The organism is Micromonospora sp. NPDC000121 (assembly GCF_042899165.1).
Taxonomy (GTDB): domain Bacteria; phylum Actinomycetota; class Actinomycetes; order Mycobacteriales; family Micromonosporaceae; genus Micromonospora.
Map to the genome: position 1 here is coordinate 187,459 of NZ_JBIAZP010000003.1, position 55,952 is coordinate 243,410.

The window sequence follows — 55,952 nt, forward strand, 5'->3', positions numbered from 1 at the left end:
GGGGGTCGGGGGGGGGGGCCCCCGGGGGCCCCCCCCCGCCCCGGGGGGGGGGGCCCCCCCCCCCCCCCCCCCCGGGGGGGGGGGCCCCGCCGCGCCGCCTCGGCCGGGCTCTGCCGGCGCCGACGACGTTCACCCGTTTCGGGTGACGACTGCTCACCTGCCGGTGTTCCAGGCTGTACGAACGGTGCGGCTCGCCCGGATGCCGGAAGGAGGTTCCGATGACGGACCCGACCGCCGACTTCCTCGGTCGGCTAGGCCGGCGCCCGGCCACGCCGATCACGATGAAGGCCCGGGGCATCATCCGGCTGGACGTCGAACGCGACGCGGGGACGGAAGTCTGGTTTGTCACGTTGCGCGACGGCACGACGCAGGTGTCGCGCCAGGATCGGCAGCCGGACCTGGTGATCCGCGGCCACCAGACGCTCTTCGACCGGCTGGTCCGGGGGCAGGCACAGCTCTACGCGGCGCTGATGCGCAACGAGATCACCGTCGAGGGCGACCTGGCGCTCCTGTCGTCGTTCGAGCGGCTGCTGCCCGGCCCCGAGGACGCCCACCACCCGCGCGACTTCGCCCGTGCAGGAGGACAGCGATCATGAGCGAGCGAGGCGTCAGCATCCTGGACGGCAACACGTTCGTCGTCAGCGACGAACGTGGCAACCTCCACCCGTCGCCGGTCTTTCCCACCGGGCTCTTCTCGTTCGACACCCGGTTCCTGTCGACCTGGGTGCTGACCGTCGACGGCGAACCGCTCAACGCCCTGTCCCGGGACGACCTGCAGTATTTCGAGACACGCTACTTCCTCGTGCCCGGCGAGCCGACCCACTACGTCGACGCGAAGGTCTCGGTCATCCGGCAGCAGCAGATCTGCCGCGAGTTCAGCGAACAGTTGACGGTACTCAACCACGACACCGAGGAACGCCACCTCACGCTGCGGGTGGAGATGGCCACCGACTTCGCCGACCTGTTCGAGATCAAGGACGTACGAGGCAAGACCGGCAAGGCTGTGACGAGCGTCGAGGACGGCCATCTGCGGTTCCGCTACGAACGGGGCACCTTCCTGCGTGAGACGATCATTTCGAGCACGGCGCCGGCGCGGGTCGACGAGAAGGGGATGACGTTCGACATCCGGATCGCGCCGCGCGGCAGGTGGAGCACCGAACTGCACGTCTACCCGATCGTGCGCGGCGCGCGGGGCCTCGACATCCGGGCCAGCCTGGACGCCCACCGAGGGCGGGCGAAGCCGCAGCTGCGGCAGGACCTCGACGACTTCCTCGTCCAGACACCACAGTTGGTGTGCGACCACCGGTCCCTGCAGACGGCGTACGAGCGCAGCCTCACCGACCTGGCCGCGATGCGGTACTCACCGCTGGCCTTCCCCCGGCGGTTGCCGGCCGCGGGGCTGCCCTGGTTCATGACCATCTTCGGCCGGGACAGCATCTTCATCAGTCTGCAGACGCTGCCGTTCGTGCCGGAACTCGCCTCGACGGTGCTCCGCGACCTCGCCTTCCAGCAGGGCAGCAAGCTGGACGACTTTCGCGACGAGGAACCCGGGAAGATCGCGCACGAGTTCCGCTACGGCGAGTCGGCGGCGTTCGAGGAGCAACCGCACAGCCCCTACTACGGGTCAGCGGACTCCACCCCGCTGTACGTGATCCTGCTCGACGAGTACGAGCGGTGGAGCGGGGACGCCGACCTGGTGCGACAGTTGGAGCTCGAAGCCCGCGCGGCGCTGCACTGGATCGACGAGTACGGCGACATCCTGGGCAACGGTTACATCTCGTACCAGCGGCGGAACACCGTGAACGGCCTGGAAAACCAGTGCTGGAAGGACTCCTGGGATGCGGTCTCCTACCGGGACGGCCGGCTGCCCGGACTGCCACGCGCGACCTGTGAGCTGCAGGGATACGCCTACGACGCGAAGCTGCGCGGCGCCCGCCTGGCCCGCCACTTCTGGAACGACCCCGCCTACGCCGACCGTCTCGAAGACGAGGCGGCCGACCTCAAGCGGCGCTTCAACCGCGACTTCTGGATCGAAGAGGGGGAGTACTACGCGCTTGCCCTCGACACCGACGGCAAGCCGGTCGACGCCATGTCGTCCAACATGGGTCACCTGCTCTGGAGTGGCATCGTCGACCAGGACCGGGCCCAGCCGGTCGCCCGGCACCTGCTCGGGCCGAGCATGTTCTCCGGGTGGGGCGTCCGCACCCTGGCCGACGGCGCGGCGCGGTACAACCCGGTCGGCTACCACGTCGGCACGGTCTGGCCGTTCGACAATTCGATCATCGCCTGGGGCCTGTGGCGCTACGGCTTCCGGCAGGAGGCCGGCCGGATCGCCGAGGCCGTCATCGACGCGTCGCAGTACTTCGGCGGGCGGTTGCCCGAGGCGTTCGCCGGCTACGAGCGGTCCCTGACCAAGTACCCCGTCGAGTACCCCACCGCCTGCAGCCCGCAGGGCTGGTCGGCCGGAGCGACCCTCCTGTTCCTCCGTACGATGCTCGGCCTCGACCCGCACGAGGACCACCTCGCGGTCGATCCCGCCCTGCCGGCCGCGATCGGCCGGATCGAACTGCTCGACATCCCGGGCCGTTGGGGGTACGCCGACGCGTTCGGCCGCAGCAGGGCCGACAGTCGGCGTCGCGCCAGGGCTCGGCGGTAGGGACTGAACGGGGCCTCCTCGGGCTGCCGTCGTCGCGCTCGGCCGGAATTTAGGAACGATCGTTCTTGACTGGTCGTTCCTAAACCCGCTACTGTCACTGCCATGGGGAGACCACGCGGGTTCGACGAGGATCAGGCCGTCCAGGCGGCGATAGGTGTGTTCGCCGAGCGGGGGTACGACGGCACGTCCGTCGACGACCTGGTGGCCAGCCTCGGCGTCCATCGCAACAGCCTGTACAAGACCTTTGGCAGCAAGGGTGGGCTCTACACGAGGGCGCTGCGCTGGCACGTGGAGCACCAGGTACGACCCCTCGTCGCGGCCGTCGCGGCGGCCGGCGACATCGCCGAGGCGATGCGACGCGTACTTGCCGCCGACGCGGCGGAACCCGGCTTCGACCTGCTCCTGAGGGCCGCAGTCGAGCGTGCGCCGGTCGATCCCGAGATCGCCGAAATGGTCAACGGGTGCCTGGGGGAGCTCGATGAGGCCCTCGGTCACGTCCTGATCGCCGAACAGCCCGGCGCCGAAAAAGCCGCTCGCGTCGCGGCACTGACCACCGCGCTGACCGCCACAGTGCTGGGCCTGCGCCTGCGGGCCAGGGCCGGCGCGTCCGACACGCAAACCACCGAAGCCGGCGGGGCAGTGGCCCACCAATTCAGCCGGCACGAGATCTGAGGAGTTAGAGACATGGCACGTGTTTACGTCGACGGCGAGGCTCTCGTCGTGGAGATCGAGGGCCTGGACAAGCTCTGGGCACTGAAGAGCCGGCTCACGATTCCGCTGGTCAACGTCAGGGGCGCGACGGCCGACCCGGGGATCGTCAAGGAGGCGAAGGGGGTGCGGGCGCCGGGAGCCCACCTCCCCGGGGTCATCGTCGCGGGCACCTTCCACCTCGACGGTGAGCGGGTGTTCTGGGACGTCCGCGACCCGGCCAAGGCCGTCGTCATCGAACTGACCGACGAACGCTACAACCGCCTCGTCGTCCAGGTCAGCGACCCCCGCGCCACGGTTCGGCTCGTCGAAGAGGCCACCCGGACGCCCTGACCGGTCCGTCCGTCGCTTCCCGGCCGGTGGCCACTCCGGCGGCCGCCGGTCCCTTTTTCACCCCACCTCGAATGGCGATGCCTCATGTCCATGATCCGAAGGCTGGCACCCGGTGCCCACGACAAACCGCCCACCAGCACCACGAAGACGTTCGACGGCGTGAGGGTGCAGGTGCGCAACCTCACCAAGCGGTTCGGTGCCGTCCCGGCGGTCACCGACCTGAGCTTCACCGTGGAGCCCGGGCGGGTGACCGGCTTCCTCGGCCCGAACGGCGCCGGCAAGTCGACCACCCTGCGAATGATCCTGGGGTTGATCCGGCCCACCTCCGGCGACGCGCTCATCGGTGGCCGACGGTACGTCGACCTGCCGCAGCCGGCTCGCACCGTCGGCGCGGCTCTGGATGCGTCAAGCTGTCATCCCGGAATCAGCGCCCGGGACCACCTGCGGATCTACTGCGACATGGCCGGGCTGCCGGTACGGCGCGCGGACGAGGTCATCGAGGCCCTGGACATGTCCGGGTTCGCGAGCCGGAAGACCGGCGCATTCTCCACGGGTATGCGCCAGCGACTCGCCCTCGCCACAGCCCTGCTCGGCAATGCTCCCGTGCTGCTTCTGGACGAGCCGACCAACGGTCTCGACCCCGGAGGTATCGCCTGGCTACGCCAGTTCCTGCGCGAGCTCGCCGACGAGGGGCGCACCGTCCTGGTCTCCAGCCACGTGCTCAGCGAGGTGGAACAGATGGTGGACAGCGTGGTCGTGATCAGCGGCGGGCGCCTGATGGCCGAAGGCACCCTCGACGAACTCGCTGCGGTGACCGTGCCCGCCGTCGTGGTCCAGTCTCCTGACGCCGACCTCCTCGCCGCGCGACTGGCCGATGCCGGGACGACCGACGGTCGCCCGCCCCGGATCGAGAACACCGGTCCCGGCATCCTCCGGGTCCATGGCCTCAGCGCCGAACGGGTGGCAGACACCGCGGCGGACGCGGGCCTGCGGGTGTATGGACTGACTCCCTGCCGCACCGACCTGGAGCAGGCATTTCTGCAGTTGACCGGGGAAAAGAGGACCACCAGATGAGCCACCTCGTCCGAGCCGAGTTCCGCCGGCTGTTCGCCACCCGCCTCTGGATCTGGGCGGTGGTCGCCGCGGTCGTCCTCGGGGGCGGTCTGGTCGGCCTGCTCACCGTCATCGGTCCGGAGAACGTCAATCCGCCACTACCCGGAATCGACACCGAGGCCGGCATCCGGGCGGTACTCGGCCTCGCCGGGCTCGGAGTGATCGTCCCTGCGCTGTTCGGCGCGACGGCGGTCACCTCCGAGTACCGGCACCGGACCATCTCGGCCACGTTTCTGTTCGCACCTCGACGCTGGAGCGTGCTGGCCGCGAAACTCTTCGCCTACCTCGTTGCCGGTGTGGCCTATGGGTTGATCACGGCGATCACGGCCGGCGTGGCGCTCTACGCCGGTCTGGCTGTCCGGGGCGTCCCCACCGACGCCACACTCGACGTCGTTGCCGGGTTGCTGCTGCGCCTGGTCGTGGCGATGGCCGCCTACACGGTACTGGGCGTGGGCATCGGCGCACTGGTCGGCAACCAGGTGATCGCGTTGGCCGGCTTGGGCGCGTACCTCTACATGGGCGAAAACCTGCTGCTCTTCGTGCCCGGGGTGAATACGGCTTACCCGTTCCTGCCCGGCGGCGCCACCGCCGCGCTGACCAACTTCACCGCGCTCACCCAGGTGGCGCATGACACGACCGGAGCCGCACCGCAGCTTCTGTCCCCGCCAGCCGGCGCCGGGCTGTTGATCGCCTACGCGATCGCCGCCGCGCTACTGGCTGTCGTCCTGCCCCTACGCAGGGACGTCACCTGACGGGGGTGGACTATCGGACGAGCACGAGGCGTGTGCCGGCTCGGCACCCCGGGGCTTCCCCGGTCAGGAGGGCCGGCGCACGCCGAGCTGGTCAAGCCAGCCGTCGACGTCGAACCCCTGCTCCTCGGCCCGGTCGAGCCAGCCGGCGGCGCGGGCCGGGTCGGCGGGCACGCCGGAGCCGAGCAGGCACATCACCCCGAGGGTGGCCGCAGCCCGTGGGTTCCCGGCGTTCGCCGCCCGCTCGTACCAGCCGGCGGCGACGGCCTCGTCCCGGGGGAACCCCTGACCGGTGGCGTACGCCGCCGCGATGTTGTACAGGGCCCGGGGGTGGTCCCGCTCGGCGGCGCGCATCAGCCACTGCCGCGCCACCACGTCGTCCTGCGGCACCGCGTCCCCGGTGCCGTACAGGACGTGCAGCTCGAACATCGCGTCGGCGTTGCCGGCCGCAGCGGCCCGCTGATGGTCCGCGACCGCGGCCTCGCCGTCGCCCATCAGGTAGCGCACGATGCCGGACCAGTAGGTCGCCTCCCCGGTCGGGTCGTCGGCCCGCAGCGGCTCCAGCAGCGTCAACGCATACCGCCCGACCCGGCCCACGGCCTGCCGGCCGACGGCGGCGAACAGGTACGCGCCCTGGCGGCTGCCGTGCCCGGCGGCCTCGACGAAGCAGCGCAGGGCCGAGTCCAGGGCCTCGTCGTCGCCCGCAGGGAACGGGTGTGGCGACGGCCACGCCAGCGGCCGTCCGGCCCGCGGGTCGAGCAGCCGCTGCCCCAGGGGCAACCACACGTCGGTCCGGCCGGCCAGCGCCGCGGCGGCGTAGCCCCGGACCAGCACCTCGTACGCCTGGACCGGCAGGATCCCGATCATCGCGTCGCCGCGCACGATCCGGCCGTCGATCTCCCGGCACAGCCCTTCGAGGTACGCGGCGTCGAGCGGATCGGCCGCCGTCACCCTTCGGGTCTCGGCGAGCAACGCCTCAGCATTGGCAGACGAGGCGGCGGCAGGGGTCAAGGTCACGCCATCACACTCTACTGTGTCGGTCATGCGCCCCGGATGTCGGCCGGCCATCGGCAGGTGCCGACCTTGTACCGTCTAGGTCTGACACCGTCAGCGCGGGCTGCGGTGTGGAGGACGTAGACGGCTGGCCGATCGTGTCTGTGGGTCCGGCGGCCTGGCCCCGTTCTCCTGACGGTCACTCGCTCACCCCGTAGGCCGCCAGGGGACGGCAGCCGAACCGATCAGAAGGGCATCATGAGCCGCTCCACACCACCGTCCACGACCGGTCTGATCGACGCCGTGAATGGCCTGCCGGTACGCCGCCACACGGACACCGGGGCCTACTACGTCCGCAAGGCCGGGTGGCCGCACTTCTGGGGCCGGACCCTGGACGCGCTCGTGGTGATGGTGGTGGCCGGGGTCCTGATGGGCGCCGTCAACGCGGCCAACCAGGACCTTGTGCTCGGCCAACTGTCCACGGCCATGTTCGCCAGCACCGGTGTGTATGTCGCCGTCATGGCCGCCATCTGGTTCGTGGTGGTCTTCGCGTACGGCATGGTCTGGGGCTCGGTCGGCAGCCTCGGGGACGCCGCCTCCGGCATGCAATCCGTCAGGACCTCCAACGGAGAAGGCTTCGGCGCCTGGCTGGGAGGCTGGCGGGCCTTCTGCTGGTCCTTCGCGCCCCTGTACCTGGTGGTGAGCGTCGCCGCTATCTTCAGCGGCAGCGGCGGGGACAGCTTCGAGACCGAGTTCACCGCCATCGACCTCCGGTCGGGCCTCGCGCAGGGCCAGGCGCCTGTTCCTGACGCGACTGCGCCGGCTGCGGAACAGTTCGCCGAGGCTGCGCGCCAGAAGCTCCCAACCCGTTGATGGTCCTGACGGAAGGACCGAGGTCAGTCGAGGAGGGGCAGTGCAGAGTTTCGCCCGTACGTTCGTCGGCAACCTCGTGCTCTTCACCGTCCTGGGGGTGGCGGGGCCGATCCTGCTCATCTGCGGCGCCCTGGGCGTCACCGGTGCCGGCGAGAGCGAACGGGGCGTCCCGCTGGTCTTCCTCCTTGCCGGTCTGGGGTTCACCCTCGCGATCCCCGTCAGCGCCTTTCGCTTCACTCGCAGGCACCATCCGGTCATCACCGACCGCGACCGGGTGTCCACGGCGTACCAGTGGGACGACGACACCTTCGCCATGTGGACCCCCCGCGCCCGGATCCCGATCCAGGGCGGCCGGTTGGCCACGGCCGAGGTGCGCGAGGCGACGCTCGAGTCGTACGGCGGCGACTGGGAGGCGACGTACCAGTCCTACGGCGGCGACCTCGACCCCGACGAGCCAAAGCCGCGCATCCGGCTCCGGCTGTGGGTCCACCCCGACGGCGGTGAGCCGTTCGAGTCGACGCACACGTGGCGTGTGCCGTCCCTGTGCCTGGCGGCCGTCACCGCGGGGCGCCTCGCCGCCGTCGTCCACCCCGACGTCCCCGAGGAACTCGGCATCGACTGGCCGCGCAGCGCCCTGCTGTCGGGTGTCAGGACGTGCAGGCTGTTCGGTCTCGACGGCCGGCGCGTCGAGCTGACCGGGCGCCCGGAACTCCTGCTGGAGCTGTGGCGGATCACCGGCAGCGGGGACACGGGCCGGATCACCATGGACGGCGACACGATCGACCTGCGACGCGTCGACCCCGCCGTGGCGACGCGGCTCCAGAGCCTGGTCGAACGGGCCGCCGGCGGGGGGCCGACGCCCGAGCCGGTGCCGGACGGGCAGACGAGGTGGGTGGTCGACCGACTGCCCGGGGAGGAAGGGGCGTTCGGCGGCGTGGACCGCCGGTGGGCCCGTCACGGCGGGCACCTCGTCCGTGGCCGGTTCCTGGAACTGCGGGGCACGACGACCTTCCAGTACGCCGGCCCGGTGCTGGAGACCGTCCTGCGCGTCTTCCCCGCCGACGGCGCCGTCCCGATCGACCTCGGCAAGAAACTGACGGTGCCGATGACCTACCTCGCGGTGCTGCACCGCACGAAGGAACTCGTGGTGCGGGTCGGCCCCGACCGCCGGTCGTACGAGATCGACTGGGAGCGCACCACCCTCGCGGCCGGGGTGAGTCCCGCCGTCGTCATCGGGCCCGACGGTCGCCGGTTCGATCTGACCGGCCGGTTCGACGCCCTGCTGGCGATCATGCGGCTGCTCGTGGCCAACCGGGTGAGCGTCTCCGGCAACGTCCTGGATCTGCGCGACCGCCGCCCCTCGGCCGTGGCGGCGCAGGTCATGGACGTGGTCCGTGCACACCCCGACCGGAATTCGCACCTGGGTCACCCGGTGCCGTAGACCGGAGCCACCTTCGCTGCCATCGGGAGTACTGGCGCCCGGTTCGTGTCGTCGACCGTGGATCCGTCGTGCCACGGTCGGTCGCCGGGTCGCGGCCCGGTGATTCGAACCAGTTCGAATCACTGGCTGGCGGGCGCCCACACCTGTTGACTGTGCCGGTCCTGCACCGCTCCGGACGTCGACGTACGCGGCCGAGCCGCCGCCCGCCGAGGCGCCGCGGGCTGTCAGGTGGCTGATCCCGCCGCTCGCCGCGGCGTGGCACGGAGGAAATGGAGACCCCTTTGACCATCTCACGATCGCGAATCCTGGCGATGCTCGCCGCGTTGGTCCTCGTCGCCACCGGGAGCGCGTTCCTCGCCAGCCCGGCGGCGCAGGCCGCGACCGGTACCTGTGCGGGTTCCAAGGTCGGTGGCTTCGACCTGTACGGCGACGTGCCCATCAACGGCTCGACGAGGTACGGGTACGTCGAGGTCTACTACAGCGGCGGCTACAACTGCGCCCGGACCGTGTCGAGTTCCAACACCTGGGGCGTCAGCAAGGTCATGTCCGTCGAGCTGTGGGTCTGTTCGTCCGGCACCAGCAGCTGCCGGCTGCTCTCGGCGGACGACCGGGACCACGGCACCTACCGGTACTACGCCGGACCGGTGACCGCCTGGGCCGCTGGGAAGTGCATCTGGGTCATCGGCAACATCTACTACCCGCCGACGGACTCCAACGCGGGGAACAACAAGGCGGGTTGGTGCGGCTGATGTCCACGTGGCGACGCTCGGCGTTGGCGTACGTCCCGACGGACCCACGCGTCAGGTCCCTTGCGATGTAACGGATTCCGGCGCCCGGGGGCTGTTGTGGTGAGGCCGGGCGTGCCGGCCTACGCAGATGGGCGGGACCTGTGCCCACCCCCCCCGGGCGTCCCTCCGTGGTTCCGTCCATCTGCGACCACCGCCGCCGTGGTCAGTGCGGCTGCTCGGCGAGGCTCCGGATGCCCTGCAAGGTGGCGGTCATGGCGTCCCGCAGGGCGGCCATCCGGTGTTCGACGATCTGCTCCTCGTGGTCGGGGGCCCGGTCGATGACCAGGCTCACCCCGCTGCGGCCGGGGCCGATCCGTACGGACTGGGCCAGCCGGCAGCCGTCACCCTCGGGGGCGAGTCGGAACTGCCAGGCGGCGGCCGGGCGTCGTAGGTCGGCGGGGCCGCCGCCGAAGCGGTTGTCCGGGTCGAGCACCACCCAGCCGAAGACCTGCGGCTCGTCGAACCGCACGATGTGCGAGATGGTTCGCCACTCGCCCAGCGCGGGATGGTGGTTGTGCCCCTCGAACCGGGCGCCGAGGGCCGGCGCCCGGTTGCCGTCCAGCCATTGCACCCGGCGCAGCTCCGTGCTGAACCGCGGGGGCAGCTCGATGTCCGTGACCAGCTGCCACACCCGGACCGGATCGGCCGCCAGGTGGAGGTCGCACTCCACCGTCGGGCCATCGACGTAGCGCACGGCACCCTCCCTCGTGTCCGTCGGCTCTCCGGATCCTCCCACTGGTCCGGGTCGGCGAGGGGGCCGTGCGCGCGGTCGTGCAGGGAGTCAGCACCGTGGCACGTTGGGGATGAAACCGTCGTGGCCGGTCAGGACGTAGGCGTCCGAGACGTACCTGTTGGTGCCGATCCGGTTCCAGACGTTGGTGGTGCCGTAGGTGCCGGTGACGGTCGTGCCGACGGCCTGGCAGTAGATGCTGACCGTCGTGCCGTCGGCGACGGATCCCACGATGCCGTAGCCGACGCCGGGCCCGGAGCGGACGTTGAGGTTGGCCCCTCCGGTGCCGATGGTGCCGGAGCCGATGCCGGTCTTCCCGTTCACCAGCTCCATGTAGTAGGTCCAGTTCCAGTGCGGGCCGGGGTCGGTGTGGGTGGCCCCCGGCACCTCGTTGTGGCCGATGATGTGCGCCCGGTCCTTGGGGATGCCGTACTTGTTGGCCAGGTTGCGGGTCAGGGCCGCGGACGCCCGGTACATCGCGTCCGTGAACCAGGCCGGGTTGTCGACGTAGCCCTCGTGCTCGATGCCGATCGACTGGGTGTTGTAGGTCCAGTTGCCGGCGTGCCAGGCGATGTCCTTCTCGCGCACGGACTGGGTGACCGCCCCGTCGGACGAGCGGAACGTGTAGTGCGCGCTGGCCCGGGCGGCCGGGTTCTGGAACCAGCTGATCGATCCGGCGTAGCTGCCCTGCGTGACGTGGATGACGACGTACCTGACGGGGTGACTGCCGGGCCGGCTGGCCACGGTGTAGTTGCTGGCGCTCGCCGGCGCCCACGCGGCCGGTCCGTAGTCGGTGCTGAGGGTTCCGAACCCGTCCGTCGCCCGGGCGAGCACGCCCCGCTGCGGCGCGACCGGGCGGCCGGGAACCGTCAACGCATCGGGCTGTCCCGTCTCGAAGCCCGTCGCCAACAGGTCGTAGACGGCGTCCGCGTAGAGCCGGGCGAGCGCCGGGGTGCTTGCCCCGCCGTAGCGCGCGACCGAGCCGTACCACGTGTTGACGTCCTGGCGTTCGACGGCGGTCAGGCCGGCCTGGTCGGCGTAGGAGCGCAGGACGGCGGCGGCCCCGGCGACGTTCGCGGTCGGGTCGGTGCGCAAAGTGTCCCGGTGGAGCCGGGTCAGCCGGGCCGCCTCGTCCAGGGTGCGCAGGCTCGGGTTGCTGACCAGGTGCATGAGGCCGTACCCGCCCACTGCGCTCGGTCTGCCGTCGTGCCCGTCGAGGCGCGTCTCCGCGTAGCCGAGGGCGAGGAGCAGATCGCGGGGAACGTCGTACCGTCGTGCGGCGGTGTCGAACGCGGCAGCCAGTCGGCCTGATGCCGCCGAGCCCCGGTCCGGGGCGGCTGACGCCGGCGACGCCGGCAGGAATGACTCGCCGGACAGGACCAGAGCCGCGGCGAGCATGGCGCTGAGCAGCCCGTGCGTACGCCGCGAGGTTTGTCGACCAGCCATCGTCCACTCCTATCGACAGAACTCGATGGATGGCCGTAACATACCCCGCTGCCGACGACGGTGTAAACGGTTTGCGAGACCGGGCTTTCCGGATGGTGGAATCCTTCATCGACGGCGCGCGCGGGCCAGCCCGCGCGCGCCGCCCTGCCGGGCGTGCCGGGTGGCGCCGGCGCGCGTCAGGACGGGTCCGGCGATGGGCGAACCGCCGACGCCACCACGGGCCTCGCACCGGAGCCGCCCGGCCCGCCCGTCGGCGCGGGAACGGTAGATCGGGTGCCGGCGCGGGACCGCTGGGTCACGACGACGCAGGCGAGCACCACGAACGCCGCCGCGACCGAGGCCGGGGTGACGGCCTCGTCGACCAGCAGCGCCGACCAGACCAGGGTGAGCACGGGCTGGGCGAGCTGGATCTGTCCGACCTGCGCGATGCCCCCGCGGGCGAGGCCCGCGTACCAGGCGAAGAAGCCCAGGAACATGGAGACCGTGGTGAGGTAGCCGAACGCCGCCCAGGCGGCGGTGCCGGGGTGCGGTGGGTGGACCGCGGTGGCCACGGCCGTGACGGGGAGGGTGACGGGCAGCGACAGCAGCAACGCCCAGCAGATCGTGCGGGCGCCGCCCAGCTCGCGGGCGAGCGCGCCGCCCTCGGCGTATCCCAGGCCGCACAGCACGACCGCCGCGAGCAGGTACAGATCCGCGAGGGACAGGGCGCCGCTCACCGTGCCGCTGGCCACGAGGAAGGCCAGCACCGCCACCAGCCCACCGATACTCGCGACCCAGAACAGCGGCGGCGGACGCTCTCCGGCGCGCAGCACCGCGAACACCGCGGTCATGGCCGGCAGCACGGCGATGACGACCGCGCCGTGCGCGGAGGTCTGCGTCGTCAGGGCCAGCGAGGTGAACAACGGAAAGCCGACGACGACACCGAGCGCGACGATCGACAGGCGCCACCACTGACCCCGGCCGGGCCGCGACGCGCCGGTGAACCTGAGGTACGCCCACGCCAGCAGCGCCGCGCCGACGGCCCGCCCGAAGGCGACGAACCAGGGGTCGAGCTCCTGCACGGCGACGCGGGTCATCGGCAGCGACATGCTGAAGGCCAGTACGCCCAGCGCTCCGAGGGCGAGCCCGACCGTGCGATCCGCTGTTACCGTGGTCTTGGCAGTAGCGCTACTCTTCTCCTTCATGGGCAACGGTAACGCAGCCGAGCGTGTCATCCAAGATCTGCGCGCGCTCGTCGCCAGGGCGGACCCGGGGGACCGACTGCCGTCGGTGCGCGAGCTGACCGCGCGGCACCAGGCGTCCCCGGTGACGGTCACCGAGGCCATCCGTCAGCTCGCCGCGCAGGGGCTGGTCGAGGCGCGATCCGGGCGGGGCACGTTCGTGGCCGCCGCGCCCCCGCGGCAGCCCGGGTCGGACCTGTCCTGGCAGACCGTGGCGCTCGGCCCTCGCCTACCCGGCGAGGAGGACATGCAGGCGTTACTGGCGTTACCACCCGCTGGCGCGATACCGCTGTCCGGTGGCTACCTGGACCCGGACCTCCAACCGGCCGCCGCGCTCGGTGCCGCGCTGGCCCGAGCCGCCCGGCAGCCCGCGTCGTGGCAACGCGGCCCGGCCGAGGGCCGCGAGGACCTGCGCGCCTGGTTCGCCCGCGAGGCCGGAGGCGGGCTGAGCGCCGGCGACGTCGTGATCTGCCCGGGCGGGCAGGCCGCGCTGTCCTCCGCGCTCCGCGCGCTCGCCGCTCCCGGCGACACCCTGCTCGTCGAGTCGCCCACCTACCTGGGCGCGCTGGCCGCGGCCCGCGCCGCCGGACTGCGGGTGGTGCCCGTCCCCGCCGACGCCGACGGCGTACGGCCCGACCAACTGGCCGCGGCCTTCGCCCGCACCCGCGCCCGGCTGTTCTACTGCCAGCCGCTGTACGCCAACCCCACCGGCGCGACCCTGGCAGCCCATCGGCGGGCCGAGGTCTCCGCCGCCGTACGCGACGCAGGGGCGTTCCTGATCGAGGACGACTACGCCCGGGATCTCGCCATCGACGGCGAAGCCGCGCCTCCACTGGCCGCCGACGACCCCGACGGACATGTCGTCTACCTGCGCTCCCTCACCAAGTCCGCAGCGCCCGGGCTCCGCGTCGCGGCGATCGGCGCGCGTGGCCCCGCCGGTGCCCGCCTGCGGGCAGGCCGGCTGCTCGACGACTTCTTCGTGGCCGGCCCCCTGCAACAGGCCGCGATCGAGTTCGTCACCTCCCCGGCGTGGGCGCGACACCGCCGCACCGTGCGCGCCGCGTTGCAGGCGCGGCGCGCGGCACTGCTGGCCGCGCTGCGGCGGCACCTGCCCCCACTCGCCCCGCAGGCGGTCCCGCGGGGCGGCCTGCACCTGTGGGCGCGCCTGCCGGACGGCACCGACGACGTCGCGCTGGCCGCCGCCGCGGCCGGCGAGGGCGTCGTGGTCTTCCCCGGGCGGCCGTGGTACGCCGCCGAGCCCCCGGCACCGCACCTGCGCCTCACCTACGCGGCCTCGCCACCCGACCTCATGGACGAGGCCGTCCGCAGGCTCTCCCGTGCGCTGGGGAGCGGAGCGGCAACTCCCTGACACGACCCGGCCGCCCCGACGGGTCGCGCGCTGTGCAGAACCGCGACATCGACATCGCCCTGGTCCACCGCGCCACAGGGGCGCGCCGGACCGCCGGCGGCTGGACGTCACGGCAGCCGCCGTCCTTGTCCGACCGTCAAGTAAGTGGCTGGCCGGTTCACCCAGGCGAGCAGCACTGGGCAGACTGGAGCGATGCCCGTCATCGCTCCCTCCGTTTCCCTCGCCCGCCGTCGTCGTACCCAGGCGCTCGTCGCGGTGGTCGCCGCGCTCGCCGTGGCGGTCGCGGCCGGCGCATGGTCGCTGCGGGGGCGGGGCCTCGGCGAGGGCGGCGGCGCAGCGGCGCCGGGCGGCGGCGTGCCCACCTTCGCCGCGACGCCCGGCACCGGCCCGGCGCACGGCACCCCGACCTGCGCCGGCCGGGCGGCCCGCGCGCCGCGCGAGTTGCGCGGCATGTGGATCACGACCGTGAACAACATCGACTGGCCGAGCCGGCGCGGGCTGCCGGCCGAGACGGTACGGGCGGAGTTCCGGGGCTGGCTGGACCTGGCCGTGCGGCGCAACCACAACGCGGTCTTCGTGCACGTGCGGCCGAGCGGGGACGCGCTCTGGCCGTCGGCGTACGCGCCGTGGTCGGAGTGGCTGACCGGGCGGCGCGACGGACGCGACCCGGGCTGGGACCCGATGGAGTTCATGGTCGCCGAGGCGCACGCCCGCAACCTGGAGTTCCACGCCTGGTTCAACCCGTACCGGGGCGGGCAGCCGGCCACGGTGGGCGGCCCCGGCCCCCGGCTGGACCAGCTCGCGCCGAGCCACCCGCTGCGCCGGCATCCGGACTGGGTGGTGACCTATCCCAGCGCCGACCGGCCCGGCAGCCGCCTCTACTTCAACCCGGGCATCCCCGAGGCGCGCACCTTCGTCGAGGACTCGATGCTGGAGGCGGTACGGCGGTACGACGTCGACGGTGTGCGCTTCGACGACTTCTTCTACCCGTATCCGGAGGCCGGGCAGGACTTTCCGGACGACGCGGCGTTCGCCCGGTACGGCGGGCGGTTCGCGGACAAGCGCGCCTGGCGCCGGGACAACGTGAACACCCTCGTGCGGGAGATGAGCGAGCGGATCAAGGCGATCAAGCCCTGGGTGAAGTTCGGCATCAGCCCGTTCGGCATCTGGCGCAACGAGCGCACCGACCCGGCCGGCTCCGCGACAGCCGGGTTGCAGAGCTACGACGACATCTCCGCCGACACCCGACTCTGGGTGCGGAAGCAGTGGCTGGACTACGTCGTACCGCAGCTCTACTGGCACATCGGGTTCGACAAGGCCGACTACGCCACACTGCTGCCGTGGTGGGCGGCCACCGTGCGGGGCACCCGCGTACAGCTCTACATCGGCCAGGCCGACTACCGGGTGGGCGAGCGCGGCGCCTGGCGCGACCCGGCCGAGCTGGACCGCCAGCTCGCCCTCAACCGGCGGTACGGTGTGAGCGGGAGCGTGCACTTCAGCGCCCGGCAGGTGCGCGCCGACAAGCTCGGGGCGGTCAGCCGGTACAGCGGGGCGCACTACGCCGGCCCGGCACTCGTGCCCCCGATGGCGCACCTACCAGCGGCGCCGCCGGCCGCCCCCGCGGTCACCGGCGCGCGCCGTCAGGGCGCCGGCGAGGTGGCGCTGACCTGGCGCGGGGACGGCGCCACGAGCTTCGCCGTCTACCGGGTGGACGGCGACACGGTCCGGCTCGCCGGCACCGCCCGGGGCACGGGCTGGGTCGACCGCACCGCCCCGACCGACCGCTCGCTCTCCTACTGCGTGTCCGGGCTGGACCGCAGCGGAAACGAGGGCCGCCTCAGCGCGCCGGTGTCCGTCGCCGCGCCGTAGGGATCGTCCTGCGGTGCGGTGCCGGACAGTCCGCTCCTGCCGAGGCGACGGGAGGCCGGCTCGGGCGCCGGCTCGGCAGGGACGGCCGGTCTCCGGACGGCACCCGCACCGGGCGAGGGCATTCGTGGCGCTGACGGCCCAGCCCTGACGGGCCTCACCCGACTGGTGCGCCCCTGAGCGGCGACCGGGATGCCGAGGCCGGGAGTACGCGGGCTGTCCGCGTACCCCCGGCCTCGCTGTCAGTGCGGACGGACCGCGACCACGGTGTACGGGGTGGTCGGGGTCGGGGCGGTGGTCGGAGCGGTGGCGAACTGGTAGCGGGCCAGGACGTCGCCTGTTCGGGTGTCGACGATCCGGGCGTCGCCGGCGGTGCCGCCGGCGACGAAGAGCCGGCCGCGCGGGTCGACCTTGAGCCCGAGCGACGGGGTGCCGGTGGCCGGGCTGAGCAGCGCGCCGTCACCGTCGATCAGATCGGCGCGGTAGATGGCACCGGTGGCTCGGGAGCCGAGGTAGGCGTACCTGCCGGCGGTGGCGATGCCCTCCGGCTGGAAGCCGTCGGGCAGGGAAACGACGGTGGGGGTGGTGTGCCCGTGGGCCTGCGCCGGCGCGGCGGCGAGGGTGGTCATCAGGGCGGCGGCCAGGGCTGCGGCGAAAGCGGTCCGGACGCGTCGGTTCACTGTGCTCCTTCCGGTCGGCAGACCGGTGCCCGGACGCGATCCGGCCCGGGGCCTGCCGAGGGTCAGTGGGCCAGGATCGTGCCCACTGTACGACCGTCCACTCTGCGGCGCCCGTCGTCGCGAGCCGGCGGCCACCACGTCGGTGGCACGCCGACGCGCTGTCCTGGTCGTCGGGGGAGTGGGATGGGCTGCGCAGCAGTCGCCGGGTCGGCGACCAGTGTCGCCTCAGTGGATGGCGGTCACGGGCGGGTCGCGGTCACCACGGTGTCCAGGGCGTCGACCGTCTCGTCCCGCGTCCGGACCGGGCGCCGGGCCGTCTCGGCCCGGTGGATCCGCATGCCGGGCAGTTCGGCGACGACCAGCTCCGGCGTCTGCAGCACCGCGGGATCCCGCGGGCCGCCCGTGCCTGCGGTGAGGTTGGCCAGGTCGTGGCCGACGAGGACGAACGACCCGCCGGGGCGTACGGCGGTGGTCGCGTGCCGTAGGACGGTGGCCAGGTCGGGTCGGGGCAGGTGCAGGTAGGCGATGAGGACCAGATCGTAGGCGCCGTCGTCGGGCCGGTACGTGGTGACGTCGGCGACCTGCCAGTCGACGTCGACGCCCCGCTCGCGGGCAAGGTCCTGGCCGCGCCGCACGGCCACGGCGGAGAAGTCGACGGCGGAGACCCGCCAGCCGCGTTCGGCCAGCCAGACCGCGTTACGACCTTCGCCCGCGGCCAGGTCGAGCGCCCGGCCCGGTGGCAGGTCGGCGGTCTCCTCGACGACGAACCGGTTCGGCTCGGCGGTCCAGACAAGCTCGGGGGCTTCGGCGTAGCGGGCATCCCAGTCGGCGCTGTCCACTGTCGGCTTCCCTTCGGTTGGTGGCGGCGTCCTCCGCCTCCCAGCATCGGCCGGCATGGAGGTGTGAGCGGGTCTTTCCCAGGCTCAGCCGCGGGCGGAGGTGTGTGAATGCGAGCAGGTGGCCCCGTGCACGCCGATCGCAGCGGCTGTCGCGGTCGTGACCAGGGGGAACATCAGGAGCAGGGCGACGGCGGCGGCACCGAGCAGACCCCGTGCCGTCGACCTGGGTGGGGCGGGAGTGAGCAGTCGGCGCACCCGGTCCACTGCGGTGCCCCCGGCGCCGAGGGCGTGACCGGGGGTGGTGTCGGCGAGTCGGACGATGGCGGCGGCCACGGTGTGGCGGCCGTGCTGTGCGCCGGCCCGGTCGTCGGCGAGGTGCTCGACGAGGCGGCGGATCTCATCCTCGGCGGTGCGGGCCAGGGGCAACCCGGGCAGGGCCCGGTGGAAGGCTGCCGCGACGGCCACGAGCAGGTGGTGACGACCGCGTAGATGGGCGTGTTCGTGCCGTAGTACCGCCTCGAGCTGCTGCGGGGTCAGCGCGTCGAGCGCGCCGCGGGTGACGACGACGTGCCCGGGTCTGCCGGGCAGGCAGTAGACCATCGGTGTGGCGTGCTCCACCACGGTGCAGCCGCCGGCAGGTCCTGGCCGCGCCACAGGGGACAGCGCCGCCAGGTGGCGCCGCCGCCACCGTCGGGCCGCGCGGAGGGTGGCGACCGCGCTGGTCGCGAGGCGGGCGGCGAGTACGGCGGTGGCGGTCAGGGCGAGCGCGGCCAGAGTCTCGTTGGGAGCGCCGAGGCGGGCCAGCGCGCGGGCGCAGGCCTCGACGACACCGTCGAGGCCTGCGGCGAGCGCGGCTGGCGGCACGGCGACGAGCAGCCCGGCGCTCAGGACGGCTCCGGTCGCCGAAGCCAGGGCGCCGAGCCACAGGCCGACCGCGACCCGAGGGGCGGCCCGACTCCAGGACCTGGCGGCGATGGCACGTGGCGCAGCCACGGCGACGGTAGCTGCCCAGGCGAGCAGGAGGAGACTGATCACGCCGGCTCCTGCCGCTCGTGCAGGATGGCGCGCAGCAGGGCTGCCTCCTCGGGGCTCATGGCGTCGACGAACCTGGCGAGGGCGGCGTGCTGGTCGCTGGCGGAGGAGAGCGCGTCGGCCATCACCTGGCTGACGTGTTCCTCCCGGCCGATGCGGGGCCGGTAGCGGTAGGCGCGACCGACGAGGTCCCGCTCCGCCCAGCCCTTGCGGTGAAGATTGTCCAGGACCGTCATCACCGTCGTGTAGGCCAGGCCCTTGTCGGCGAGCGAGTCGACCATCTGCCGGACCGTGAGCGGAGCATCCGCCGCCCAGAGCCGGTTCATCACCTCGGACTCCAAGGGGCCGAGGGGGAGTTCCGCGCCGCGGTCACGGCGCCCGGGCCTGATCACCGCTCGACCCTAGCGCTCGGCGCGGGCACGGGGCACTGCCGTTCACCGAGCAGCCGCCGTCGCAGCGCCCAGCCGAGCAGGACGATCGAGGCGGCGGCCAGGAGCGGTTGGGCCGGCGCGAACCAGGTCATCGCGCCGCTGGCGCCGAGCGCGAGCAGCACCAGCTTGTTGCAGACCGGGCAGCCCACCGCCAGTAGCGACAACACACCGCCCACCGCGCCCACCCGCTGCTCCGTTCGAGGGGAGCGGGTGGCGTCCGCAGGCCGGACGTAGGTGGCCAGCAGCAGGCCCGACAGTGCCGCCGTGACGGCCAGGACCGGCCAGGCCCACCAGGTCACCGGAACGCTGCGGCCGAACAGGGGCGTGTCGAGCAGGTCGGTCGGCACGGCGATCACCGCCGCGGTGACGGCGGCACCGACCACCGCGACGACCAGCCGGCGCGGTGTCCAGCTCCGCATGGCGACCCTCCTCACCTTCCTACGAACCATGATAGTACTAGGGTAGATAGTACTAAGCCGCATAGTAGATCCTCCAGGGAGCTGCCATGAAACCCTCCGCCCGTACCGCTCCGCGTCGGCCCGTACGTCGCGCGGGCGGGCCGCACGCCATCCGGCGTACCGCCGGATGGCTCGGCCCGGTGCTGGTCATCGCCGTGGTCGCGGTGCTGATCGTGCTCGGCCGGCCATCGTCCGACACGACGCCGGCCGCCCCCGCCGGACAGGCGGCCGGCTCGGGGGAGGAACGGGTGAACCCGTTCGCCGGTCTGGCCCGACGGACACCCGGGGACCCGGTGGCACTGGGTGGGCCGGACGCGCCCGTCGTGATGCTGGAGTACTCCGACTTCCAGTGCCCGTTCTGCCGACGGCACGCCCGGCAGGTCGAACCCCGGCTGATCCGCGAGTACGTCGACAAGGGACTGGTCCGCATCGAGTGGCGGGACCTGCCGTACCTCGGGCCGGAGTCCCGCGACGCCGCGGCCGCCGCCCGCGCCGCCGGCGCGCAGGGCAGGTTCTGGGAGTACCACGACGCGCTGTACGCCGAGGAACGGCGGGTCAACAGCGGGGCACTGGGCGACGATGCGCTGCGCGCCGCCGCTCGCGAGCTCGGGCTGGACCTGGCGCGCTTCGACGCCGACCGTGCCTCCGCGGTCACCGCGGCCGCGATCGACCGGGACGAGCAGGAGGCCACGTCTATGGGGATCACCGGCACGCCGGCGTTCATCGTCGGCGGCACGCCGATCATCGGCGCCCAGCCGTTCGAGGCGTTCAAGCAGGCCATCGACAAGGAGCTGGAGCTGGCACGATGAGCGACGTCGGCTACCTGGCCGCGCTGCTCGGCGGGACGCTCGCCCTGCTGAGCCCGTGCAGCGCGATGCTGCTGCCGTCGTTCTTCGCGTACGCGTTCGGCAGCCCCGGCCGCCTCGTGGCTCGCACCGGCGTGTTCTACCTCGGGCTCGCCGCGGTCCTGGTGCCCCTCGGCGTCGGCTCCTCCGCCATCGCGGGCGTGTTCTTCCGCCACCGCGACACCCTGATCCTGGTCGCCGGTTGGGCGATCATCGCGTTGGGAGTCGTGCAGTTGGCCGGACGCGGGTTCGCGCTCGGGCCCGCACAGCGCTGGCTGGGCCGGCTGACCGGGGACTCCCCGGCCTCGGTGTTCGCCCTCGGCGCGGTCTCCGGGCTCGCCGGTTTCTGCTCCGGGCCGATCCTCGGGGCGATTCTCACGGTCGCCGCCACATCCGATCAGCCCGCTTCCGGTGGCGCTCTGCTCGCTGTCTACGCCCTCGGCATGACCGCGCCGTTGCTGCTGCTCGCCTTGGTGTGGGACCGGTGGCGCATGGGGCAGCGGCGGTGGCTGCGGGGTCGGGGCCTGACGGTGGGCAGGTTCCGGGTGCACAGCACCTCCTTCGCCTCCGGGCTGCTGTTCATCGCGCTCGGCGTGTTGTTCCTGGCCTTTGACGGCACCGCCGGGCTGGCCGGCGGTCTGGGCCTGACCGACGTCGAGGGTGCGGCACAGGAGTGGGTGACCGGCACCCTCGGGTCCGTGCCGGACGAGGCGATATTGCTGCTCGTCGCCGTCGCCGCGCTGGCCGTCCTGGTCCGTCGTCGACGGCGGGACGTCTCGGACCAGGACGCCCGGCAGGAGACCCCGACCACGCCCCGCACGTGACATGCGGGGCCAACCCGAACCCCTCGCACTGACTTTCCACCGGGTTCAGCGGCCTCGGGCCCCCAGGACCTCACCGGCGTGGCGATCCCGCCGTCGGTCCCGCCGAACGGCGACGATGATCGCCGCCACAGCGGCCAGGCCGAGCGCGACCCACAGCAACGGGGCGGTCGGCACCTCGTCGGGCACCTGCTGGGCGAGGACGAAGACGCCCATCACCACGACGAACCAACCGAACGCCCTACGCAGCACGTCCTCCGGGATCCGGCCGGCGAGCCGGCCACCGAGCAGGCTGCCGGCCACGGCCGCGGCGGTCACCGCGACGGCCAACCCCCAGTCGATCCTGACGCTGGACAGGTAGCCGGCCAGGCCGGCGAAGGACTTCATCGCGATGACCACCAGCGAGGTGCCCACGGCGACCGGCATCGGCAGACCACCGAGCAGGGCCAGGGCCGGCACCACCAGGAAACCGCCGCCCGCGCCGACCAGGCCGGTGACGAGGCCGACCACGACACCGTCGAGGACCACCCGGAGCACGGGAAGCTCGTGCGGCACGCTCCGGCCCTCGGCGCCGCGCCCGCCTCGGATCATCGCGGCGGCGGTGGCGAGCATCATCAGCGCGAAGCCGGTCAGCAGCACCCCGGCCGGAATGAGCTCGGCGAGCCGGCCGCCAGCGTACGCGCCGGTCATGCCGGACAGGCCGAAGACCAGCCCGGTGCGCCACCGGATGCGCCCGGCCCGGGCGTGTGGCAGCACACCGAACGCGCTGGTGACGCCGACGACCAGCAGCGAGGTGGCGATGGCCTCCTTCGCCGGCAGGTCGGCGGAGTAGACCAGCAGCGGCACCGCCAGGATCGAGCCGCCACCGCCGAGCAGGCCGAGGCTGATCCCGATCAGCACGGCCAGCCCGACGGTCAGCGCGAGGCCGCCGGTCATGCCCGCCGCCCGGGCCGCCCTGCCCTCAGTTGGCCGACGACGGTGTCCAGGTCGCAGCTCGCGCCCCGGTTGTAGGGGAGCTTGCCGAGCAGCATGCCCATCGCGCAGGTGTTGGTGACCGCGGCGAACGTGAGCCCGGCGCCGATGAAGCCGGCGACCCACTTCACCTGGGGGACGAACACGGATCCGAGCACGCTGACCAGCACGATGGAACCGGCGACCAGGCGGACCTGGCGCTCCAGGTCCCATCGGGGCTTGCCCTGCGCGATCGGGGCGTGGGCTGCCTGCCAGGCCATGACCCCACCGGTGAGGACCTTGAGATTGGGCAGGCCGGCGCCGGCGAGCGCCTGTTCGGCCTGGGCCGCGCGGGCGCCGGAGCGGCAGATGAGCACCACGTCCTCGTCGAGGTGACGGCGCAGTTCCTCGCGGTGCTCCCTGAGCAGGTCCAGCGGCACGTTGTAGGAGCCGGGGATGTGGAAGGCCTCGAATTCGCCGGGCGTGCGGACGTCGAGCAGGCGCGGCGTGCGGCCGGAGTCGACCAGCTCGCGCAGCGTCGCGGCGTCGATCGTCCGAGGGGCGGTCGGGGTCGTGGTCATGTTCGTCCCTTTCATGGAGTCACTTCGGTACGGGCGCGGGCCGCTGATTGGGCCCCGCACGGTGGTAGGCGCCGTCGTGCCGGTGCCGTACGGCAGCGGCACGTGAGCGGGCCAGTCAGGCGGCGGCAGCCATCCGGACGCCGGCCTGCTCGGCCCGGCCGAACATGTCGTCGATCAGGACGACGTCGCGGCCGGCGTTGGCCAGCAGGGACGCGGCGGCGGTGGCGCGGTACCCGGAGCCGCAGTGCACCCAGACCGTCCCGGTGGGCACCTCGTGGAGCCGCTGGGGCAGGTCGGGTAGCGGGATGTGCACGGCGCCGTCGATGCGGCCGGCCTTCCACTCGTTGGTCATCCGCACGTCGAGGACGACGTGCGGGTCGGGAAGCCTGGCCGGGGTGTTCCCGCCCTGCGCGGCGGCGAGGGCAGGGAAGTCGGCAACGGTCAGCTTTCGCAGGTCTGACGGGTCGGTGGCCCACTGCTCGGGTGCGCCGGTGGCCTGTGCGGCGGGCCGGTCGACGCCGATGCGGGCCAGTTCCCGCTGGGCGTCGGCCACCTGCTCCGCCGTCTCCGCCAGCAGGGTGATCGGCACTCCCCGGTCGATCAGCCAGCCGAGCCACGTGGACATCGGCCCGTCGAGCCCGAGGCTGACGGTGCCGGCCAGGTGCGAGGCGGCGTACGCCTTGCGGTGGCGCAGGTCGACCACCCACTCGCCGGCGGTGATCCGGCGGCGCAGTTCGGCGGCGTCGGCGCGGGTCACCGGGGTGAGGTCGACCGGTGCCGGGCCGGTGGTGTTGACCACGCCCATGTGGGCGTAGTACGCCGGATAGGCGTCCAACCCGGCCAGCGTCTCCCGGACGAAGTCGTCGGCGGCCAGCCGCAGGACCGCGTTGGCCTGCCTCTCCCGGCCAATGGTCGACTCGGGCGCGTCGGCCTGACTGGCCGAGCAGAAGCTGCCGAAGCCGTGGGTGGGCCACACCTGTGCGCCGTCGGGCAGCAGGTCGGCCAGCTTCCGCGCGGACGCGTACTGGTGGTGGGCCAGTTCGTGTGCGTGCTGCTGGCCGAGCAGGTCGGTACGGCCGGTCGTGCCGAACAGCAGGGACCCGCCGGTGAACACGCCGGCCGGGGACCAGCCGCCGTCGGTGGCCTCGTCGAGCACGTACGACAGGTGGTGGAAGGTGTGTCCGGGAGTGCCGACGACCCGCAGCCGCAGCCCCTCGGACACCGTCACCTCGTCACCGTCGGACACCGGCACCCGGTCGAAGCCCACCTCGTCGTGGCCCGAGACCAGGTACTCCGCGCCGGTCAACCGGGCCAGTTCCAGGCCGCCGGAAACGTAGTCGTTGTGGATGTGCGTCTCGACCACGTGAGTGATCCGCACGCCCTTCTCACCCGCGAGGTACATGACCCGGTCGATGTCGCGCTGCGGATCCACCACCACCGCCACCCGGCCGTCCGTCGCCAGGTAACTGCGGTCACCCAGAGACGAGGTCGCGATGACCGACACCTGCACCGCCATCCGTCTGCTCCTTCCGCTATTTCATACCCCGGGGGGTATGTAGGGGACAGTCGTCACCCTTGATCGAAATCAAACACGCGCACGTCCCGGCGGCGTGTCCGCCGCCGGGATGTTTAGCGTCAGCCCCGGCGGATCACGCCAGAGCCAGGAACAACTTCTCCAGTTCCTCTTCGGTCATCTCCGGCTCCTCGCCCCGGTCGCGGGCGCCGGAGCAGTGCCGCATGCCAGAGGCGATGATCTTGAAGCCCGCGCGGTCGATCGCCTTCGACACCGCAGCAAGCTGGGTCAGGGCCTCACGGCAGTCCTGGCCGCTCTCCATCATCTCGATGACCGCGTTGAGCTGCCCCCGCGCTCGCTTCAGGCGGGTCAGTGCCTCCCCGGTCATTTCCGGACGCAACTTCACTCCATCCACCTCCGCATCCCACCGTAGCATGTACCCCCGGGGGTATGCCGGGATGGCCGCTGGCGCAGGTTGTGGGACTGGCTGGAACGGCGCCCGCGTGTGGCAACGCCGGCACGAGGTGCTGCTGGGCAAGCTGAGGGCAGCCGGCCAGTTGGACATGTCCGGCGGTGATCGGCGGCTCCGTCGCCGTCGTGGCGGATCCCGTCTCCGCCCGGTTGTCCGGACGGTGGGTCAGCGCACGTGTTCGGGGCGTACGCCGATGCCGACCAGCCGGGCGGGGAGGGCCTGTAGCGCCGGGAACCGTCTCGCCAGGCGCATCGGCGCCGGGGCGTCGATGCGGCCGGTGGCGTGCAGCAGCGGGTCGACGATGCGCCGCTGCGCGGCGCGCTGGATGTTCTGCGTCAGCACCGTCGGCACGTGCCGACGCTTCTGCACCGCGGCGAGATCGGCTTCGGTGACCGGCTGCCCGGCGGCGAGGTTCGGACCCAGCATCCGGGCGGTGGCCGCGGCGTCCTGCACCGCCAGGTTGATGCCGACGCCGCCGATCGGGGACATGGCGTGTGCGGCGTCGCCGATGAGCAGCGCGCCGGGCGCGTGCCAGCGCTGCAGCCGGTTGACCTTCACCGTCAGCAGCTTGACGTCGTCCCAGGTGGCGAGCTCGCCGACCCGGTCGGCGAGGACGGGATGCCGCCGGGTCACCTGTTCCCGCAGCGCCTCCAGCCCGGCCGCGCGGATCGTCTCGTAACCGCCCTTGGCGATGACGTAGGCGCACTGGTAGTAGTCGCCGCGGTCGATGGCGAGCATCAGCCCGCCGGCGCCGACCCGCATCGCCAGGCCGTCGCCGTCGTCTGCCCGGCGCGAGATCCGGAACCACAGCACGTCCATGGGCGCGCTGTAGTCGACCGGCCGCAGGCCGAGCTCCCGGCGTACCACCGAATCACGGCCGTCGCAGGCGACGGTGAGCGACGCCTCGATCTCCAGTTCGCCCTCCGGGCTGACGGCGCGTACGCCGGTGACGGTGCCGGATGGGTCGCGGAGCAGGCCCGTCACGGTGGTGGAGCGAAGCAGCGTGAAGGTGGGGAACCTCGCCGCCTCGGTCGCGAGCATCTCCAGGAAGTCCCACTGGGGAACGAAGTACAGGTAGTTGTGTGGCGTCGGCAGGCGCGTGAAGTCCGCGACGGTGTAGGTGCCGTCGTCGAAGGTGACGCGCAACGCGTCGGCCTTGCGCCCGGGCAGCCCCGCCATCCGTTCGCCGAGCCCGATCTCGTCGAGCATGTTCAGTGTGGAGGGGTGCACCGTGTCGCCGCGGAAGTCCCGGAGGAAGTCGGCGTGCTTCTCCAGCACGGTGACCTCCACTCCCTGCCGGGCGAGCAGCAGCCCCAGGACGAGCCCCGCGGGCCCGCCGCCGACGACGCAGACGGTGGTCTTCATGGATCCTCCCTAATCGCAACTCGTGTTGCTTTCTGAGTCTGTCATGATGGGACGATGTAACGCAACAGCCGGTGCGTTAAAGGAGGTGTCCGATGTCTGCCAGCCAGCGACCGGGCGGGCGCAGCGCCCGCGTCCGGGCCGCGGTCCTCACGGCCGCCCGTGGCCTCCTCGCCGACGGGTACGCCGAGCTGACCGTCGAACGGATCGCCCAGGCGGCCGGCGTCAACAAGACGTCGGTCTACCGCCGGTGGACCGACCTGGAGGGCGTCCTCGGCGATCTGCTCAGCGAGTACGCCAGCGAGGTCGTCCCGATCCCGGACACCGGCGACCTCGACACCGACCTCGAGGAACTGGCGTTGCTGATCCGGCGCGGCATGACCGGCGAACCCGGCGAGCTGATCACGGCCCTGGCCGCGGCCGCGCCCCGCAACCCGCGCGCCGCGCAGGTTGTCCGCGGCTTCTTCGCCGAACGGTTCGGCCTGGCCGAGGCCGTCGTCGACCACGCCGTCGCCCGCGGCGAACTGGCTGAGGGCACCGATGCCCGGGCCGCGATCGAGGTCCTGGGCGCGCCCTTCTTCCTGCGGCTGCTCGTCGTCGACGAACCCATCGACGAGGAGTTCGCCCGACGTGCCGCCGCCGCGACCGCCGCGGCCCTGCGCGCCGGCGTCTTCAGCCCGGCGCGAGAACCTCGTCCCGCCGTGGGCGCCCGTGCAGCGGCTTCCGCCAGCCGTCCCGGCCGGGCGCCCGACCCCGGGCGGTGACATCGATACGCGCGTCGAACCGCGACGCGGAAGCCCCGGTCATGAGTGCGGGCGCATCCCGCGCGCGACTGGTTCGGCCGACTACAACACGGTCTTCATCGGATGACCCTCCCGGTCGACGGGAGTCAAGGCAGGATCTCGACGTACCCTTCGGTTCCGTGCACGCGAATCCGCTGCCCATCCCGGATGAGCTTGGTCGCATGCTCCACACCGACGACGGCGGGCAGGCCGTACTCCCGAGCGACCACCGCCCCGTGGGTCATGAGGCCGCCCGCCTCGGTCACCAACCCCTCAACCACGACGAACAGGGGTGACCAGCTCGGGTCGGTGTAGGCGGTGACCAGGATGTCGCCTGGTGCGAGATCGGCCTCGGACATGTCCGAGATGACGCGAGCTCGCCCCTCGACGATTCCACCGGAAACCGGGAGGCCGACCAGCGCGCCGTGCGGCACATCGTCTCGTCGGTGCGTTCCGGAGATACCTTCCCCTTCCGACGTGAGCACCCGGGGCGGTGTGAGCGCTTGATACGACCTGAACGCGTCCTTGCGCTGCCGGATGAGCTGGTCATCCGCCTGGTTCGTGCGCGCGACGTCGTGCAGCTCCTGGAACGTCAGGTAGAAGCTGTCTTCCTTCTCCCGGAGCACGTTGGCCTGCACGAGGCGTTCGGCCTCTTTCAGCAGGGCCTGCTTGTAGACGAAGTAGCGGCTGACGATGTCGTACTTCGGATACTCGCGGTACCCGATGAAGGTCCGGACCCGGTCGATCATCCGCTTGGTTTCTTCGGCTTTCCGCTCCCCGTCGGGCAGGGCCCGCAGGCGCTCCAGGACCTCCCGTTCCTTCTTCTCCGCCTCCTGGCGTCCTCGCTCGAAGCGCCGCTCGCGAGCGCCCGGCTCGAAGTTCCTGATGTTGTCGAGGATGACGGGCACGAGCGTGGTGGGGCGTTCGCTCCAGCGCGGCCTCGTGATGTCGATTTCCCCGACGCAGCGCATGCCGTACCTGTCGAGGTAGGTCCGGATGGCGTCTCGCGCTTCCTGGCCGCCCGGGAGCTCGGCCAGGTCATCCAGGAAGCCTTCGTCCTCGACCGCCCGCAGGAAGGTCACCACCTCCGGATGCGGGCGGATGGCGTCGGCGACGTCCAGGAGCGCCAGCCCCATCTCCGACGTGACGTTGTGCGGCGCGGACAACGTGAGCGTGTCGGCCGCGTTCTTTTCGCCCAGCCACGCCTGCAGCTGCTCGTTGAGCCACCACGACGCTTCCATCCCCGCCATGATCGCCTGCATGCTGCGCGGATCGCCGATGGCCCGCTTGTGCTCCTCGAAGGACGCCAGGAGGAACTCGAACAGCGCCGGCCCCGATTTCGTCGCGATGTCGCGCTGCAAGGTGGCGATGGAGGCTTGGCTGCGTTCGATCAGGTCGGTGACGATGGCCGGGTCGGTCTCGACCGGTTCGGGGGCGCCGCGACCACCAGGCGGCCCTGCCGGACCCTGATCGGGCAGCGACGGGATGAAGCCGCGGCCGATGACGGTCTCCAGCGCTTTCCTGGTCAGTGGATCGGACCTCCCCGCCATCTCCAGCAGGCCGGCGCGGCTCGCCGGCGTTGCCAGGGCTCGGGTGACGTCGACGAACAGCCTTCCACCGGCGTCGCACATCGGCGCGAGGGCCGTCAGCTTCCACACGGAAAGCCCCAGGGGCTTCATGGGGTCCGTCATCATCTGCTGGTGACCGACGGATACGTAGACGTGGTTGGCTCCGTCGCCGGCCTCGGGGACGGGGAACAGCGTGGTGATCGGCCGGCTCTGGACGATCTGGAAGTCACCGTCGACCAGGCACCATTCGATGTCCTGAGGGTGGCCGAAGTGGGCCTCGATCCGCCGGCCCAGCTGCACCAGCCGCACGACCTGTGCATCGGTCAGCGCCGGCTGCTCCTGCCGCTGCGAGTCGACCGCCTGTTCCTCCGTCCCGCCGGCCGGCAGGGCGTGGATGGCAAGCCGCTTGGTGGCGATCGCCTTGTCGATGATCTGACCGTCGCGCACCCTGTAGGCGTCCGCGTTCACCAGCCCGGAGACCAGAGCCTCGCCGAGGCCGAAGCTGGCCTCCACAGAGGCGACCTTCCGGTTGGACGTGACGGGGTCGGCCGTGAACAGGACGCCGGCCGCCTGCGGGAACACCATCTTCTGCACGACGACGGCCATGTGGACCGCGCGGTGGTCGATGCCGTTGCGCTGACGGTAGGTCACGGCCCGCTCGGTGAACAGCGAGGCCCAGCACCGGCTGACGTGTTGGAGGATCGCCGCCGGCCCCACGATGTTCAGGTACGTGTCCTGCTGCCCCGCGAAGGAGGCCGTCGGCAGGTCTTCTGCCGTCGCGCTGGACCGGACGGCGTAGGCAGCTCGCTCACCCAGCGGGGTGAGAGCCCGGGTGATGGCTGCCGCCACGTCGTCGGGGAGGACGATCGCTTCGATGGTCCGGCGGATCTCCGCACTGAGCGCACGGATCGTCTCCCGGTCGTCCGGCTTGAGGCGCGACAGCTGATCGAGCCTGCCGTCGATCGACGGCGCTTCGGCCATGATCCGCCGGAAGGCGTCCGTCGTCACGCAAAAGCCAGCCGGCACCCGGATGCCGTCGATCCGCGATAACGCCCCCAGGTGCGCGCCCTTGCCGCCAACGATCGCGACCTGTGTCTCGTTGACCTCTTGGAGACCCAACACGTACTGCTCGATCATCGCGATACCTCCGAGGCAGCCGTCCTGCGCCGCACGTCACCGAGCGGGCGGATCACCCGCGTCTCGAACTCGGTCCCACCTTCTGGGGTTGTCCTCATCTCTCCCTGCCTTCCCCCTGTGATGGTCGGCTGGCCGCTCCGCCCATTCAGACGGCGCGCACGCCCACATCTCCACGTCGATCCGTCGCAATCGCACCCCGAACGCGACCAGCGGTTCGGCGTCATCGCACCTCCCACGGGTCGTCAACAACGCACGCGCGTCGTGCCCATTTCCTCGTCCGTTTTTTGGGCCCGGCCGACGATTCTGCGGTAAGCCCCGGGTCTTGCGGCAAGCCCCCCGGTGCGATATACGTTAAAGTGGGATCGTTGACTTCGTTGTTGTCCGCTGCGGCCTGAAGCCCTTGTGGAAGCGGTGGCATGGCGCGAACAGCGGTACACATCGTCGGCCCAGCAGGATGTCGAATCGGTTTACGGATAAGCCGCGGGCGAGACGTCTTCCCTTTCTTCGGCAAAACCCGAACGTGAGCGCGCCCCCATTCTCCTCACGACTTGTATGCGATGCGGCATCGCCTGGATCACGCTGGAGCAAGCTGGCCAGCTCCGCCAAGTCGTTGTCGCTCGGCCCACAGTCGATGCCCACCTTCGACCGCTGCCTTCTCGAACCCCGCGCGCAGGGCGACCTTCCAGTAGTAGCGACGGCGGTAGCTGCTATCAATGCCGCCATGACCGGCGATGGGATCATCCAGCGGATCCGCGAGCAGACACCTGCCGGTGAGCTGCCACCACCCGCACCGCCTGAAGCCGTGGCCGAGCTGGAAGACGCGGTCGGGCATTCGATGCCTGCGCTGCTCAAACGGATCTACCTCGACGTCGCCGACGGCGGTTTCGGCCGCGGGGGTGAGGCCTTGTCCCTCACCGACACGACCTACAGCTTCAGCGACAGCGGTCGGCTGTTGGAGGAGTACCTGAGCTGGTGCGAGCGCCCAAATCACCCCGCCTCGGTTGTTCCCCTGCTGGCCTGGGGCTGCGCGATCTGGTCCCTGGTCGACTTCGGCACGCCCGAGGGCCGCATGTGGGGCTGGGATCCGAACGTCCGCTGCCTTGAACATGCCCTGTTTCCCGAGGACCTCACCCTGGCTGAACGGCTCTCCGGCTGGCTGGAGGGACGCGAGGACTTCCCAGAGGCGCCGACGCCACTCGACTGCCCGAACTGTTGATCATCCTGATCGTGGTCACGGCGATCGCCGCAGTCCGCTCGGCCGGAAACCCGTAGACGCCGGTGACGGTCGGCGACGGAGCGACCAGCAGCCGGTCGCCACGCTGGCGGCGGAGGGTCTCAGCGGACGGGCCCGGCGGCTCCACTCAGGTCGCCGGCCTCGGTGTGGTCGCCGTCGGCGCGGCTCGCCGGCAGTACCGTGGGGACGGGCCCCGACGAGTCGCGTACCACCAGGAGGTGGCCGGTCGACCGGCGGCGGGGGCGGGTCGACCGGGGCTTGAGCGCGAGCGACAGCGCCATCCGGCCCATGTCCGTCATCGGCAGCCGGATGGTGGTGAGGCTGGGGGCGAGGTCGGCGGCGACGGAGACGTCGTCGAACCCGACGACCGACATCCGCTCGGGCACGGGGATGCGGTGCGCCCGCAGCGTCGACAGCACGCCGATGGCCATCGCGTCGTTGAGCGCGATGATCGCGGTGGTGCGGGGATGGTCGCGCAGGATCCGTTCGGCGGCGACCCGGCCGCCGTCGCGGGTGAAGTCGCAGTGCACGACGGGAAGGCCGTCGAGGGAGAGCCCGCGCTGCCGCAGGGCGGTCGCCACGCCGGCGAGCCGGTCGGCGACGGTGGTGAGCCCGGCCGTGCCGGCTGCGACGGCGATGTGGCGGTGCCCGAGGTCCAGCAGGTGCTCGGCGAGGGCGCGGCCGCCGGCCTCGTTGTCGGGCAGGACCGCGTCGACGCCGAGGGCGTGCCGGCCGATGACGGCGACCCGGCCGCCCTGGCTCTGGAACTCCGCGAGCTCCGCGCGGGCCTCGGCCTCGATCCGGGCGTCGTCATAGCCCGATCCGGCGATCAGGATGATCCCGACCCGCTGCGCGATGAGGTGGCGCAGCTGCCGTAGCTCCGCGTCCGGGTCCCGGCCGGAGTGGCAGATCTGCACCAGCAGCCCCTCCTCGGCGGCCACCTGGATGACCCCGCCGGCGATCTCCGAGAAGTAGGGGTCGTCGACCTGGTGCACGACCAGCCCGACCGTCGAGCTCGCGCCGCCGGCGAGGGTGCGGGCGTACGGGTTGGCGACGTACCCCAGCTCCTGGGCGACCTGCCGGACGCGCCCCGCGACCTCCTCGCTGACCCCTTCCCGTCCGGCGAGGGCGCGGGACGCGGTCGCCAGAGAGACGCCCGCGCGCTCCGCCACGTCGATCAGACGCAGTCTCGGGCCTGGCCTGGGCATCGGCAACTCCCTGGAAACATCGATGTCATCTGAGCTATTGCCAGTGACGCAAGACACAGCCTAGTCTACGAAAGCGCTTTCGCAAGCGCTTCCGTCCCGGCAAAGGAGCGTCTCGGGATGACAACCCGTTTGAAGCGAATCCAGTGGATGACAGCACTCGGCGCGAGCCTCACCCTCGCGCTCACGGCCTGTGGCGGCGGCGGTGGCGGGGGCTCCTCCGACGCCGACGATCCGATCGTCGTGGGGATCTCCCTTCCCCTGACCGGGGACTTCTCCGAACCGGGCAAGGGTGTCCAGCGCGGCTACGAGGCCTGGGCCAAGATCACCAATGACAAGGGCGGTCTCCTGGGCCGCAAGGTCGAGCTGAAGATCCTCGACGACCAGTCGAACGCGGACCGTGTGGTCGCCGACTACGAGCAGCTGATCGGCAAGGACAACGTGGACCTCGTGGTGGGCCCGTTCTCGACCCGCCTCGTCGTGCCCGCGGCCCGGGTCGCCGAGGAGTACGGCATGCTCTTCGTCGAACCGGCGGGCGCGGCGAAGGAGGTCTTCGAGCAGGGCTTCAAGAACCTGTTCTACGCCGCCCCGGCGGTGGCGAACGACCACTACAACCACCTGGCCGAGTACATCCTGGCACTGCCGCCCGACCAGCGGCCGAAGACCGCGGCATATGCCGCCATGGACGACCCGTTCGCGCAGGGCACGGCGTACGGACTGAAGGAGAAGCTCGAAGCGGGTGGCGTCCGCACCGTCGTCGACGAGGTCTACCCGCCGAACACCACCGACTTCGGCAGCATCGCCGCGAAGATCGCGTCGTCCAAGGCCGACATCGTGGTGGGCGGCTCGCAGTACCAGGACGGCGTGAACCTGATCGTCGCCCTCCAGCAGCTCAGGTACCAGCCGAAGCTGGCCGCCTTCTCCACCGCCCCGACGAACCCCGAGTTCGCCGCGGCGATCGGCAACAAGACCGAGGGGATCCTCTCGCCGACCGGGTACACGCAGGACGCGCCGTACCCGAGCAACAAGGAGTTCGTCGAGAAGTACACCGCGCAGTTCGGCTCGCCGCCGGAGGAGGACGAGGCCAACGCGTACACGACCGGGCAGGTCGTCGCGGCGGCGGTCACCGCGGCCGGCTGCGCCGAGCAGGGTGAGTGTCAGAAGAAGTTGGTCGAGTGGGTTCGCGGCAACACCGTGGAGACGGTGGTCGGCCCGCTCTCCTGGGACGAGACGGGCAAGCCCAAGGGCGCCCACATGATCCAGCAGTGGGTGGGCGGCAAGATCCAGATCGTGCTGCCGGCCGACGCCAAGGAGACCGGCCTCGTCTACCCGAAGCCGGCCTGGTAGGACGACATGCCCTCCGGTGCCTTGCTCTTCCAGAGCATCATCCTGGGTCTGCTGCTGGGAGGGCTCTACGCCCTCCTGGCAGCGGGACTCACCCTCTACTTCGGAATCATGCGGGTCGTGATGATCGCCCACTCGGCGTTCCTCATCCTCGCCGCGTACCTCGCCTGGTGGTCCCACACCCGGCTGGGTATCGATCCGCTGCTGTCGATGATCGCCACCGTGCCGCTCTTCTTCGCCAGCGGCGTCCTGCTGCAGCGGCTGCTCCTGGCCCGGCTGCGCCCGGTCACGCTGACCATGATGTCGGTGCTGCTGACCTTCGCGATCGCGGTCGTCATCGAGGGTCTGCTCGGCTACGCGTTCAGCGGCACCCAGCGGCGGATCCAGCTCGGCTACGGCTCGGCGAGCTTCGGGATCTTCGGTGCCCGGGTCGCGGTGGTCAAGCTGATCGCGTTCGGCCTCGCCGCCGTCGCCCTGCTCACCCTCTACCTGCTGATGAAGAAGACCACCTTCGGCTGGGCCCTGCGGGCCACCATCCAGCACCGCGACGCGGCGCGGCTGGTGGGCATCGAGACCGAGCGGGTGGCCGGGTACGGCTTCGGCCTCGGCCTCGCCACCGCGGCCGTCGGCGGCACGGCCCTGGCCCTCGACACGACCATCTACCCGTCGCTGCACTGGCACTGGATCGGCCCGCTGATGGCCATCATCGTGGTGGGCGGGCTGGGCAGCGTACCCGGTGCCGCGATGGCCGCGATGGTGCTCGGCATGCTGCAGAGCCTGCTACAGATCCCGCTCGGCACGACCTGGGCGCAGACCATCTTCTACCTGGCCCTGTTCGCGACGCTGGCGTTCCGGCCACAAGGTTTCTTCGGAGGTCGCCTTGCCCAGCGCTTCTGACCCGACGACGGTGGCCGTCGCGCCGGCCGGGGCGGTGACCGCGCGGCGCAGCCTCGACCGGGTCCTCCAGGTGGCGGCGATCGTGCTGCTCGCCGCGGCGGTGCTGGCCTTCCCGGCCCTGGCACCCAACCCGTACATCCTCTCGGCGGGCGTCGTGGTGCTCAACTACGCGGTGCTCTCGACGTCGTGGAACTTCGTCGGTGGGTTCACCGGGTACATCTCCCTCGGCCACGGCGCCCTCGCCGGGCTCGGCGGCTACGGGACCGCCCTGCTGGTCACGAAGGCCGGCCTGCCGAGCTTCGTGGCCCTCGTGGTGGCGGCCCTGCTGGCGGCCGCTCTCGCCGTACCGATCGGCTTCGCCGCGCTGCGGGTCCGTGGCGCGTCGTTCGTCATCGTCTCGATCGCGCTGGTGCTGATCCTGCTGCTGGTCTTCCAGAGCTGGGCGTCGCTCACCGGAGGGTCGCGTGGTCTGGTCGTGCCGCGCCCGTTCCCGGACCTGCTCCGTCCGGAGCACCACCGGGCGTTCTACTACCTGTTCACCGGCCTGCTCGCGCTGGCCCTGCTGGCCTGGTGGGTCATCGACCGCTCCCGGTTCGGCCTCGGGCTGAAGGCCATCCGGGAGGACGAGGACAAGGCGGAGGCGCTGGGCACCCCGACCTTCGCGTACAAGCTGGTGGTGTTCGTGGTCTCGGCGGGGTTCACCGCCCTGGGCGGCGGGCTCTACGCGCTCTGGTTCGGTGACCTCGACCCGGTGTTCCAGTTCTCCATCCTCACCGGCTCGTACCTGGTGCTGATGGCGCTGCTCGGCGGCGTCCGGAACCTGTTCGGCCCGCTGATCGGCGCGCTGGTGGTCGGCATCGGGCTGGAGTACTTCAAGGTGGAGTTCGGCGACACCCAGCTGCACCTGGTCGCGACGGGTCTGCTGCTCGCGCTGGTCGTGCTCTTCATGCCCGACGGCGTGCTGCCGGCGATCGGCTCCCTGCTCGGCCGGATGCGGCCGGCGCAGAACTCGATCCGCGAAATCACGGCCGCGCAGCTGCGCGAGCAGCGCGCCTCGGCCACCGGCCCGCCGCCCGCCCGGGAACCGGTGGACGCCGCCGCCGGCACCGCCGGTGCGCGGGCCCAGTCGACGGAGGAGCGGGCATGAGCGGCATGCGCGGGGTACGAGGTCTGGCCACCGCCGGGCTCACCAAGGCGTTCGGTGGCGTGGTGGCGCTCGACGGGGCGACCGTCGAGTTCCAGCACGGCAAGGTCAACGCGCTGATCGGGCCGAACGGGTCGGGCAAGACGACCTTCTTCAACTGCGTCACCGGGATGATCCGGCCGGACGGCGGGCAGGTCACCTACGGCGGGCGGAACATCACCGGCGCGGCCCCGCACCGCATCGTCCACGCCGGCGTCGGCCGTACGTTCCAGCTGTGCCGCGTCTTTCCCCGGATGACGGCGCTGGACAACGTCCTCGCGGCGGTGCGCCCGACCGGCCTGACCGGCCTGCTGCGCGGCGCCCGCGCCCACGCGGAGGTCGACCGTGCCCGGGGCTGGCTCACCCGCCTCGGCATCGAGCACCTGGCCGACGTGGAGGCGCGCAACATGTCCTGGGGCCAGCAGAAGCTGCTGGAACTCGCCGGTGTGCTGATGAGCGACCCGGAAACCGTCCTGCTCGACGAGCCGGCCGGCGGCGTCAACCCGGCGCTGCTGGACCGGATCGGCACCCTGGTCCGCGAACTCAACGCCGAGGGGCGCACGTTCGTGATCGTCGAGCACAACATGGACCTCGTGATGAGCGTCAGCGACCACATCGTGGTGTTCGACCGCGGCCGCCCGATCGCCGAGGGCCCGCCGTCGCTCATCCGCTCCGACGAACGCGTCCTGGGGGCCTACCTTGGCGTCTGAAATCGAACTCGTCGACATCCAGGCCGGCTACGGGCGCGCCGCGCCGGTGCTGCGCGGCCTGACCGTCTCGGTGCCCGCGGGCCAGATCGTCTGCCTGGTCGGCCCCAACGGCGCCGGGAAGTCCACCGTCCTGAAGGTCGCCAGCGGGCTGCTCAGGCCCCGCTCCGGGAGGATCCTCGTCGGCGGCGTGGACGTGACCGGCCAGGGGCCGCAGCGGATGCTCGCCTCCGGCGTCGCGCACGTCCTGCAGGGGCACAGCGTCTTCCGCGAGATGACCGTGGCGGAGAACGTGCTGCTGGGCGGCTACACGTTGAAGGACAAGGCGCTGATCGCCGAACGGACGGCCTTCGTCAAGGAGGTCTTCCCGGTCGTCGCGCAGCGCTGGAACTCGCTGGCCGGACTGCTCTCCGGCGGCCAGCAGAAGCAGGTGGAGTTCGCCCGGTCGCTCATGGTCAACCCCAAGGTCGTGCTCCTCGACGAGCCGTCCATGGGGCTGGACCCGAAGGCGACGACCACCGTGTTCGAACAGGTCGTGCGAATGCGCGACGCCGGTACGGCGGTGCTGCTCGTGGAGCAGAACGCCCGGCGGGCGCTGGAGACGGCCGACCTCGGCTGCGTGCTCGACCTCGGGCGCGTGCACATCTCCGGGCCGGCGCCGCAACTGTTGGCCGACCCGCAGCTCGGCGAGCTGTACCTCGGCGGACGGCCCGCCGAGCCGACGGCACCGCCGAAGCGGTAACAGACCCCGACGTGACAGCGGCACACAGAGTTGGAGCGTGAGCACGTAAGCGCTTTCGAAAGCGGTTGCGTGCTCCCGCCGGAGCGGAAACGAGGTGTATCGCGATGACCAGAACGAGACGGCTCGTCGTCGCCACCGCCGCCGTGCTGGCGACCGGTGTGCTGGCGGGCGCCGGGGCACCACCGGCCCAGGCGGATCGGAGCAACCCGCGCGACGTCCATCCCCACCTGCGATCGAGCCTGGTCGCCCTCTACGACTTCGACCACCCGGCGGAGGGCGACGCGGCGCTCGAGCGGGACCTGGGCCGCTCCGGCACCGAGATCGAACTCGTCAACGGCGGCGCCGACATGCGCGTGCCCGAGCGCGCCTACCCGGGCAGCGGCAACGCCCTGCACACCCGGCAGGTGAACCCCGCCCAGGCCGGCAACGACGACTGGAAGGCCGGCACCTGGTCCGCCAGCGGCGTACGCACCCTGCGCCCCTTCGCCGGCACCCAGGGCACCACCGTGATGGGCTGGTTCAAAATGGAGATGGACGCCCCGGCGCTCAACTCCACCACCACCAACCCGGCCGACCGGTTCAACGCGATCGGGCTGGCCGGCGTGCTGACCGGCGACTCGGACGGCCACGGCGTCCGGGCGCTGCTGGAACTCATCGACGTCAACGGCGAACTGCGGCTGGTCGCGCTCGGCCGGCGCCTCGACGGGGGCAACTCGCAGACCTTCGCGGCGAGCGAGGACTGGCGGACGCTGCTGCCGAAGGGGGAGTGGGTCCACCTCGCGGCCACCTTCGACTTCAACACCGGCACCCTGGCGCTCTACCGCAACGGCCAGCCGGTGGACGGCTTCTACACCCGCACCGACGACCCGTGGCGCGTGTCCGGCCCCGGCCCGCACGTCACCACCGCCTCGGACCCGCGAGGCATCAAGATCGGCGGGAGCTTCCCGCAGGACACGCTGGAGCGGAACCCGTGCGACTGCCGCATGGACGCCCTGATGTTCCTCGACACCGTCGTCTCGGCGTCCGACGTCGAGAAGCAGTACCGCTACATGGCCCGCTGACCACCCTCCGCACCGCCTCACCGGAAGGGAGACCCGCGTGCGCAGCATCCGCAAGACCCGCAGATCCGCGCTGACGGCCGGGCTGACCGCCGCCACCCTCGTCCTGTCCACCCTGGTCGGCGGCCCCGCCCGCGCCGCCGACCCCGTCCACGATCCGGTCGTCGAGATGCCCAGCCAGTCCCGGCTCGGACTGGTCCTGACCGAGTACGCCAGCTTCCCGCAGTCGTTCCCCACCCCGGCGCCGACCGACCAGCGGCTCATGCGTACCGCCCGCATCAACACCATCATGGAGCTGCCCGACGGCTCCGGCCGGCGTGCCGTGCCGGACCTCAACGGCCACCTCTACCTGGTCAGGGACGGCGTGCCGCACGTCTACCTGGACGTCGCCGACACGTTCGCGCCGCAGTTCTTCTCCGGCCGCGGGCTCGGCCAGGGCTTCGGCTACGTCGCGTTCCACCCAGAGTTCGGCACCAACGGCCGCTTCTACACCATCCACACCGAACAGGCGTCGCTGGCCACCAAGACGCCGGACTACGCCCAGGCCAACGCCATCTTCCACGGGGTGATCACCGAGTGGACGGCCACCGACCCGGCCGCCGACACGTTCGCCGGCAGCCGGCGCGAGGTGCTGCGGATCGGCTTCGCCGGCCAGGTCCACGGCGTCCAGGAGATCAACTTCAACCCGACGGCGAAGCGCGGCCAGAGTGACTACGGGCTGCTGTACCTGGCCGTCGGCGACGGCGGCACCGGCGTACGTAACACCGAGCCGCAGAACCTGGGCATGGTGCACGGCAAGCTGCTGCGCATCGACCCGCAGGGCACCGACTCGGCCAACGGGCAGTACGGCATCCCGACGGACAACCCGTTCGTCGGCCGGGCCGGCGCCCTGGGGGAGGTCTACGCGGTCGGCTTCCGGGACCCGCACCGGTTCAGCTGGGACCCGGCCACCGGACGGATGTTCCTCGGCCACATCGGCGAGCACGCCATCGAGGCGATCTACGAGGTGCGCGCCGGTGACAACTTCGGCTGGAGCGAACGGGAGGGCGCGTTCGTCTTCAACAAGGCGGGCAGCGCCTGCGACAAGCTCCTGCCGCTGCCGCCGAACGACGCCGACTTCGGCTACACGTACCCGGTCGCGGCGTACGACCACAACCCGGCACCCGGCTGGAACTGCACCTCCGACGTCGGTGTCGCGGTGGCCGGCGGGTTCGTCTACCGCGGCAACGAGCTGCCCGCGCTGAAGGGCAAGTACGTCTTCGGTGATCTGGTCGACGGGCAGGTTCTCTACACCGAGGCGCACGAGATGCGGCGCGGCCACGACCTGGCCACCATCCACCGCCTCGCGCTCTTCAACGCCGCCGGCGAGCCGGTGCGCATGCAGGACCTCTCCGGCCCCGGCGCCCCGGGCAACCGGGAGCGGGTCGACCTGCGTTTCGGCACCGACGCCGCCGGCGGGCTCTACCTCCTCGCCAAGGCCAACGGGAGGATCTGGAAGGTGACCGGAACCCGGGAGTTCGCCGGTGGCGACGTCGGCGGCACCAAGCTGCACAAGCCCTCGGGCCCGGACGGTTGGGCGCCGGTGACCCCGTCGAAGTGGCAGTTCGACGGTGACGAGGTGATCCTCGCCGAGGCGGGCGTGAGCCGGCCCGGCCCGCGCCGTCCGTTCGAGTACGCGGTGGTGACCGACGGGCCGCAGTGGTCGTCCGTGGAGATCGAGGCCGACGTCCGGCTCGACACGCCGGTCGAGGTGAGCAACCGCGACGTGATCATCGTCTTCGGCTGGCGCTCGGACACCGAGTTCTACTACGCCCACCTGTCGACCGACAACACGATCCTGCCGCACAACGGCATCTTCAAGGTCAACAACGCCGACCGGCAGCGCATCGACTACCAGTGGAACGGCCGGTCGCGCGGCGCGAACCCGGCGATCGTCGACGCCGACTGGCACAAGGTGCGCGTCGTGCACCTGCCGGCCACCGGCGAGATCGCGGTCTACGTGGACGGCAAGAAGGACCCGCTGATGACCGCGAAGGACACCACGTTCGGCTCCGGGCGGGTCGGCTTCGGCTCGTTCGACAACATCGGCCGGCTGCGTCACCTGACGGTGACCGGAACCCCGGCCTGAACCGGTCCGGCGGGGACGACGGCCGGGCCCGTCGTCCCCGCCGGGGACGGGCAGTGTGCGGCACCCGGCCGGCCCGGGTGCCGGAGATGACCCCTGAGGAGGGTGCGACGATGACGGCACGTGTCCCGATCGGCATCGTGATGAACGGCGTGACCGGGCGGATGGGCTATCGGCAGCACCTGGTCCGGTCGCTGCTGGCCATCCGCGAGCAGGGCGGCGTACCGCTGCGCGACGGGAGCCGGCTCTGGCCGGAACCCGTCCTGGTCGGGCGGAACGAGGCCAAGCTGCGCGACGTCGCGGCCCGGCACGGGTTGACCGACTGGACGACCGACCTGGACGCCGCGCTGGCGCGACCGGACGTCTCGATCTACTTCGACGCGCAGGTCACCAGCGAACGGGAGAAGGCGATCGGGCTCGCCGTCGCGGCGGGCAAGCACATCTACACCGAGAAGCCCGTCGCCACCACCCTGCACGGCGCGGTCGAGTTGGCGCGCGCCGCCGACGCGGCCGGGGTACGGCACGGCGTCGTGCAGGACAAGCTCTTCCTGCCCGGCCTGCGCAAGCTCGACCGGCTCGTGCGGGGCGGGTTCTTCGGCCGGATCCTGTCGGTGCGCGGCGAGTTCGGCTACTGGGTCTTCGAGGGCGACTGGCAGGAGGCGCAGCGGCCGAGCTGGAACTACCGGGCCGCCGACGGCGGCGGCATCGTCGTCGACATGTTCCCGCACTGGCACTACGTCCTGGAGCAGATCTTCGCGCCGGTCCGGGCGGTCACGGCGCACGTCACCACCCACATCCCGCGCCGGTGGGCCGAGGACGGTCAGCCCTACGAAGCGACCGCCGACGACGCCGCGTACGCGATCTTCGAGCTGGACGGTGGCGTCGTCGCCCAGATCAACTCCTCCTGGGCCGTCCGGGTGAACCGCGACGAGCTGGTCGAGTTCCAGGTCGACGGCACCGAGGGCAGCGCAGTCGCCGGCCTGCGTCGCTGCCGCGTCCAGCACCGGGCCGCCACCCCGAAGCCGGTCTGGAACCCGGACCTGCCGTCCACCGACGACTTCCGCGCGCAGTGGCAGGAGGTGCCGGACAACGAGGTGTTCGACAACGGCTTCAAGGCGCAGTGGGAGATGTTCCTGCGGCACGTCGCCGAGGACGCCCCGTACACCTGGGATCTGTGGGCCGGCGCGCGAGGTGTGCAGCTGGCCGAGCTGGGCCTGCGGTCGGCGCGGGAGGGCCGGCGTGTCGAGGTGACGGAGCTGCGGTCATGACGCGGACCGTCAACCTGCCCGACGGGCCGCTCACCCTCTCCGGGGCCGGGCGCGAGCACGTCACGCCCGGCGCCCGCTTCACCAGCCGGGTCGCGTACGCCGCCGCGCACGTCGTCGCCGATCCCCGCGCGGAGAACGTGCCGGGCGCGCCCGCCGCGGTCGACTGGGACGCGACCCTGGCGTTCCGCCGGCATCTGTGGTCGTACGGGTTCGGCGTCGCCGAGGCGATGGACACCGCCCAGCGTGGCATGGGCCTGGACTACCCGGCCGCGCGCGAGCTGGTGCGGCGCTCGGCGGCGGCCGCCCGGGCCGAGGGCGGCACGATCTGCGCGGGCGTCGCCACCGACCAGCTGCCGGCCGGCCCGGCCACGCTCGACGAGATCCGCAAGGCGTACGCCGAGCAGCTCGCCGACGTGCAGGACGCCGGCGCCCGGCCGGTGCTCATGTGCAGCCGCCACCTGGCCGCCGCGGCCCGGTCCGCCGCCGACTACCTCGACGTCTACGGCCGGCTGCTGGCCGACGCCGACGGGCCGGTGGTGCTGCACTGGCTCGGCCCGGCGTTCGACCCGGCCCTTGCCGGCTACTGGGGCGACGTCGATCCGGTGCGCGCCGCGGACACCGTGGTCGCGCTGATCGGCGCGCACGCGAGCCGGGTCGACGGCGTCAAGCTGTCGCTGCTCGACGAGGACTTCGAGGTCGCGCTGCGCCGGCGCCTGCCCGCGGGGGTACGGCTCTACACCGGCGACGACTTCAACTACCCGACCCTGATCCGGGGTGACGGCGAGGGCCACTCCGACGCGCTGCTCGGCGTCCTCGCCGCGATCGCGCCCCCGGCCGCCGCCGGGCTGCGCGCGCTGGACGCCGGTGACCTGGCGACGTACGACCGGATCCTGGCGTCCACGCTGCCGCTCGCCCGGCACCTGTTCGACGCCCCGACCTTCTACTACAAGACCGGCATCGTGTTCCTGGCCTGGCTCGCCGGTCACCAGGATCACTTCACGATGGTCGGTGGTCTGCAAGCGGGACGGTCGCCGGTGCACCTGGGCCGGCTGCTGCGGCTGGCCGACGCGGCCGGGCTGCTGCCCGACGCCGAGCTGGCCGCGCACCGCGCGCGAGCGTTCATGACCACGGCGGGGGTGGCGCAGTGAAGCGGTTCGCGCTCAACTCGGCGACGACGAAGCGGTGGCCACTGCCGGAGCTCGTCGCCGGGTGCGTCGACGCCGGGGTGTTCAGGGTGGGGCTGTGGCGGGAGGATCTGGCCGCTTACGGGGTCGAGCCGGCCGCGGCGCTGGTGCGGGACGCGGGCCTGACCGTCACGTCGCTGTGCCGCGGCGGGTTCTTCAGTGCTCCCGGCTGGCTCGACGAGAACCGGCGCGCCATCGACGAGGCGGCGGCGGTGGGCGCGCCGGTGCTGGTGCTGGTCTCCGGTGGCCTGCCCGACGGCAGCCGGGACATCGACGGCGCCCGGGCGCACGTGCGGGACGCGATCGGCGAGCTGGTGCCGTACGCCAGGGCCGCGGGGGTCCGGCTCGCCGTGGAGCCGCTGCACCCCATGTTCTGCTCCGACCGGTGCGTGGTCGCCAGCCTCGGTCAGGCCCTGGACCTCGTCGCGCCGTATCCGGCGGAGACGGTGGGCGTCGTCGTCGACACGTACCACCTCTGGTGGGACGACCAGGTGTGGGCGCAGATCGCGCGGGCCGGCCGGGAGAGACGCATCGCCTGCTTCCAGATCGCCGACTGGGTGACGCCGCTGCCGGCGGGGGTGCTGCTCGGCCGGGGGCTGCCCGGCACGGGCTGCGTCGAGCTGCGCCGCTTCCGGGAGGCCGTGGACGCGGCCGGCTACGCCGGACCGGTGGAGGTGGAGGTCTTCGCCGATCAGGTATGGGCACGGCCCGGCCGGGAGGTGCTCGACGAGGCCGTCGCCGGCTACCTCACGCACGTTGCCTGAGCGGACGCGCTACCGCCCGATCACACCGGCGGGCGGCGGTGAGGTCCAGGATGCCGCCCGGCGGTGGAGACGGGGTTCGCCTCCACCGCCGGGCGGCCACAAGGTCAGTGCGCCGACAGGGTTCCGCTGATCTCGTTGGGGGTCGCGTCGAGCGTCACCGACCTGACGAGCTTGCCGGTGGTGAGATCGAGCCGGTGCACGGTCTTGGTGGCCGGTTCGGTGATGTAGGCGTCGTCACCGCGGACGAACAGGGCCGGGCGGGGCTCCTGCCAATCCATCGGCTCCTTCCAGGCAGCGACCGCCGGCCACGAGTTGGTCGGCTTTCCGGAGTCCGGATCGACGACGTGGAGTTTGCCGTCGGTGCCGAGGATCAGACCTTCTCCCTGCGGGCCGCGGGCCAGTGAGCGGAAGCTGTAGCTGACGCCCTCGGGCATCGGCACGACCTGGATCTTCTGGGCCGCCGTGTCGACGAGCGCGAACTGTTCGGGGAACTCCCGTTCGGCGTCGGGGTCGATCTTGTAGTCGCCGAGGAGGACGGGCGACTTGTCGGTGCCGACCTGAGTGGCGATGGCGCCGTACGCCCGATCGCTCTTGATCTTGACGAATGCGCCGTTCTTGAACAGCAGCACGCCGTCCTGGCAGCCGAAGGCCACGATCTCACCCTGCGCGACCGCCTCGCCGTGCACGCCGGGGCATTCCTCGCTGCGGGCGATCTCCTTGCCGTCCTTGTCGACCGCGATCGCGCCCGGGCGCGACTCCTCGGTGCCGAGGGTCACCACGAGGGTGCCGTCGGCGAGTTCGACGGCCACGCCGTGGTGCGGCTGCGCGGTCTTGTACTGGCGTCCCTGGGGCTTGCCGTTCGCGAGTTCCTTCGGGTCGAAGCTGGTCACCTCCCCGGTGCCGTCGGTGAACAGGATGGTGCGGTCGTTGTGCAGCACCACGTGGCCCGGCTTGGCGCCCGCGTAGGTGATGTCGGTCATCCTGCCGGCGACCGCGTCGAGCATCTGGAACCCGGACTCGGTGGAGACGACGACGTTGGTGTCGTTGCCGGCCGGGTTCACCCGGTTGAAGCCGGGCAGAGCAACGTTGTGCGCCACCTTCAGCGCCTCGCCGTCGAGTACGTAGATGCCGCCCTCGTAGGTGATCGTCAGCGGCTCCTTCACCGAGGCCACGACGGACGGTTCGGTCGTCGATCCGTCACTGTCCGGGCCGGACGCGCACGCGGTGAGCGCCAGGGAGGCGGTCACCAGGGCGGCCATGCCGCGGGTTCTGCGGTGGGTCACTAGTCCTCCTAAATGAAGTGACAATCATTTTCGTTAACCGTACAGGAGGGTTCCCGGGCACGGATCCGGGGTGGTTCAGCCGGAGAGGCCGCCGATGATCGCCTCGGTGTTGAAGCGCATCATCTCCAGGTAACTCGGGGCGTCGCCGTCGGCTTCACTGAGCGACTCGGAGTACAAAGCGATCACGCGTACCTTGATTCCGGCCTCCGCGGCGAGCACCTCGGCCAGCCGTGCCGGCTGCGAGGTGTCGGCGAAGATCGCAGGCACCCGATGGGTCCTGATGGCGCTGACCAGCGAGGCGAGATCGGAGGCGCTCGGCGACGCGAGCGTCGTGCCGCTCGGGACGATCGCGCCGATGACCTTGAGGTCGTAACGTTCGGCCAGATAGCCGAACACGTGGTGGTTGGTGACCAGGACCCGGCGTTCCGCCGGGATGCCGGCGAAGCGCTGCGCCAGGCTCGTCCCCAGCTCGCTGACCTTGCGTGCGTACGCGTCGGCGCGCTTCCGCACCACGTCGGCGTCCACCCCGTCGACGTGCCCGATGATCTCGTCGGTGAGCAGCCGCACCGCCGTGACCACCCGCGTCGGATCCGTCCAGAAGTGCGGGTCCGGAAGCCCGGCGGCGTCGCCGTCCTGGTACTCCATCGGTTCGATCCTCGCCCCCACCTCGACGGTGTTGACGCCTTCGGCTTTCGCCGCCTCGACGTGCTGCAGGACGCCTTCCTCGAGCCCCAGGCCGTTGCAGACGACCAGATCGGCCGTCTGCATGGTGTGCGCCTCCTGGGCCGAGATGGCGAACGAGTGCGGGTCGGCGTTCGGCTTCATGAGCACGCGGACCTCGGCCTGGTCGCCGACGATCTCGGTGACGACGTCGCCGAGGATGTTCGTGGTCACCACGATGTGCGAGCGATCCGGTGAGGTGCACGCGGCGCCGGCGGCCAGCAGGCCGGCCGCGACGGCGAGCGCCGTCATCAGCCTGCGTGCCCTCATCGGCCGACCTCCACAACGAGATCCGGTTGTTCGGCGACCTGCAGCGTGCGGGCGGTGCGCAGCCCGTCGCGATAGTCGATCTCGTGAATGACCCGGGCCTCCGGATCGGCCAGGTAGGCGCGGTTGACGTCCAGCGTCAGGCTGGAGGCGCCCAGCGGTTTCTCGGCGAGGACCTTGCCGGTCCCAAGGTCGTAACTGACCAGATTGCCGGACGCGTCGAGGGCGAGCACCGTGCTGCCGTCCGCCGGTGACGCGACGGCCATCAGTTCGCGGCCGCCGGCCGGTACGTACCGCAGGGTGGCCTTGGCCGCGTTCACCGACCAGATGCCGGTGCGGTCGGCCACCGCGGCCTCGTTACTGCGCGGTCGGTACCCGAACTCGTCCGGCGACACCGGCGTACGCGGGGAGGTCGGCACCTTGGCGGTGAGCTTGTCGCCTTCCAGCTTGACGCGTACGAGTTCGTCCTCACACGCGAGGACCGCGCCGCCGCGCAGGACCGCCCAGCCGCGTGGCGCCGCGCAGGGTGTCTGCAAGGCACCGGTCGGCCGGCCGTGTGCATCCATGGCGATGATCCGGTTGGCCGGCTGTTGCGGATCGTCGCCGACGGCGACGAGGAGTTGGTCCGCGTAGGGTACGGCCAGCGGCGTGGAGCTGGTCGAGTCGATCGTGGCCAGCTTGACCACCTTGCCGGCCTCGAGTTCCCGGCGGTCGAGGATCGTCACCCGCCCGTCGGCGGTGCCGATCGTGGTGTGGGCCGCGAAGCCGGTGATCGTCCTGATCGGGGCGTCGAGCGACAGCGTGCCGACGGACCGGGCCGCTGCCCGGTAGTAGTGGACGTGGTCGGTGTGATCGACGGTCCAGACTCCCGCGTCGACGATCTCCAGGGTGCGGTCGCCGTCATCGACGTAGACGAAGCGGCCGTCCTCGGTGAGCCGTTCGGCGCCGACCGACAGCCCGATCTCCTTCTCCGACGCGGTGCCCAGGTCGAACAGGCGCAACCGCTGAGCGCCGCGGGGCGCGTACGCGATGGCCGATTGCGCCTCGGAGAGTTCCGCGGCGCCTTCGACGTAGCCGTGCGGCGTCTCCTCCGCATCCTGTGGTCGGGTCGTCGAGCCGCACGCGGACATCGCGAGGGTGAGGCTCAGGGCGGCCGCGCCGAGGAGCCGCCTGGTACTGCTGGTGATCACACACTTCCTTCCGGTGTGGGGATGGAGGTTGGCGCGGGCGCCGGCGACCGGTGGCGTTGCGCCGCGGTCGTGATCCGGCGTGCGCCGAGAATCGCGAAGAACATCAGTACGGCGACGGCGGCGATGGTGGCGCCGGCGGCGGTCGCCGCGTACCAGGAGATCCACAGGCCGGTCACGGTCGCGGCCGAGCCGATGCCGAAGCTGGCGAGCATCACCGCCGGGAGCCTGCGCGCGACGAGCATCGCCGCCGCCGACGGCGCGATCAGCATGCCGAAGGCGAGCAGTGTGCCGACGACGCTGAAGGCGACCGCCATCGTGATGGTGAGCAGGGCCAGCATCGCGGCGTTGGCGATGTCGGGGCGCAGGCCGAGGGTTCGGGCCTTGCGCGGGTCGAAGGTGAGCGCCAGGAACGGCCGGTAGCAGACGGCGGAGGCCACCGCGACCACGACGAGCGCGGCGGCGAGCAGCAGCAGGTCGGGCCACCGGATCGCCAGTACGTCGCCGAACAGGAACGCGGTCAGGTCGGTCGCGAACGACCGCGAGTGCGAGACGACGATCACCCCGACCGAGAGCATCCCCACGAACAGCAGCCCGATGCTCGTGTCGCGCCCGAACTCGCGGCTGTGCCGCAGGGCGTTGACGCCGACCGCCATGGCGAACGCGCTCGCGGCGGCCCCGATGACGAGGTTGCCGCCGAGGATCGACGCGATGGCGACCCCGGGCAGCATGCCGTGGCTCATCGCCTCGCCGAGGAAGGTCATGCCCCGGGCGATCACCCACGCCCCGGCCAGGGCGCACACCGCGGCCAGCAGTACTCCACCGACCAGTGAGCGGACGACAAAGGACACGGTGAACGGTTCGAGCAGTGACGCCATCACCCGGCCGACTATAATGCAACTGATAATCGATTTCGTTAAGGGGTGGCGTTGAGCGTCGAGGTCCTGGCCGCCGAGCACGTGGCCTTTCGGTACGCCGGTGTCCCTGTCCTGTGCGACGTGAGCCTGCGCGTGGAAGCCGCGTCCACGGTCGCGGTGACCGGCCCGAACGGCTCCGGCAAGAGCACTCTGTTGCACCTGCTCGCAGGTGTCGAACAACCGGCCGAGGGCAGCATCCGGCGCCGAGTCGGCTGCCGGGTGTCCTTGCTTCCGCAGCGCACCAGCGGCATCGACGCGCTCCCGCTGACCGTCGCCGAATGCGTCCAGATCGGACGCTTCACTCCGCGCCAGCGCCTGAACCGTGGCGACCGCGCAGAGGCAACCAAGATCATGGAGCGGTTGGGCCTCGCCCACCTCGCCCGCCGACGGCTCCGCGAGCTGTCCGGCGGCCAACGCCAACGCCAACGCACCCTCGTCGCGCAGGCGCTCGTCCAGGTCGCCGACCTCTACGTGCTGGACGAACCCACGGTCGCCCTCGACGCGGCGAGCCGACTACACGTCCACGACCTGCTCGCCGAACGGGTCCGCGCCGGCGCGGCGGTGATCTTCGCCAGTCATGAGGCCGATGACGCCGCACTCGCCGACCACACGGTGCGACTCGGCGCCGGCGGACGTGTGCCGCCATGCCCGACGCCCGGCCACGATCTCTCCGATCCACATGGCGCCGATCGCTAGGAGCCGGGCGCCCGTTGGATCGCCCACCGCGCAGCCGCCGCATAAGGCGCTCCGTGGACGTGATCGTCCGTGTCCGTCCTGGGGGACGCGCCAGCGCTCCGCCACGCCGGAGGGTGGTGAGGTCGGGAGGTCCGCGCATCGGTACCAGTTCCCGCTTGCTGGACCGCCGTCTCCGCGCCGAATCCCGGTCCGTGCGGAGTTACGCGTGGGTGTGGTGACCCGCCTTGACGACCTGGTCGTACTCACTGCGCCGGGCGTCGTAGGCGGCCTCCAGGAACGCCTCCGAGTCCGGTCCCACCGGCAGCCGCAGCGGCGGCGACTCCATCTGACCGAGCCGCCAGACCACGTCCGCGAAGAGCTCGGGGGAGTTCACCTCGACCTTGGTGTTCATGCTGCGCAGCGCGCCGAGCAGCCCGTCGCTGACCGGTGTGTAGTCCGCGATCCGATGCTCCGGCATGACGAGGTTGGCGCTGTACCCGGTGGCGAAGCCACCCGGCTGCAGGATGGTCACCTTCACCCCGAGGTGCCCCGCCTCGGCGGCCAGCGACTCAGCCGCTCCCTCCACCGCGAACTTGCTCGCCGTGTACGCGGCCAGCCCGGGGAAGGGAACCATGCCGGCGACCGAGCTGACGAAGATCGCGTGCCCGCAGCGCTGCGCCCGCCACAGCGGCAGCACCGCCCGGGTGAGCCGCCACGGCCCGAACACGTTGGTGTCGAACTGTGCGGCGAGGTCCGCGTCGGAGACCTCCTCGAAGGTGCCGAACTGGCCGTAGGCCGCGTTGTTGACCAGAACGTCGACGCCGCCGAAGGCGTCCACCGCCCGCCTGACCGACTCCGCGCACTGCGCCGGATCCCGTACGTCCAGGGCGGCGGCCACCACGTTGCCCGGATGCTGGGCCACCAACCCGTCGAGGGTTTCCGGCCGTCGGGCCGTCGCCACCACCTGTTCCCCCTCGGCGGCGAGCCGGGCCGCGAGGGCCCGACCGAGTCCGCTCGAACACCCCGTGATCAACCAACGCTTCGCCATCGCTCCGACCCGCCCAATCCAGAGGGTTACCTGCCGACAGCAGACTGTCAGAGCCGGTGGCGGCGGTGAAGAGACAACGGCTGTCGCCAACCGGATTCGTCGGGTACCCGGCGCAGCGCCGGCCGCTGGCTGAGGGGCAACGGCACGAGCGGGCGCGGCCTGCTCGCTTGCACGTTGCGGCCAGCGGGTGGACATCGACGCCGTTGCGCGTTGGCCCGCCGGTGGAACCGAAGTTACGGCCCGACAACGACGTTCGCGAGCGGCTCGCCCGCCGCGTACCGCCGAACCTGGTCGACCAGCAGTCGGCGGGCCCGGGGTGTCAACGCGGCGGTCAGGCCGCCGACGTGCGGGCTGATCAGGACGTTCGGTGCGGCCCACAGCGGGTGGTCGGCGGGCAGCGGCTCGGGTTCGGTGACGTCCAGGGCGGCGTGCAGCCGGCCCGTGCTGAGCTCGGCGAGCAGCGCCTCGGTGTCCACCACCCGCCCCCGTGACACGTTCACCAGCAGGGCACCGTCGGCCATCCTGGCGAGGAAATCCTTGTCCACCAGGCCCTCGGTGTCCGGGGTCAGCGGCGTGGCCAGGATGACAACATCCGCTCCTGGCAACAGCTCCGAGATTTCGGAAACCGGCCGTACGCCAGGGCGGGCGCTGCGTGCCACCCGGCTGATCTCCACCTCGAACCCCACCAGCCGGCGCTCGATCGCAGCGCCGATCGAGCCGTACCCGACGATCAGCACCCGGGCGTCGGCCAGCCCGGTCGACCAACCCGAGGCCCAGCGGCCCTCGCCCCCCGCCCGGACGAAGTCCGGCAGCCGGCGCCGGGCGGCGAGAGTGAGCGCCACGGCCAGTTCGGCGGTGGCCGCGTCATGCACGCCCCGGCCGTTGGCCAGGATCAGGCCGGGCCGCAGGAACGGCAGGACATGGTCGTAGCCGGCGGTCACGGTCTGCACCACTGTGAGCCGGGGCATCCGGGCGATCGGCTCGCAGAAGCGAGGATCAATGATCCCGTACGGAACCGCATAGAACTCGACATCGTCCAGGTTCTCGGGCATGGGTTGAGTACCGTCGTACAGCGCGACGTCAAGATCGCCAAGCTCGGCCACGGCGTCGGGGTGAGAGATCAGGTAGCGCACGGCGACATCATGCCTGTCGGGTCCTGGCACAGCGGCGGTGGTGATGTCGCCGAGGGCGTCCTGCCCTCTCGTCACGTACGGGTTCGCCCTGGTGGTGGACCGAGCCGAGCGCGACTACGCCCGGCCCGGGCGCGTGTGGGTCGCAGACCTCGAACCACCCGACACCCGGCCACGACGGTGTCGCATCGCAGCGGTGGGACCGGATCCACGGAACCGGCTTGACCCTCCCGCAGCGTGAGGCCGGAGGGTGGGGTCCATGAGCGACTACTACAACGCTTTCGAGATGAGTCCCGTGCCCGCTCCCGGCCCGGATGCGGTTGCGCCGGAGCCGTTCCGGGGCATCTATGGAATGCCCGCGTTCGCGACGATTCCCACGAGCGACTTGGCGGCGTCGGTGGACTTCTGGGTTCGCGGGCTCGGCTTCTTCGAGCTGTTCAGCATCCCCGGCAGGCTTGTGCATCTGCGCCGATGGGCGTTCCAGGACGTACTCCTCTCCTCGGCGACGAGCGTTCCGGCGCAGACACCAGCGATAAGCTTCAGTTTCGCGTGCGTGCTCAACCAAATCGATTCCCTTGTCGAGGCCTGTCGTGCGTTGGACCCGAACTCGGTCGATGGCCCACGGGACACTCCCTGGAACACCCGCGATGTGGAGGTGATCACCCCCGAGAACGCGCGGATCGTTTTCACCGCGGCGAAGCCCTTTGATCCGGCCAGTCAGGAGGCGCGTGACCTTGAAGCCATCGGGATCACCCCACCGGGCGTCGGTCGCGGCGACAATGAGGAGCATGCCTGATGCCACCGACGCCGATGGCCTGACCGTCGGTCAGGTCTCGACGCGTCTGGGCGTGACAGTCCGCGCGCTGCACCACTGGGACGACATTGGTTTGGCGCGGCCGTCGCTGCGCACGACTGGCGGATACCGGCTCTACACCGCTGGCGATCTGGAACGCCTACACCGCATCGTCGTCTACCGGGAGATCGGCCTCGGCCTGGACAGGATCCGGGCCATCTTGGACGACTCGACCGCAGACGTGCCCGACGCACTACGCGCGCAGCGCACCCAGATTGCCGAACGGATCGACCGCCTCCAGCAGCTCAGCGCCGGCCTGGATCGGATGATCGCCGCCCACGAGCGCGGCCTGCTGCTGACCGTCGAGCAGCAGGCCGCGATCTTCGGCCCCCGGTGGAACCCGGACTGGCCCGCCCAGGCCCGTCAGCGCTACGGAGACACGACGCAATGGCAGCAGTACGCCGAACGCTCAGCGTCTCGCAGTCCGGAGGAATGGCAGGCCATTGCCGGCGCCGTTGCTGACCTCGACCGTGCCCTCGGGGACGCGATGGACGCCGGTGTCACCCCTGGCAGCCCAGAAGCGAATCAACTCGTCGAGCGGCACCGTGAGGTGTTCACTTCGTACTTTCCCCTCACCAGGCAGATGCAGGTCTGTCTCGGCCGCATGTTCGAGGCCGATCCGGCATATGCTGCCCACTACGACGGCATCCGCGCCGGCCTTGCCACGTGGTTCCGTCAAAGCATCGACGCCAGCGCACGCGCCCACAACATCGATCCCGGCACCGCCACCTGGCAGTAGAGCGCGGGTCCGGAACCTTCACTCGTGGGGGCGTCTGACGCCTTCACGAACCCGGACGTTCTCATGACTCACGCAAACGCCCGCCTGACCCCGTGCGGAAGACGGCTGATCATCGAGCGGTCTACAGCTAACGGGCCTGGTTCGCCTCGCGAACGATTGCCCAAGCGTCGGCGACCGGGCCCAGGTGTCCGAGCTTGTCGGGGTTGATCACCGCACGGATCGTGTGGATCTGCCCGTCGAGGATGTCGAGCGCCAAGGTGTTGACGACCTTGCCGTCCCGGTCGCGGAAGATCGCGCCCGGCTGACCGTTGACCTCATGCGGTTCCACGCTGCCGCCGATGCGGATGAACGGCGCGACGATCGCGGCCAGCACTCGAGCCACGTTCTCAGCGCCGAACACTCCCGCGCCCCAGAGCGGGGCCTTGCCGCCGCCGTCGCCGACCATTCGCACGTCGGCGGCGAGCAGGTTGCGCAGCCCGTCGAGGTCGCCTTCCCGGAAGGCGTCGAAGAATCGCCCGGCGAGTTCCTTCCGCTCCCCGCGGTCGGCCGCGAACCGGGCGCGTCCGGCGTCCATGTGGCGGCGGGCCCGCACCGCCAGCTGGCGGCACGCCGCCTCGGAGCGTCCCACCGCCGAGGCGACCTCACCGAAGCCGAACCCGAACACCTCCCGTAGCACGAAGACCGCCCGTTCCAGCGGGCTGAGCCGCTCCAGCAGCAACAGGGCCGCCACGGACACCGAGTCGGCCAGCTCGGCGGACCGCTGCGGGTCCTCATACGGGTCGTCCAGCAGCGGCTCGGGGAACCACGGCCCGACGTACTTCTCGCGCCGCACGCGCGCCGAGCGCAGCACGTCGATCGCGATCCGGGACACCGTCGCCGACAGGAACGCCTTGGCCGACGCGGGTTGGGTCGGGGAGGCGTCGTAGCGCAGCCAGGTCTCCTGGACGGCGTCCTCGGCCTCGCTCACGCTGCCCAGAATCCGGTAGGCGATGGAGAACAGCAGCGGCCGCAACTGTTCGAACTCCTCAACCCTGCTCACGCCAGCTCATCCTTGAAACCCTGCCGCCACGACGGGTAGCGCAGCTGCCAGCCGAGTTCCCGCTTGGCCTTGGCGTTGGAGAAACCACGCCCCTCTGTCATCATCGTCACCGCGACTTCTCCGGCGAGCACCCGAGCCAGCCAGACCGGGACCCGCATCGGCCTCTTGGCTCCCGCACACGCCGCCAGATAGGGCAGCCACTGATTGGCCGGGGCCGGCTCATCGTCGACGATGTTGAACACACCCCTCACCTTGCGCTCGACGGCCAGGACGGTCGCGCTGGCCGCGTCGTCGAGATGCACCCACGAGCTGTGGCCCTCGCCGTTTCCGACGATCGGGTACTGCCGCTTGCGCACGAGTTCGACCTGATCGTCGGTGGCACCCGGCCCGTAGAACGCGCCGTACCGCAGGACCGCGCCACCACCTTTGACGACCACCTCCTCCAGGTGGCGGAGCGCCTGCGCTCCCTTGCCCGTGCTGGTCGGATCCAGCGGGTCTTCTTCGGTCTTCACCCATCCGCCCTCACGGATGCCGTTCCACGAGGCATAGCTCTGCGCGACGAAATGCGACACGCCGGTTGCTTCGGCGGCGGCCAGCAGGTGGTCGGTGCCCTCGGTGCGTAGCCGGTTGGTGGTGGCGAACCAGCGGTCGAAGTGCTTCATGTCGGGCTTGCCGGAGATAGCGGTCATCTGGTGCACGATCGTGTCCGGTCGGGCCCGGGCCACCGCCTCGCCGACCGACATCACGTCCAGTCCGTCCATCACGACCGCCTCAGCACCCAGCCGCTCCAACAGAGGCAGCTTGGCCGCGCTCGTCGTCGTCGCTATCACCTCGTGGCCACGCGCCACCAGCTGCGGCACCAGCCGCCGCCCCAACGCCCCGGCCCCGCCGGCCACGAACACCCGCATGATCATCACCTTCGACGTGAGTGTCTGTCTCCGCCACCCAAGACGAGACAGCCTGGACCGGCTGTGACATGGAAGGCACGACAGCCGGCAAGTGATCGTTAGCAGTCGCCTGCCGGCCGACACCCCCAGTCTTCCTTCGGCAGTGAGGTGGCAGGCGACGGTTGGGAGATTCGGACGCAGGCGGGCTTCGGGGCCTCGGGTCGCAGCGGGAATCCCGCGTCCGATGTGACGTGGCACCGCTCTCCGACCCTCAACCTCGATGCTCTTCGCAGGTGGAGTGCCATGAGACAGGCGGTCGGATAGTCGTCGACGGGCTCAGCCGGTGCCTCACACGTCACAGAACGGCCCGACTGTCTCGTCTCGGGGCAGGAAGGCTCGGGCCTCGCCGCGTGGGGGGCACGTAACCGTACGCCAGCCGCCGTTCTCCACCGCCGCGAGCCCGCAGTTCCTGACCAACCCGGGACACTCAAGAACAACCAGGAGGGCCAGTGGTCATGCGTATCGCCGTCTTCGGAGCCAATGGACCCACCGGCCGCCTGCTCGCCGGCCAGGCGCTGGCTGCAGGGCATCAGGTCACCGCGGTCACTCGGCAGCCGGACTCGTTTCCACTGCGCCATGATCGGCTCGAGGTGGTCGGTGCCGACGTGCTCGATCCAGCGGCCGTCGACGCCGCAGTGGCGCGGCGGGATGCTGTGCTGTCGACGCTCGGGGTGCCGTCTGGGAAGCACCCGATCTTCACCTACTCGCGTGGTGTAGCCAATATTGTCGCTGCGATGAACCGGCATCGGGTGCGTCGGCTCGCCGTCGTAAGCTCAAGCGGCGTCGACCCCCACCCGTACTCCGACGGCGGATTCCTGTTCAACCGAATGCTGATGCCATACGTGACGCGGGTGCTGGGAAAGACGATGTACGACGACATGCGCCGGATGGAAGCGTTGGTCCGCGCCAGCGATCTTGACTGGACGATCTTACGTCCGAGCGGGCTCTACCACCTGCCGTCGGTCACCGACTACACCCTCGTCGAGGGCCACGCCGATGGCAGGTTTACCGCCCGCGTGGACCTGGCCGCGAGCATGCTGGCCATGCTGGACGACGACCGCTACGTCCGCGCCACCGTCAGCCTCATCACCACCGCCAGCAACCCCACCCTGCTCCAGTGGATCAGACGCGAAGCACTCGCGAAGCGCTGAGCCCACCGGTGACCACGGTGACCGCTCTACGCTCGACGTCGGGTATCAGGCGGTCTGCCCCGTGGCGGTGCCGTCGATGGCCTTGTCGCGCACGAGTCCGCCGTTGATGGCGGACTGCTGTATGGCGGTGTTCTTCAGCAGACCGACGTAGGCGGCCACGGCGATGCCGAAGTTCACCACTACCGCGTAGCCGACCTCGACCACGTTGAAGGCGACACCTGCCTCCGTGGCGCCCAACCACGCCTCGAGGAACGCCTTCAGGGCGGCCAGCGCGAGCAGCACCAGGCCCTTCGGGCCGGCCGACCATGACTGCCGCATGAACAGCGCCGCTGCGAGCGGCAGCAGGATGGTGAGTGCCAGCGACAGCACGCCGGCCAGGTTGGGGGCGAACAGGTAGGTGGGCAGCTCGGGTAGGACGATGGAGTCCATGGCCCCTCCTCTGGGTGGTTGAGGTGGTGATTGATGGTCGTCGTGGTGACGTCTCGGCAGCGTCACTGGCGGCGAAGACGGTGGGGAACACGGCTGTCG

54 protein-coding genes are annotated in these 55,952 nt (G+C 71.3%); 29 read left to right on the forward strand and 25 right to left on the reverse strand.

The window, feature by feature from the left end:
- Window positions 1–218: 218 nt before the first annotated feature.
- The 6 genes from ACFY23_RS11405 (at window position 219) to ACFY23_RS11430 (ending at window position 5,562) form a co-directional block, all read left to right on the forward strand.
- A complete protein-coding gene (locus tag ACFY23_RS11405; RefSeq protein WP_350678982.1) occupies window positions 219–596 on the forward strand; it encodes an SCP2 sterol-binding domain-containing protein in 378 nt (125 codons plus the stop codon).
- Complete coding sequence (locus ACFY23_RS11410; protein WP_350678984.1) at window positions 593–2,656, forward strand: glycogen debranching N-terminal domain-containing protein; 2,064 nt, start codon at window positions 593–595, stop codon at window positions 2,654–2,656. The genes ACFY23_RS11405 and ACFY23_RS11410 overlap by 4 nt, the downstream gene beginning before the upstream one ends.
- Window positions 2,657–2,758: 102 nt before the next feature.
- Window positions 2,759–3,328 carry a helix-turn-helix domain-containing protein gene (locus ACFY23_RS11415; RefSeq protein ID WP_350678986.1) on the forward strand — a complete coding sequence of 190 codons (570 nt, stop codon included), beginning with the start codon at window positions 2,759–2,761 and terminating at the stop codon, window positions 3,326–3,328.
- Window positions 3,329–3,340: 12 nt separating this feature from the next.
- Entirely contained in the window at window positions 3,341–3,697 is a 357-nt protein-coding gene (locus ACFY23_RS11420; protein WP_350678988.1) for a hypothetical protein, read from the forward strand.
- 90 nt (window positions 3,698–3,787) lie between these two features.
- Window positions 3,788–4,771, forward strand: a complete 984-nt coding sequence (locus tag ACFY23_RS11425; RefSeq protein ID WP_350678990.1) for an ATP-binding cassette domain-containing protein — start codon at window positions 3,788–3,790, stop codon at window positions 4,769–4,771.
- The gene (locus ACFY23_RS11430; RefSeq protein ID WP_350678992.1) at window positions 4,768–5,562 is read left to right on the forward strand and encodes an ABC transporter permease; all 795 of its coding nucleotides are present in this window, start codon (window positions 4,768–4,770) and stop codon (window positions 5,560–5,562) included. The genes ACFY23_RS11425 and ACFY23_RS11430 overlap by 4 nt, the downstream gene beginning before the upstream one ends.
- A gap of 63 nt (window positions 5,563–5,625) precedes the next feature.
- Here the strand turns inward: ACFY23_RS11430 and ACFY23_RS11435 are convergent, their stop codons facing one another.
- Complete coding sequence (locus ACFY23_RS11435) at window positions 5,626–6,576, reverse strand: tetratricopeptide repeat protein (protein ID WP_350678994.1); 951 nt, start codon at window positions 6,574–6,576, stop codon at window positions 5,626–5,628.
- Between the two features lie 234 nt (window positions 6,577–6,810).
- On the opposite strand from ACFY23_RS11435, the gene ACFY23_RS11440 reads away from it, so the two are divergent.
- The 3 genes from ACFY23_RS11440 (at window position 6,811) to ACFY23_RS11450 (ending at window position 9,615) form a co-directional block, all read left to right on the forward strand.
- Entirely contained in the window at window positions 6,811–7,425 is a 615-nt protein-coding gene (locus ACFY23_RS11440) for a hypothetical protein (protein WP_350678996.1), read from the forward strand.
- A 40-nt stretch (window positions 7,426–7,465) separates the two neighbouring features.
- Entirely contained in the window at window positions 7,466–8,866 is a 1,401-nt protein-coding gene (locus ACFY23_RS11445; protein WP_350678998.1) for a hypothetical protein, read from the forward strand.
- A 281-nt stretch (window positions 8,867–9,147) separates the two neighbouring features.
- Entirely contained in the window at window positions 9,148–9,615 is a 468-nt protein-coding gene (locus ACFY23_RS11450; RefSeq protein ID WP_350679000.1) for a hypothetical protein, read from the forward strand.
- 202 nt (window positions 9,616–9,817) lie between these two features.
- On the opposite strand, the gene ACFY23_RS11455 is transcribed toward ACFY23_RS11450, so the two are convergent.
- From ACFY23_RS11455 to ACFY23_RS11465, 3 genes are all read right to left on the reverse strand, one after another.
- On the reverse strand, window positions 9,818–10,348 hold the full coding sequence (locus tag ACFY23_RS11455) for an SRPBCC family protein (protein ID WP_350679002.1): 531 nt from the start codon (window positions 10,346–10,348) through the stop codon (window positions 9,818–9,820).
- Between the two features lie 87 nt (window positions 10,349–10,435).
- Window positions 10,436–11,830, reverse strand: a complete 1,395-nt coding sequence (locus tag ACFY23_RS11460) for an N-acetylmuramoyl-L-alanine amidase (protein ID WP_350679004.1) — start codon at window positions 11,828–11,830, stop codon at window positions 10,436–10,438.
- A gap of 176 nt (window positions 11,831–12,006) precedes the next feature.
- Window positions 12,007–13,014: a DMT family transporter gene (locus ACFY23_RS11465; protein ID WP_350682605.1), complete on the reverse strand. Its 1,008-nt coding sequence runs from the start codon at window positions 13,012–13,014 to the stop codon at window positions 12,007–12,009.
- Here ACFY23_RS11465 and ACFY23_RS11470 point away from each other — a divergent pair.
- Window positions 13,013–14,419 (forward strand): PLP-dependent aminotransferase family protein, encoded by a 1,407-nt coding sequence (locus tag ACFY23_RS11470; protein WP_350682607.1) that lies wholly within the window; start codon window positions 13,013–13,015, stop codon window positions 14,417–14,419. The two genes, ACFY23_RS11465 and ACFY23_RS11470, sit on opposite strands and share 2 nt — an antisense overlap.
- 192 nt (window positions 14,420–14,611) lie before the next feature.
- Complete coding sequence (locus ACFY23_RS11475; RefSeq protein WP_350682609.1) at window positions 14,612–16,288, forward strand: family 10 glycosylhydrolase; 1,677 nt, start codon at window positions 14,612–14,614, stop codon at window positions 16,286–16,288.
- Between the two features lie 239 nt (window positions 16,289–16,527).
- Here the strand turns inward: ACFY23_RS11475 and ACFY23_RS11480 are convergent, their stop codons facing one another.
- From ACFY23_RS11480 to ACFY23_RS11500, 5 genes are all read right to left on the reverse strand, one after another.
- Complete coding sequence (locus ACFY23_RS11480; protein ID WP_350682611.1) at window positions 16,528–16,965, reverse strand: hypothetical protein; 438 nt, start codon at window positions 16,963–16,965, stop codon at window positions 16,528–16,530.
- Between the two features lie 239 nt (window positions 16,966–17,204).
- On the reverse strand, window positions 17,205–17,804 hold the full coding sequence (locus ACFY23_RS11485; RefSeq protein WP_350682613.1) for a class I SAM-dependent methyltransferase: 600 nt from the start codon (window positions 17,802–17,804) through the stop codon (window positions 17,205–17,207).
- An 84-nt stretch (window positions 17,805–17,888) separates the two neighbouring features.
- Entirely contained in the window at window positions 17,889–18,839 is a 951-nt protein-coding gene (locus tag ACFY23_RS11490; RefSeq protein WP_350682615.1) for a M56 family metallopeptidase, read from the reverse strand.
- Window positions 18,836–19,228: a BlaI/MecI/CopY family transcriptional regulator gene (locus ACFY23_RS11495; RefSeq protein WP_350682617.1), complete on the reverse strand. Its 393-nt coding sequence runs from the start codon at window positions 19,226–19,228 to the stop codon at window positions 18,836–18,838. The genes ACFY23_RS11490 and ACFY23_RS11495 overlap by 4 nt, the downstream gene beginning before the upstream one ends.
- Window positions 19,225–19,686 (reverse strand): hypothetical protein, encoded by a 462-nt coding sequence (locus ACFY23_RS11500; RefSeq protein WP_350682619.1) that lies wholly within the window; start codon window positions 19,684–19,686, stop codon window positions 19,225–19,227. Before ACFY23_RS11500 ends, ACFY23_RS11495 begins: the two co-directional genes overlap by 4 nt.
- Before the next feature lie 86 nt (window positions 19,687–19,772).
- On the opposite strand from ACFY23_RS11500, the gene ACFY23_RS11505 reads away from it, so the two are divergent.
- Together ACFY23_RS11505 and ACFY23_RS11510 are read left to right on the forward strand one after the other, a co-directional pair.
- Window positions 19,773–20,534 carry a DsbA family protein gene (locus tag ACFY23_RS11505; RefSeq protein ID WP_350682621.1) on the forward strand — a complete coding sequence of 254 codons (762 nt, stop codon included), beginning with the start codon at window positions 19,773–19,775 and terminating at the stop codon, window positions 20,532–20,534.
- Window positions 20,531–21,394, forward strand: a complete 864-nt coding sequence (locus ACFY23_RS11510; RefSeq protein ID WP_350682623.1) for a cytochrome c biogenesis CcdA family protein — start codon at window positions 20,531–20,533, stop codon at window positions 21,392–21,394. The genes ACFY23_RS11505 and ACFY23_RS11510 overlap by 4 nt, the downstream gene beginning before the upstream one ends.
- Window positions 21,395–21,439: 45 nt before the next feature.
- Here ACFY23_RS11510 and ACFY23_RS11515 read toward each other — a convergent pair whose 3' ends face one another.
- From ACFY23_RS11515 to ACFY23_RS11535, 5 genes are all read right to left on the reverse strand, one after another.
- Window positions 21,440–22,327 carry a sulfite exporter TauE/SafE family protein gene (locus ACFY23_RS11515; protein ID WP_350682625.1) on the reverse strand — a complete coding sequence of 296 codons (888 nt, stop codon included), beginning with the start codon at window positions 22,325–22,327 and terminating at the stop codon, window positions 21,440–21,442.
- Window positions 22,324–22,923 (reverse strand): rhodanese-like domain-containing protein, encoded by a 600-nt coding sequence (locus ACFY23_RS11520; protein WP_350682627.1) that lies wholly within the window; start codon window positions 22,921–22,923, stop codon window positions 22,324–22,326. The genes ACFY23_RS11515 and ACFY23_RS11520 overlap by 4 nt, the downstream gene beginning before the upstream one ends.
- 115 nt (window positions 22,924–23,038) lie before the next feature.
- Window positions 23,039–24,439, reverse strand: coding sequence for an MBL fold metallo-hydrolase (locus ACFY23_RS11525; RefSeq protein WP_350682629.1), 1,401 nt, complete (start codon window positions 24,437–24,439; stop codon window positions 23,039–23,041).
- A 133-nt stretch (window positions 24,440–24,572) separates the two neighbouring features.
- A complete protein-coding gene (locus ACFY23_RS11530) occupies window positions 24,573–24,842 on the reverse strand; it encodes a metal-sensitive transcriptional regulator (protein WP_350682631.1) in 270 nt (89 codons plus the stop codon).
- Window positions 24,843–25,073: 231 nt separating this feature from the next.
- Entirely contained in the window at window positions 25,074–26,273 is a 1,200-nt protein-coding gene (locus ACFY23_RS11535) for an FAD-dependent oxidoreductase (protein WP_350682633.1), read from the reverse strand.
- Window positions 26,274–26,365: 92 nt separating this feature from the next.
- Here ACFY23_RS11535 and ACFY23_RS11540 point away from each other — a divergent pair, with 92 nt between their 5' ends.
- Entirely contained in the window at window positions 26,366–27,034 is a 669-nt protein-coding gene (locus ACFY23_RS11540) for a TetR/AcrR family transcriptional regulator (RefSeq protein ID WP_350682635.1), read from the forward strand.
- A 125-nt stretch (window positions 27,035–27,159) separates the two neighbouring features.
- On the opposite strand, the gene rph is transcribed toward ACFY23_RS11540, so the two are convergent.
- Window positions 27,160–29,757 carry a rifamycin-inactivating phosphotransferase gene (rph, locus tag ACFY23_RS11545; RefSeq protein ID WP_350682637.1) on the reverse strand — a complete coding sequence of 866 codons (2,598 nt, stop codon included), beginning with the start codon at window positions 29,755–29,757 and terminating at the stop codon, window positions 27,160–27,162.
- Between the two features lie 721 nt (window positions 29,758–30,478).
- On the opposite strand from rph, the gene ACFY23_RS11550 reads away from it, so the two are divergent.
- Entirely contained in the window at window positions 30,479–30,973 is a 495-nt protein-coding gene (locus ACFY23_RS11550) for a hypothetical protein (protein ID WP_350682639.1), read from the forward strand.
- A 119-nt stretch (window positions 30,974–31,092) separates the two neighbouring features.
- Here ACFY23_RS11550 and ACFY23_RS11555 read toward each other — a convergent pair whose 3' ends face one another.
- Window positions 31,093–32,199, reverse strand: coding sequence for a LacI family DNA-binding transcriptional regulator (locus ACFY23_RS11555; protein ID WP_350682641.1), 1,107 nt, complete (start codon window positions 32,197–32,199; stop codon window positions 31,093–31,095).
- A 117-nt stretch (window positions 32,200–32,316) separates the two neighbouring features.
- On the opposite strand from ACFY23_RS11555, the gene ACFY23_RS11560 reads away from it, so the two are divergent.
- The 10 genes from ACFY23_RS11560 to ACFY23_RS11605 all read left to right on the forward strand — a co-directional run bounded on the left by ACFY23_RS11560 (window position 32,317) and on the right by ACFY23_RS11605 (window position 43,468).
- On the forward strand, window positions 32,317–33,543 hold the full coding sequence (locus ACFY23_RS11560) for an amino acid ABC transporter substrate-binding protein (RefSeq protein ID WP_350682643.1): 1,227 nt from the start codon (window positions 32,317–32,319) through the stop codon (window positions 33,541–33,543).
- A 6-nt stretch (window positions 33,544–33,549) separates the two neighbouring features.
- Entirely contained in the window at window positions 33,550–34,437 is an 888-nt protein-coding gene (locus tag ACFY23_RS11565; protein WP_350682645.1) for a branched-chain amino acid ABC transporter permease, read from the forward strand.
- Complete coding sequence (locus ACFY23_RS11570; protein WP_350682647.1) at window positions 34,421–35,584, forward strand: branched-chain amino acid ABC transporter permease; 1,164 nt, start codon at window positions 34,421–34,423, stop codon at window positions 35,582–35,584. The genes ACFY23_RS11565 and ACFY23_RS11570 overlap by 17 nt, the downstream gene beginning before the upstream one ends.
- Window positions 35,581–36,330 carry an ABC transporter ATP-binding protein gene (locus ACFY23_RS11575; protein ID WP_350682649.1) on the forward strand — a complete coding sequence of 250 codons (750 nt, stop codon included), beginning with the start codon at window positions 35,581–35,583 and terminating at the stop codon, window positions 36,328–36,330. The genes ACFY23_RS11570 and ACFY23_RS11575 overlap by 4 nt, the downstream gene beginning before the upstream one ends.
- Window positions 36,320–37,069: an ABC transporter ATP-binding protein gene (locus ACFY23_RS11580; protein ID WP_350682651.1), complete on the forward strand. Its 750-nt coding sequence runs from the start codon at window positions 36,320–36,322 to the stop codon at window positions 37,067–37,069. The genes ACFY23_RS11575 and ACFY23_RS11580 overlap by 11 nt, the downstream gene beginning before the upstream one ends.
- A gap of 104 nt (window positions 37,070–37,173) precedes the next feature.
- On the forward strand, window positions 37,174–38,130 hold the full coding sequence (locus ACFY23_RS11585; protein WP_350682653.1) for a LamG-like jellyroll fold domain-containing protein: 957 nt from the start codon (window positions 37,174–37,176) through the stop codon (window positions 38,128–38,130).
- A gap of 37 nt (window positions 38,131–38,167) precedes the next feature.
- Entirely contained in the window at window positions 38,168–40,255 is a 2,088-nt protein-coding gene (locus ACFY23_RS11590) for a PQQ-dependent sugar dehydrogenase (RefSeq protein WP_350682655.1), read from the forward strand.
- A 110-nt stretch (window positions 40,256–40,365) separates the two neighbouring features.
- On the forward strand, window positions 40,366–41,520 hold the full coding sequence (locus ACFY23_RS11595) for a Gfo/Idh/MocA family oxidoreductase (protein WP_350682657.1): 1,155 nt from the start codon (window positions 40,366–40,368) through the stop codon (window positions 41,518–41,520).
- Complete coding sequence (locus ACFY23_RS11600) at window positions 41,517–42,668, forward strand: DUF993 family protein (protein WP_350682659.1); 1,152 nt, start codon at window positions 41,517–41,519, stop codon at window positions 42,666–42,668. Before ACFY23_RS11595 ends, ACFY23_RS11600 begins: the two co-directional genes overlap by 4 nt.
- A complete protein-coding gene (locus tag ACFY23_RS11605) occupies window positions 42,665–43,468 on the forward strand; it encodes a sugar phosphate isomerase/epimerase family protein (protein WP_350819442.1) in 804 nt (267 codons plus the stop codon). The genes ACFY23_RS11600 and ACFY23_RS11605 overlap by 4 nt, the downstream gene beginning before the upstream one ends.
- A 104-nt stretch (window positions 43,469–43,572) precedes the next feature.
- Here the strand turns inward: ACFY23_RS11605 and aztD are convergent, their stop codons facing one another.
- The 4 genes from aztD to aztB all read right to left on the reverse strand — a co-directional run bounded on the left by aztD (window position 43,573) and on the right by aztB (window position 47,803).
- Entirely contained in the window at window positions 43,573–44,751 is a 1,179-nt protein-coding gene (gene aztD / locus ACFY23_RS11610) for a zinc metallochaperone AztD (protein ID WP_350677461.1), read from the reverse strand.
- Window positions 44,752–44,826: 75 nt separating this feature from the next.
- Window positions 44,827–45,741: a zinc ABC transporter substrate-binding protein AztC gene (gene aztC, locus ACFY23_RS11615; protein ID WP_350677459.1), complete on the reverse strand. Its 915-nt coding sequence runs from the start codon at window positions 45,739–45,741 to the stop codon at window positions 44,827–44,829.
- Window positions 45,738–46,868 (reverse strand): hypothetical protein, encoded by a 1,131-nt coding sequence (locus ACFY23_RS11620; RefSeq protein ID WP_350819447.1) that lies wholly within the window; start codon window positions 46,866–46,868, stop codon window positions 45,738–45,740. Before ACFY23_RS11620 ends, aztC begins: the two co-directional genes overlap by 4 nt.
- 56 nt (window positions 46,869–46,924) lie before the next feature.
- Window positions 46,925–47,803 carry a zinc ABC transporter permease AztB gene (gene aztB / locus ACFY23_RS11625; protein WP_350677470.1) on the reverse strand — a complete coding sequence of 293 codons (879 nt, stop codon included), beginning with the start codon at window positions 47,801–47,803 and terminating at the stop codon, window positions 46,925–46,927.
- 45 nt (window positions 47,804–47,848) lie between these two features.
- On the opposite strand from aztB, the gene ACFY23_RS11630 reads away from it, so the two are divergent.
- Window positions 47,849–48,538, forward strand: a complete 690-nt coding sequence (locus tag ACFY23_RS11630) for an ATP-binding cassette domain-containing protein (protein ID WP_387038447.1) — start codon at window positions 47,849–47,851, stop codon at window positions 48,536–48,538.
- Between the two features lie 199 nt (window positions 48,539–48,737).
- Here the strand turns inward: ACFY23_RS11630 and ACFY23_RS11635 are convergent, their stop codons facing one another.
- Window positions 48,738–49,565 (reverse strand): SDR family oxidoreductase, encoded by an 828-nt coding sequence (locus ACFY23_RS11635; RefSeq protein WP_350677451.1) that lies wholly within the window; start codon window positions 49,563–49,565, stop codon window positions 48,738–48,740.
- A 233-nt stretch (window positions 49,566–49,798) separates the two neighbouring features.
- Complete coding sequence (locus tag ACFY23_RS11640) at window positions 49,799–50,698, reverse strand: 2-hydroxyacid dehydrogenase (protein ID WP_350677450.1); 900 nt, start codon at window positions 50,696–50,698, stop codon at window positions 49,799–49,801.
- 256 nt (window positions 50,699–50,954) lie between these two features.
- Here ACFY23_RS11640 and ACFY23_RS11645 point away from each other — a divergent pair, with 256 nt between their 5' ends.
- Window positions 50,955–51,491 carry a VOC family protein gene (locus ACFY23_RS11645; protein ID WP_350677448.1) on the forward strand — a complete coding sequence of 179 codons (537 nt, stop codon included), beginning with the start codon at window positions 50,955–50,957 and terminating at the stop codon, window positions 51,489–51,491.
- Window positions 51,484–52,287, forward strand: a complete 804-nt coding sequence (locus ACFY23_RS11650) for a MerR family transcriptional regulator (RefSeq protein ID WP_350677447.1) — start codon at window positions 51,484–51,486, stop codon at window positions 52,285–52,287. Before ACFY23_RS11645 ends, ACFY23_RS11650 begins: the two co-directional genes overlap by 8 nt.
- Window positions 52,288–52,414: 127 nt before the next feature.
- Here ACFY23_RS11650 and ACFY23_RS11655 read toward each other — a convergent pair whose 3' ends face one another.
- Both ACFY23_RS11655 and ACFY23_RS11660 read right to left on the reverse strand, forming a co-directional pair.
- Window positions 52,415–53,326: an RNA polymerase sigma-70 factor gene (locus ACFY23_RS11655; RefSeq protein WP_350677446.1), complete on the reverse strand. Its 912-nt coding sequence runs from the start codon at window positions 53,324–53,326 to the stop codon at window positions 52,415–52,417.
- Entirely contained in the window at window positions 53,323–54,234 is a 912-nt protein-coding gene (locus ACFY23_RS11660) for an NAD(P)-dependent oxidoreductase (RefSeq protein WP_350677443.1), read from the reverse strand. Before ACFY23_RS11660 ends, ACFY23_RS11655 begins: the two co-directional genes overlap by 4 nt.
- Before the next feature lie 494 nt (window positions 54,235–54,728).
- Between ACFY23_RS11660 and ACFY23_RS11665 the strand changes: the two genes are divergently transcribed.
- Window positions 54,729–55,424, forward strand: coding sequence for an NAD(P)H-binding protein (locus ACFY23_RS11665; RefSeq protein ID WP_350677468.1), 696 nt, complete (start codon window positions 54,729–54,731; stop codon window positions 55,422–55,424).
- A gap of 45 nt (window positions 55,425–55,469) precedes the next feature.
- On the opposite strand, the gene ACFY23_RS11670 is transcribed toward ACFY23_RS11665, so the two are convergent.
- Window positions 55,470–55,853, reverse strand: a complete 384-nt coding sequence (locus tag ACFY23_RS11670) for a hypothetical protein (protein WP_350677441.1) — start codon at window positions 55,851–55,853, stop codon at window positions 55,470–55,472.
- Window positions 55,854–55,952 lie beyond the last annotated feature (99 nt).

Coding starts and splice junctions, on each gene's coding strand:
- ACFY23_RS11595 (WP_350682657.1), top strand. CDS start 40,366: ATGACGGCACGTGTCCCGATCGGCATCGTGATGAACGGCGTGACCGGG.
- ACFY23_RS11650 (WP_350677447.1), top strand. CDS start 51,484: ATGCCTGATGCCACCGACGCCGATGGCCTGACCGTCGGTCAGGTCTCG.
- ACFY23_RS11505 (WP_350682621.1), top strand. CDS start 19,773: ATGAAACCCTCCGCCCGTACCGCTCCGCGTCGGCCCGTACGTCGCGCG.
- ACFY23_RS11520 (WP_350682627.1), bottom strand. CDS start 22,923: ATGACCACGACCCCGACCGCCCCTCGGACGATCGACGCCGCGACGCTG.
- ACFY23_RS11515 (WP_350682625.1), bottom strand. CDS start 22,327: ATGACCGGCGGCCTCGCGCTGACCGTCGGGCTGGCCGTGCTGATCGGG.
- ACFY23_RS11425 (WP_350678990.1), top strand. CDS start 3,788: ATGATCCGAAGGCTGGCACCCGGTGCCCACGACAAACCGCCCACCAGC.
- ACFY23_RS11460 (WP_350679004.1), bottom strand. CDS start 11,830: ATGGCTGGTCGACAAACCTCGCGGCGTACGCACGGGCTGCTCAGCGCC.
- ACFY23_RS11585 (WP_350682653.1), top strand. CDS start 37,174: ATGACCAGAACGAGACGGCTCGTCGTCGCCACCGCCGCCGTGCTGGCG.
- ACFY23_RS11410 (WP_350678984.1), top strand. CDS start 593: ATGAGCGAGCGAGGCGTCAGCATCCTGGACGGCAACACGTTCGTCGTC.
- ACFY23_RS11555 (WP_350682641.1), bottom strand. CDS start 32,199: ATGCCCAGGCCAGGCCCGAGACTGCGTCTGATCGACGTGGCGGAGCGC.
- ACFY23_RS11475 (WP_350682609.1), top strand. CDS start 14,612: ATGCCCGTCATCGCTCCCTCCGTTTCCCTCGCCCGCCGTCGTCGTACC.
- ACFY23_RS11660 (WP_350677443.1), bottom strand. CDS start 54,234: ATGCGGGTGTTCGTGGCCGGCGGGGCCGGGGCGTTGGGGCGGCGGCTG.
- ACFY23_RS11670 (WP_350677441.1), bottom strand. CDS start 55,853: ATGGACTCCATCGTCCTACCCGAGCTGCCCACCTACCTGTTCGCCCCC.
- ACFY23_RS11645 (WP_350677448.1), top strand. CDS start 50,955: ATGAGCGACTACTACAACGCTTTCGAGATGAGTCCCGTGCCCGCTCCC.
- ACFY23_RS11405 (WP_350678982.1), top strand. CDS start 219: ATGACGGACCCGACCGCCGACTTCCTCGGTCGGCTAGGCCGGCGCCCG.
- ACFY23_RS11600 (WP_350682659.1), top strand. CDS start 41,517: ATGACGCGGACCGTCAACCTGCCCGACGGGCCGCTCACCCTCTCCGGG.
- ACFY23_RS11575 (WP_350682649.1), top strand. CDS start 35,581: ATGAGCGGCATGCGCGGGGTACGAGGTCTGGCCACCGCCGGGCTCACC.
- rph (WP_350682637.1), bottom strand. CDS start 29,757: ATGATCGAGCAGTACGTGTTGGGTCTCCAAGAGGTCAACGAGACACAG.
- ACFY23_RS11420 (WP_350678988.1), top strand. CDS start 3,341: ATGGCACGTGTTTACGTCGACGGCGAGGCTCTCGTCGTGGAGATCGAG.
- ACFY23_RS11440 (WP_350678996.1), top strand. CDS start 6,811: ATGAGCCGCTCCACACCACCGTCCACGACCGGTCTGATCGACGCCGTG.
- ACFY23_RS11665 (WP_350677468.1), top strand. CDS start 54,729: ATGCGTATCGCCGTCTTCGGAGCCAATGGACCCACCGGCCGCCTGCTC.
- ACFY23_RS11510 (WP_350682623.1), top strand. CDS start 20,531: ATGAGCGACGTCGGCTACCTGGCCGCGCTGCTCGGCGGGACGCTCGCC.
- ACFY23_RS11415 (WP_350678986.1), top strand. CDS start 2,759: ATGGGGAGACCACGCGGGTTCGACGAGGATCAGGCCGTCCAGGCGGCG.
- ACFY23_RS11620 (WP_350819447.1), bottom strand. CDS start 46,868: ATGTCCGCGTGCGGCTCGACGACCCGACCACAGGATGCGGAGGAGACG.
- aztC (WP_350677459.1), bottom strand. CDS start 45,741: ATGAGGGCACGCAGGCTGATGACGGCGCTCGCCGTCGCGGCCGGCCTG.
- ACFY23_RS11500 (WP_350682619.1), bottom strand. CDS start 19,686: ATGCGGAGCTGGACACCGCGCCGGCTGGTCGTCGCGGTGGTCGGTGCC.
- ACFY23_RS11550 (WP_350682639.1), top strand. CDS start 30,479: ATGACCGGCGATGGGATCATCCAGCGGATCCGCGAGCAGACACCTGCC.
- ACFY23_RS11635 (WP_350677451.1), bottom strand. CDS start 49,565: ATGGCGAAGCGTTGGTTGATCACGGGGTGTTCGAGCGGACTCGGTCGG.
- ACFY23_RS11535 (WP_350682633.1), bottom strand. CDS start 26,273: ATGAAGACCACCGTCTGCGTCGTCGGCGGCGGGCCCGCGGGGCTCGTC.
- ACFY23_RS11430 (WP_350678992.1), top strand. CDS start 4,768: ATGAGCCACCTCGTCCGAGCCGAGTTCCGCCGGCTGTTCGCCACCCGC.
- ACFY23_RS11565 (WP_350682645.1), top strand. CDS start 33,550: ATGCCCTCCGGTGCCTTGCTCTTCCAGAGCATCATCCTGGGTCTGCTG.
- aztB (WP_350677470.1), bottom strand. CDS start 47,803: ATGGCGTCACTGCTCGAACCGTTCACCGTGTCCTTTGTCGTCCGCTCA.
- ACFY23_RS11540 (WP_350682635.1), top strand. CDS start 26,366: ATGTCTGCCAGCCAGCGACCGGGCGGGCGCAGCGCCCGCGTCCGGGCC.
- ACFY23_RS11465 (WP_350682605.1), bottom strand. CDS start 13,014: ATGAAGGAGAAGAGTAGCGCTACTGCCAAGACCACGGTAACAGCGGAT.
- ACFY23_RS11560 (WP_350682643.1), top strand. CDS start 32,317: ATGACAACCCGTTTGAAGCGAATCCAGTGGATGACAGCACTCGGCGCG.
- ACFY23_RS11525 (WP_350682629.1), bottom strand. CDS start 24,439: ATGGCGGTGCAGGTGTCGGTCATCGCGACCTCGTCTCTGGGTGACCGC.
- ACFY23_RS11470 (WP_350682607.1), top strand. CDS start 13,013: ATGGGCAACGGTAACGCAGCCGAGCGTGTCATCCAAGATCTGCGCGCG.